This is a genomic window from Roseivirga seohaensis, from assembly GCF_001592945.1.
Taxonomy (GTDB): domain Bacteria; phylum Bacteroidota; class Bacteroidia; order Cytophagales; family Cyclobacteriaceae; genus Roseivirga; species Roseivirga seohaensis.
Map to the genome: position 1 here is coordinate 115,344 of NZ_LRPB01000001.1, position 57,671 is coordinate 173,014.

At 40.1% G+C, this 57,671-nt stretch carries 58 protein-coding genes and 1 other RNA gene (2 of these 59 cut by a window edge); 22 read left to right on the top strand and 37 right to left on the bottom strand.

Annotation, left to right across the window (positions count from 1 at the left end; genetic code table 11):
* The 7 genes from AWW67_RS00485 to AWW67_RS00515 form a co-directional block, all read right to left on the bottom strand.
* A protein-coding gene (locus AWW67_RS00485; protein ID WP_062299456.1) for an outer membrane beta-barrel protein crosses the window boundary here: on the bottom strand, positions 1 to 365 show its 5' portion. The gene continues 220 nt to the left of window position 1, outside the view; the window shows 365 of its 585 coding nt (coding positions 1-365); the start codon lies at positions 363 to 365; the stop codon falls past the left edge of the window.
* Between the two features lie 31 nt (positions 366 to 396).
* On the bottom strand, positions 397 to 1,287 hold the full coding sequence (locus AWW67_RS00490) for a flavin reductase family protein (protein WP_062299457.1): 891 nt from the start codon (positions 1,285 to 1,287) through the stop codon (positions 397 to 399).
* A 64-nt stretch (positions 1,288 to 1,351) separates the two neighbouring features.
* Positions 1,352 to 1,750 (bottom strand): DoxX family protein, encoded by a 399-nt coding sequence (locus AWW67_RS00495; protein ID WP_062299459.1) that lies wholly within the window; start codon positions 1,748 to 1,750, stop codon positions 1,352 to 1,354.
* Between the two features lie 63 nt (positions 1,751 to 1,813).
* Complete coding sequence (gene fahA / locus AWW67_RS00500) at positions 1,814 to 3,085, bottom strand: fumarylacetoacetase (RefSeq protein WP_053223770.1); 1,272 nt, start codon at positions 3,083 to 3,085, stop codon at positions 1,814 to 1,816.
* Between the two features lie 13 nt (positions 3,086 to 3,098).
* Entirely contained in the window at positions 3,099 to 4,238 is a 1,140-nt protein-coding gene (hppD, locus tag AWW67_RS00505) for a 4-hydroxyphenylpyruvate dioxygenase (RefSeq protein WP_062299460.1), read from the bottom strand.
* Positions 4,239 to 4,245: 7 nt separating this feature from the next.
* A complete protein-coding gene (locus tag AWW67_RS00510) occupies positions 4,246 to 5,406 on the bottom strand; it encodes a homogentisate 1,2-dioxygenase (RefSeq protein ID WP_062299462.1) in 1,161 nt (386 codons plus the stop codon).
* Between the two features lie 48 nt (positions 5,407 to 5,454).
* Positions 5,455 to 6,681, bottom strand: a complete 1,227-nt coding sequence (locus tag AWW67_RS00515) for a Glu/Leu/Phe/Val dehydrogenase dimerization domain-containing protein (RefSeq protein ID WP_062299464.1) — start codon at positions 6,679 to 6,681, stop codon at positions 5,455 to 5,457.
* A gap of 176 nt (positions 6,682 to 6,857) precedes the next feature.
* Between AWW67_RS00515 and AWW67_RS00520 the strand changes: the two genes are divergently transcribed.
* Positions 6,858 to 7,316: an Lrp/AsnC family transcriptional regulator gene (locus AWW67_RS00520; RefSeq protein WP_053223766.1), complete on the top strand. Its 459-nt coding sequence runs from the start codon at positions 6,858 to 6,860 to the stop codon at positions 7,314 to 7,316.
* A 24-nt stretch (positions 7,317 to 7,340) separates the two neighbouring features.
* Here the strand turns inward: AWW67_RS00520 and hemN are convergent, their stop codons facing one another.
* The 10 genes from hemN to AWW67_RS00570 all read right to left on the bottom strand — a co-directional run bounded on the left by hemN (position 7,341) and on the right by AWW67_RS00570 (position 18,098).
* Positions 7,341 to 8,684, bottom strand: coding sequence for an oxygen-independent coproporphyrinogen III oxidase (hemN, locus tag AWW67_RS00525; RefSeq protein WP_062299465.1), 1,344 nt, complete (start codon positions 8,682 to 8,684; stop codon positions 7,341 to 7,343).
* Positions 8,677 to 8,847, bottom strand: a complete 171-nt coding sequence (gene ccoS, locus AWW67_RS00530; RefSeq protein WP_053223764.1) for a cbb3-type cytochrome oxidase assembly protein CcoS — start codon at positions 8,845 to 8,847, stop codon at positions 8,677 to 8,679. Before ccoS ends, hemN begins: the two co-directional genes overlap by 8 nt.
* A gap of 2 nt (positions 8,848 to 8,849) precedes the next feature.
* Positions 8,850 to 11,261: a heavy metal translocating P-type ATPase gene (locus AWW67_RS00535; RefSeq protein ID WP_062299467.1), complete on the bottom strand. Its 2,412-nt coding sequence runs from the start codon at positions 11,259 to 11,261 to the stop codon at positions 8,850 to 8,852.
* A complete protein-coding gene (locus AWW67_RS00540; protein WP_062299468.1) occupies positions 11,258 to 12,049 on the bottom strand; it encodes a hypothetical protein in 792 nt (263 codons plus the stop codon). The genes AWW67_RS00535 and AWW67_RS00540 overlap by 4 nt, the downstream gene beginning before the upstream one ends.
* A 98-nt stretch (positions 12,050 to 12,147) precedes the next feature.
* Positions 12,148 to 12,867 (bottom strand): Crp/Fnr family transcriptional regulator, encoded by a 720-nt coding sequence (locus AWW67_RS00545; RefSeq protein WP_062299470.1) that lies wholly within the window; start codon positions 12,865 to 12,867, stop codon positions 12,148 to 12,150.
* A gap of 67 nt (positions 12,868 to 12,934) precedes the next feature.
* Complete coding sequence (locus AWW67_RS00550; RefSeq protein WP_062299472.1) at positions 12,935 to 13,828, bottom strand: 1,4-dihydroxy-2-naphthoate polyprenyltransferase; 894 nt, start codon at positions 13,826 to 13,828, stop codon at positions 12,935 to 12,937.
* 6 nt (positions 13,829 to 13,834) lie between these two features.
* The gene (locus tag AWW67_RS00555) at positions 13,835 to 14,347 is read right to left on the bottom strand and encodes a glutathione peroxidase (RefSeq protein WP_053223759.1); all 513 of its coding nucleotides are present in this window, start codon (positions 14,345 to 14,347) and stop codon (positions 13,835 to 13,837) included.
* Between the two features lies 1 nt (position 14,348).
* On the bottom strand, positions 14,349 to 16,154 hold the full coding sequence (gene argS / locus AWW67_RS00560) for an arginine--tRNA ligase (RefSeq protein WP_062299474.1): 1,806 nt from the start codon (positions 16,152 to 16,154) through the stop codon (positions 14,349 to 14,351).
* Between the two features lie 2 nt (positions 16,155 to 16,156).
* Complete coding sequence (locus AWW67_RS00565; RefSeq protein ID WP_053223757.1) at positions 16,157 to 17,107, bottom strand: arginase; 951 nt, start codon at positions 17,105 to 17,107, stop codon at positions 16,157 to 16,159.
* A 16-nt stretch (positions 17,108 to 17,123) separates the two neighbouring features.
* Complete coding sequence (locus AWW67_RS00570) at positions 17,124 to 18,098, bottom strand: deoxyhypusine synthase family protein (RefSeq protein ID WP_053223855.1); 975 nt, start codon at positions 18,096 to 18,098, stop codon at positions 17,124 to 17,126.
* A 362-nt stretch (positions 18,099 to 18,460) separates the two neighbouring features.
* Here AWW67_RS00570 and AWW67_RS00575 point away from each other — a divergent pair, with 362 nt between their 5' ends.
* A complete protein-coding gene (locus AWW67_RS00575) occupies positions 18,461 to 19,846 on the top strand; it encodes a type III PLP-dependent enzyme domain-containing protein (RefSeq protein WP_053223756.1) in 1,386 nt (461 codons plus the stop codon).
* 127 nt (positions 19,847 to 19,973) lie between these two features.
* Here AWW67_RS00575 and arsC read toward each other — a convergent pair whose 3' ends face one another.
* Complete coding sequence (gene arsC, locus AWW67_RS00580) at positions 19,974 to 20,315, bottom strand: arsenate reductase (glutaredoxin) (RefSeq protein WP_062299476.1); 342 nt, start codon at positions 20,313 to 20,315, stop codon at positions 19,974 to 19,976.
* A gap of 90 nt (positions 20,316 to 20,405) precedes the next feature.
* On the opposite strand from arsC, the gene AWW67_RS00585 reads away from it, so the two are divergent.
* The 4 genes from AWW67_RS00585 to AWW67_RS00600 all read left to right on the top strand — a co-directional run bounded on the left by AWW67_RS00585 (position 20,406) and on the right by AWW67_RS00600 (position 22,967).
* Entirely contained in the window at positions 20,406 to 20,939 is a 534-nt protein-coding gene (locus tag AWW67_RS00585; protein ID WP_062299477.1) for a YfiT family bacillithiol transferase, read from the top strand.
* A gap of 138 nt (positions 20,940 to 21,077) precedes the next feature.
* On the top strand, positions 21,078 to 21,467 hold the full coding sequence (locus AWW67_RS00590) for a VOC family protein (RefSeq protein WP_053223753.1): 390 nt from the start codon (positions 21,078 to 21,080) through the stop codon (positions 21,465 to 21,467).
* Between the two features lie 84 nt (positions 21,468 to 21,551).
* Positions 21,552 to 22,355, top strand: coding sequence for an SUMF1/EgtB/PvdO family nonheme iron enzyme (locus AWW67_RS00595; RefSeq protein WP_082793944.1), 804 nt, complete (start codon positions 21,552 to 21,554; stop codon positions 22,353 to 22,355).
* Entirely contained in the window at positions 22,356 to 22,967 is a 612-nt protein-coding gene (locus tag AWW67_RS00600; RefSeq protein ID WP_062299481.1) for a hypothetical protein, read from the top strand.
* 10 nt (positions 22,968 to 22,977) lie between these two features.
* On the opposite strand, the gene AWW67_RS00605 is transcribed toward AWW67_RS00600, so the two are convergent.
* From AWW67_RS00605 to AWW67_RS00615, 3 genes are all read right to left on the bottom strand, one after another.
* Positions 22,978 to 24,396 (bottom strand): amidohydrolase family protein, encoded by a 1,419-nt coding sequence (locus AWW67_RS00605; RefSeq protein WP_062299482.1) that lies wholly within the window; start codon positions 24,394 to 24,396, stop codon positions 22,978 to 22,980.
* A gap of 144 nt (positions 24,397 to 24,540) precedes the next feature.
* Positions 24,541 to 25,014 carry a GNAT family N-acetyltransferase gene (locus AWW67_RS00610; protein WP_062299483.1) on the bottom strand — a complete coding sequence of 158 codons (474 nt, stop codon included), beginning with the start codon at positions 25,012 to 25,014 and terminating at the stop codon, positions 24,541 to 24,543.
* Between the two features lie 26 nt (positions 25,015 to 25,040).
* Entirely contained in the window at positions 25,041 to 25,712 is a 672-nt protein-coding gene (locus AWW67_RS00615; protein WP_071387016.1) for a pyridoxamine 5'-phosphate oxidase family protein, read from the bottom strand.
* Positions 25,713 to 25,794: 82 nt separating this feature from the next.
* On the opposite strand from AWW67_RS00615, the gene AWW67_RS00620 reads away from it, so the two are divergent.
* The gene (locus AWW67_RS00620) at positions 25,795 to 27,267 is read left to right on the top strand and encodes an aminotransferase-like domain-containing protein (RefSeq protein ID WP_062299484.1); all 1,473 of its coding nucleotides are present in this window, start codon (positions 25,795 to 25,797) and stop codon (positions 27,265 to 27,267) included.
* Positions 27,268 to 27,361: 94 nt separating this feature from the next.
* A complete protein-coding gene (locus tag AWW67_RS00625; RefSeq protein WP_062299485.1) occupies positions 27,362 to 27,706 on the top strand; it encodes a YciI family protein in 345 nt (114 codons plus the stop codon).
* 226 nt (positions 27,707 to 27,932) lie between these two features.
* Here AWW67_RS00625 and AWW67_RS00630 read toward each other — a convergent pair whose 3' ends face one another.
* On the bottom strand, positions 27,933 to 28,721 hold the full coding sequence (locus AWW67_RS00630) for an SDR family oxidoreductase (RefSeq protein WP_062299486.1): 789 nt from the start codon (positions 28,719 to 28,721) through the stop codon (positions 27,933 to 27,935).
* Positions 28,722 to 28,951: 230 nt separating this feature from the next.
* Between AWW67_RS00630 and AWW67_RS00635 the strand changes: the two genes are divergently transcribed.
* Positions 28,952 to 29,464, top strand: a complete 513-nt coding sequence (locus AWW67_RS00635) for a DUF4760 domain-containing protein (protein WP_062299487.1) — start codon at positions 28,952 to 28,954, stop codon at positions 29,462 to 29,464.
* 1 nt (position 29,465) lies between these two features.
* Here the strand turns inward: AWW67_RS00635 and AWW67_RS00640 are convergent, their stop codons facing one another.
* The 3 genes from AWW67_RS00640 to AWW67_RS00650 are packed head-to-tail and all read right to left on the bottom strand — an operon-like array spanning position 29,466 to position 32,050.
* Positions 29,466 to 29,969, bottom strand: coding sequence for a dihydrofolate reductase (locus AWW67_RS00640; protein ID WP_071387017.1), 504 nt, complete (start codon positions 29,967 to 29,969; stop codon positions 29,466 to 29,468).
* Positions 29,966 to 30,883, bottom strand: a complete 918-nt coding sequence (gene fmt / locus AWW67_RS00645; protein WP_260311191.1) for a methionyl-tRNA formyltransferase — start codon at positions 30,881 to 30,883, stop codon at positions 29,966 to 29,968. The genes AWW67_RS00640 and fmt overlap by 4 nt, the downstream gene beginning before the upstream one ends.
* Positions 30,884 to 32,050, bottom strand: coding sequence for an exo-beta-N-acetylmuramidase NamZ family protein (locus AWW67_RS00650; RefSeq protein WP_062299489.1), 1,167 nt, complete (start codon positions 32,048 to 32,050; stop codon positions 30,884 to 30,886).
* A 51-nt stretch (positions 32,051 to 32,101) separates the two neighbouring features.
* Between AWW67_RS00650 and AWW67_RS00655 the strand changes: the two genes are divergently transcribed.
* On the top strand, positions 32,102 to 33,316 hold the full coding sequence (locus AWW67_RS00655) for an ABC transporter permease (RefSeq protein ID WP_062299491.1): 1,215 nt from the start codon (positions 32,102 to 32,104) through the stop codon (positions 33,314 to 33,316).
* An 18-nt stretch (positions 33,317 to 33,334) separates the two neighbouring features.
* Here AWW67_RS00655 and AWW67_RS00660 read toward each other — a convergent pair whose 3' ends face one another.
* Positions 33,335 to 34,117, bottom strand: coding sequence for a polyprenol monophosphomannose synthase (locus AWW67_RS00660; protein WP_062299493.1), 783 nt, complete (start codon positions 34,115 to 34,117; stop codon positions 33,335 to 33,337).
* A 167-nt stretch (positions 34,118 to 34,284) separates the two neighbouring features.
* Between AWW67_RS00660 and AWW67_RS00665 the strand changes: the two genes are divergently transcribed.
* The 5 genes from AWW67_RS00665 (at position 34,285) to AWW67_RS00685 (ending at position 38,348) form a co-directional block, all read left to right on the top strand.
* Entirely contained in the window at positions 34,285 to 34,782 is a 498-nt protein-coding gene (locus AWW67_RS00665; protein ID WP_260311192.1) for a D-glycero-alpha-D-manno-heptose-1,7-bisphosphate 7-phosphatase, read from the top strand.
* A gap of 107 nt (positions 34,783 to 34,889) precedes the next feature.
* Positions 34,890 to 35,762, top strand: a complete 873-nt coding sequence (locus AWW67_RS00670) for a hypothetical protein (RefSeq protein ID WP_141655344.1) — start codon at positions 34,890 to 34,892, stop codon at positions 35,760 to 35,762.
* A 5-nt stretch (positions 35,763 to 35,767) separates the two neighbouring features.
* Entirely contained in the window at positions 35,768 to 36,775 is a 1,008-nt protein-coding gene (locus tag AWW67_RS00675; RefSeq protein ID WP_176699973.1) for a sensor histidine kinase, read from the top strand.
* On the top strand, positions 36,772 to 37,452 hold the full coding sequence (locus AWW67_RS00680) for a LytR/AlgR family response regulator transcription factor (protein ID WP_062299499.1): 681 nt from the start codon (positions 36,772 to 36,774) through the stop codon (positions 37,450 to 37,452). The genes AWW67_RS00675 and AWW67_RS00680 overlap by 4 nt, the downstream gene beginning before the upstream one ends.
* Positions 37,453 to 37,724: 272 nt before the next feature.
* Entirely contained in the window at positions 37,725 to 38,348 is a 624-nt protein-coding gene (locus tag AWW67_RS00685) for a hypothetical protein (protein ID WP_053223735.1), read from the top strand.
* Positions 38,349 to 38,456: 108 nt separating this feature from the next.
* Here the strand turns inward: AWW67_RS00685 and AWW67_RS00690 are convergent, their stop codons facing one another.
* The 5 genes from AWW67_RS00690 to AWW67_RS00710 all read right to left on the bottom strand — a co-directional run bounded on the left by AWW67_RS00690 (position 38,457) and on the right by AWW67_RS00710 (position 48,397).
* A complete protein-coding gene (locus AWW67_RS00690) occupies positions 38,457 to 38,954 on the bottom strand; it encodes a hypothetical protein (protein WP_141655345.1) in 498 nt (165 codons plus the stop codon).
* Positions 38,955 to 39,012: 58 nt separating this feature from the next.
* A complete protein-coding gene (locus AWW67_RS00695) occupies positions 39,013 to 41,421 on the bottom strand; it encodes a hypothetical protein (RefSeq protein ID WP_062299502.1) in 2,409 nt (802 codons plus the stop codon).
* Between the two features lie 73 nt (positions 41,422 to 41,494).
* Positions 41,495 to 44,875 (bottom strand): methylmalonyl-CoA mutase family protein, encoded by a 3,381-nt coding sequence (locus AWW67_RS00700; RefSeq protein ID WP_062299504.1) that lies wholly within the window; start codon positions 44,873 to 44,875, stop codon positions 41,495 to 41,497.
* 138 nt (positions 44,876 to 45,013) lie between these two features.
* Positions 45,014 to 47,200 carry a patatin-like phospholipase family protein gene (locus AWW67_RS00705; protein ID WP_141655346.1) on the bottom strand — a complete coding sequence of 729 codons (2,187 nt, stop codon included), beginning with the start codon at positions 47,198 to 47,200 and terminating at the stop codon, positions 45,014 to 45,016.
* Positions 47,201 to 48,397: a THUMP domain-containing class I SAM-dependent RNA methyltransferase gene (locus AWW67_RS00710; protein WP_311316215.1), complete on the bottom strand. Its 1,197-nt coding sequence runs from the start codon at positions 48,395 to 48,397 to the stop codon at positions 47,201 to 47,203.
* Positions 48,398 to 48,553: 156 nt separating this feature from the next.
* Here AWW67_RS00710 and AWW67_RS00715 point away from each other — a divergent pair, with 156 nt between their 5' ends.
* From AWW67_RS00715 to AWW67_RS00725, 3 genes are read left to right on the top strand one after another with little or no spacing between them, the layout of a single operon-like run.
* Positions 48,554 to 49,063, top strand: a complete 510-nt coding sequence (locus AWW67_RS00715) for a DUF4494 domain-containing protein (RefSeq protein WP_062299510.1) — start codon at positions 48,554 to 48,556, stop codon at positions 49,061 to 49,063.
* On the top strand, positions 49,047 to 49,307 hold the full coding sequence (locus tag AWW67_RS00720) for a hypothetical protein (RefSeq protein ID WP_141655347.1): 261 nt from the start codon (positions 49,047 to 49,049) through the stop codon (positions 49,305 to 49,307). Before AWW67_RS00715 ends, AWW67_RS00720 begins: the two co-directional genes overlap by 17 nt.
* Before the next feature lie 3 nt (positions 49,308 to 49,310).
* The gene (locus tag AWW67_RS00725; protein WP_062299514.1) at positions 49,311 to 50,087 is read left to right on the top strand and encodes an SGNH/GDSL hydrolase family protein; all 777 of its coding nucleotides are present in this window, start codon (positions 49,311 to 49,313) and stop codon (positions 50,085 to 50,087) included.
* A gap of 154 nt (positions 50,088 to 50,241) precedes the next feature.
* Here AWW67_RS00725 and AWW67_RS00730 read toward each other — a convergent pair whose 3' ends face one another.
* From AWW67_RS00730 to ssrA, 4 genes are all read right to left on the bottom strand, one after another.
* Positions 50,242 to 51,504 carry a replication-associated recombination protein A gene (locus AWW67_RS00730; RefSeq protein WP_062299608.1) on the bottom strand — a complete coding sequence of 421 codons (1,263 nt, stop codon included), beginning with the start codon at positions 51,502 to 51,504 and terminating at the stop codon, positions 50,242 to 50,244.
* A gap of 135 nt (positions 51,505 to 51,639) precedes the next feature.
* The gene (locus AWW67_RS00735; protein WP_062299516.1) at positions 51,640 to 51,888 is read right to left on the bottom strand and encodes a hypothetical protein; all 249 of its coding nucleotides are present in this window, start codon (positions 51,886 to 51,888) and stop codon (positions 51,640 to 51,642) included.
* A 110-nt stretch (positions 51,889 to 51,998) separates the two neighbouring features.
* Complete coding sequence (locus AWW67_RS19255; RefSeq protein WP_221405241.1) at positions 51,999 to 52,178, bottom strand: GIY-YIG nuclease family protein; 180 nt, start codon at positions 52,176 to 52,178, stop codon at positions 51,999 to 52,001.
* Positions 52,179 to 52,425: 247 nt separating this feature from the next.
* Positions 52,426 to 52,795: a transfer-messenger RNA gene (ssrA, locus tag AWW67_RS00740) on the bottom strand.
* A gap of 187 nt (positions 52,796 to 52,982) precedes the next feature.
* Between ssrA and AWW67_RS00745 the strand changes: the two genes are divergently transcribed.
* Entirely contained in the window at positions 52,983 to 53,294 is a 312-nt protein-coding gene (locus AWW67_RS00745; protein ID WP_053223720.1) for a hypothetical protein, read from the top strand.
* Here AWW67_RS00745 and AWW67_RS00750 read toward each other — a convergent pair.
* Complete coding sequence (locus tag AWW67_RS00750; protein WP_062299518.1) at positions 53,218 to 53,775, bottom strand: MOSC domain-containing protein; 558 nt, start codon at positions 53,773 to 53,775, stop codon at positions 53,218 to 53,220. The two genes, AWW67_RS00745 and AWW67_RS00750, sit on opposite strands and share 77 nt — an antisense overlap.
* Positions 53,776 to 54,630, bottom strand: a complete 855-nt coding sequence (locus AWW67_RS00755) for a sterol desaturase family protein (protein WP_062299520.1) — start codon at positions 54,628 to 54,630, stop codon at positions 53,776 to 53,778.
* A gap of 92 nt (positions 54,631 to 54,722) precedes the next feature.
* Here AWW67_RS00755 and AWW67_RS00760 point away from each other — a divergent pair, with 92 nt between their 5' ends.
* The 3 genes from AWW67_RS00760 to AWW67_RS00770 all read left to right on the top strand — a co-directional run.
* On the top strand, positions 54,723 to 56,147 hold the full coding sequence (locus AWW67_RS00760; protein ID WP_062299522.1) for an amidohydrolase family protein: 1,425 nt from the start codon (positions 54,723 to 54,725) through the stop codon (positions 56,145 to 56,147).
* A 27-nt stretch (positions 56,148 to 56,174) separates the two neighbouring features.
* Positions 56,175 to 56,627: a DUF1569 domain-containing protein gene (locus AWW67_RS00765; protein WP_062299524.1), complete on the top strand. Its 453-nt coding sequence runs from the start codon at positions 56,175 to 56,177 to the stop codon at positions 56,625 to 56,627.
* Between the two features lie 109 nt (positions 56,628 to 56,736).
* Positions 56,737 to 57,671, top strand: the 5' portion of a protein-coding gene (locus tag AWW67_RS00770) for a DUF3858 domain-containing protein (RefSeq protein ID WP_062299525.1). It continues 940 nt past the right edge of the window; only the first 935 of its 1,875 coding nucleotides appear in the window; it begins with the start codon at positions 56,737 to 56,739; its stop codon lies beyond the right edge, outside the window.

Genomic DNA, 57,671 nt, shown 5'->3' on the forward strand with positions numbered 1-57,671 from the left:
CTGGTCAAGAACCTAAACGCAGGACCTGCATTGATTCTAAGCGGACCAATTTTACCCCCTACCATTACGGGTACATCAATTCTGTTAAAAGAAAAATCAACATCATCTGTGCCATTATTCAAAGTTGCGCTTGAATTGCTGAAGAGTAATTCTGGCTGAACATAAATACCCACCACAGGCACCTTTACTCTTAAAAAAGCTCCGAATTGGTAGCCAAATTCACCATCACCTTCTTTAATAGCAGTAGCGTTATCTTTAAGCGATATTTTTGTAGAGGTAAGTGCCACTCTAGGGCCAAAATTTACCTGTGCGGAAACGCTGTATACCATAGTCAGCATTAACCCCATTATTAAAAACTTTTTCATTTTCAGTTATTTATAGTTTTAGATTATAGATTCAATTGGTTTGTAAAAGTGTCAACCATGCATTTTCCAATTCATTTTTCCTCAAAAAGTCTTGTGCCATGGTGTGCAAATGATACTCCATAGACTCAGGGTCATTCTTGAAACGTAATTTTATTTCTTCTATTTCAGATCGAGTACCAAAAGCCGAAACGGAATCAGCGTCAGGAAGTTTTTCAATATTCCCTAAACGTCCCAAATTATTGCCCGAAAGTACTACACTATTTCGGATTACCGCAGGAATTTGATCGTATCCAATCCCTAAATTTTTATTTGGTTTTGGCAATTCGAAAAGAGCATCTCCATTGGCGCGGCAATACCAGTCTCCGCCCATTCTACCTACCAAATCAGTTTTCACAGGGTCGGGCATTCCATTTTCGTTCAGAATTTCTTCTTTCAAATGCATTAAAACTACCTCGCAAATAATGAGGTTACCCGCTCCGCCTTCTTCACCCAAAGAAATCACTTCATTTACCTTGCATTCATAGGCAGCAATCGACTCGGCTACTCTAGGCGGTTTTACCATTTCAGAATCTAAAGCAGTAAGTCCAGATTTAATAAATTCATTCACCCCTTGTGCATACTCCGTGCTCGCCAACGACATTTGCTCTACGATATCATAGCTCACAATATTGATCACTACTTCCTTTGTTTCAAGCGCGTTTTCAAGCGTATGCTTTGTAGTATTGTCTCGTACCCTTCTTGCCGGAGAAAAAACCAAAATTGGCGGATTAGCACTGAATACATTAAAAAAACTGAAGGGACTTAAATTCACATTTCCAGTTTGATCTACCGTACTGGCAAAAGCAATAGGTCGCGGACCAATGGTGCCCAACATCAAACCATGTAGTTTTCCTGTTGGAATTTCTTTAGGGTCGATTCTCATTCGTATTGAATTCTAAAAGTTTGATTCGTTCTTTAGAAGGACAACTTATTAACAGATGTCGCCTCTATTTGTTTGGTAAATACTTGGCCTTGATTTCTGAAAAATTAACTAAAAGTATAGCAGTGCAGCTTACAAAAACAACAATGGCTAGCATAAATAAATATCCTCCATCTCCTTGCACTTCGACACCTAGCTTTGTTAAATGAAAAAAGATAGCGCCTGAAATAGTACCTAATCCTAAAAGCGCTCCTAACTCGTAGCGGTTTGTCAGTAAAAAGACACCTGCTATTAATTCCACAAAGCCTGTGAGGTATCTGCCCCAAGGTTCCATGCCTACTTGTTTGAAAATATAAATGGATTCTTCTGCCCCAGAAAATTTAAAAAATAAGGTCTGAAGCATAATTAAAGCCGCCAAAAGCCTAAGGATCCACGATACAATCTTCTTTGATTTCTTGTTTTTCATGTTGTCTAATTTCGTTAAAAATAACCGAATTCGACTTCCTTACGCTTATGGCGGCTATTAGTTCTATTTAGCAGGCAATACCAAAGCACTCACTTCGCCAAAACCAACACGAACTCCATCCTTTTCAGCATGACCGCGCATGATTACAGTATCGCCATCATTGATGAATTTGCGCTGTGTTCCATCCTTCAGGGTAACTGGTTTTTCACCTCGCCAAGTAATTTCAAGCATTGATCCGAATTCTTCTGGTTTTGGACCAGAAATAGTTCCCGAACCGTACATATCTCCTACTTGAAGATTACAGCCGTTACCGGTATGGTGTGCCACTTGCTGACTCACATTCCAATACATGTATTTATAATTGGAATTGCTCACTACAGTTTCTTCTGCACCCTCTGGTTTTAAGGCCACTTGCAATTTCACATCATAATGTAAATCACCTTCGGTTTTAAGATAAGGCAAAACTTCAGGGTTTTGCTTTGGACCAGCTACTCTGAATGGTTCTAGGGCATCCATCGTGACGATCCAGGGTGAAACGTGCGATGCAAAATTCTTAGCCAAGAAAGGCCCTAACGGCACGTATTCCCATTTCTGAATATCTCTTGCCGACCAATCATTCAACAACACGAAACCAAAAATATGGTCTGGTGCCGCTTTGGTCGAAACGGGGTCGCCAAGTGGGTTTTCTTTGCAAGTAATAAAGGCCATTTCCAATTCGAAATCGAGCAAACGACAAGGGCCGAAAGATGGCATTTCAGCATCATCGGCTTTGGTTTGCCCTTTTGGACGATGGAATTCGGTACCTGAAACTACGATACTTGAAGCCCTACCATGATAAGCCACTGGTAAATGTTTCCAGTTGGGCATAAGAGCGTTTTCGGGGCCACGGAACATCGTTCCTACATTAAATGCATGTTGCTCTGAAGAATAGAAATCTGTATAGTTCGGTACCTGAACTGGCATGAGCATTTCTACTTCTTCTTTTGGAATTAATGCCAACTCACGGGCGGCTACGTTGTCGCGAAGTTCTTCATTGCTTTGCTCCAAAAGCTCAGAAATTCGGTTGCGCACCTCGCTCGTTTTTTTCTTCCCTAAAGCAATAAAAGCGTTTAAAAAAGTTTGATTGAAAACGCCAGCAGGAAGGCCAAGCCCATCGAAATAGCCGTTTTCGTGTAAATAAGTTAAATCCAAAACGTAATCGCCAATGGCCACTCCGGCACCCGGCTGTAAGTACTCCGTTTTGAATATACCGAAAGGTAAATTTTGTATTGGGAAGTCTGAATCTTTGGCCACTTCTACCCAAGATTGAAGTGACGGATTATTAGCTTTAATCATATTTTCTCAAAAATTATAGCGTTCCTCTTAATGCTTGCTCGTGCTCAATAGATTCGAATAAGGCTTTAAAATTACCTTTACCGAAAGATTGTGCTCCTTTTCTCTGGATAATCTCGAAGAACATGGTTGGCCTGTCCAACACAGGTTTTGTGAAAATCTGAAGCAGATAACCTTCATCATCCCTGTCAATCAGGATGTTCATTTCCTTCAATGGCTCTAAATCCTCGTCAATTTCTCCCACACGCTCTAAAATATTATCGTAATATACTTCAGGCACATAAAGGAATTCAACACCACGGCTTCTTAAATCACGCACTGTTTCGATAATGTTGTTGGTCGCCACGGCAATGTGCTGTACTCCTGCCCCATTATAAAAGTCGATGTATTCTTCGATCTGAGATTTTTTCCTTCCTTCGGCTGGTTCGTTAATTGGGAATTTAATTCTACCCGTACCATTGCTCATCACCTTACTCATTAAGGCCGTGTATTCGGTAGAAATATCTTTATCATCGAAAGAAACCAATTGTGCAAAGCCCATTACTTTGGCGTAGAACTCACACCATTTGTTCATTTCGCCCCAACCTACATTACCTACCATGTGGTCGATGTATTTAAGACCAGTTGGTGCTGGGTTATAATCGGTTTTCCATGCCTTAAAGCCCGGCAAAAACACTCCGTTATAGTTACTTCTTTCTACAAAAATATGGATGGTTTCACCGTAAGTATGAATTCCAGAACGAACTACATAACCGTGCTCGTCTTCTGTTTTTTCAGGCTTCATAAAAGATTCAGCTCCGCGAGAAGTCGTTTCTTCCCAAGCTTTCGTGGCATCTTCCACCCAAAGGGCAATTACTTTTACACCATCACCATGCTTGTTGATGTGTTCGTTAATTGGGCCGTCTTTTTTTAAAGGTGAAGTAAGCACTAACCGAATTTTGTCTTGTTGAAGCACATATGAAACGGTGTCTTTATTACCAGTTTCCAAACCAGAATATGCCACCGACTGAAACCCAAATGCGGTTTTATAGAAGTGTGCCGACTGTTTTGCGTTGCCCACGTAAAGTTCAACATAATCGGTTCCATTGATTGGAAGGAAGTCTTTTGCTTCTTTAAATATTTTTTCTCCAGGGTAATTTGCGTTCTCTGTTGCCATGATTTTGTTATTCTTCTAACCAAGATTTATGATAATCTTTTACTAATAATTTCATTGCGGCTTCGGTTACTTTTAAAGGTTTAAAAGTATCGACCATTACCGCCAATTCTTGAGTTTCTGTTTTACCCAAGCTTCTTTCCATTGCTCCAGGGTGCGGTCCGTGAGGAATTCCCGCAGGGTGCAATGTGATTTGTCCTTTCTCTATATTATTACGACTCATAAAATCGCCATCAACGTAATAAAGCACTTCGTCTGAGTCGATATTGCTATGATTGTAGGGCGCTGGCACCGATTCTGGGTGGTAATCGTAGAGCCTAGGCACAAAGGAGCACACCACAAAAGCATCGGTTTCGAAAGTTTGGTGTACTGGTGGTGGCTGATGCACGCGACCGGTAATTGGCTCAAAATCGTGAATTGAAAAGGCATAAGGGAAATTATACCCATCCCAGCCAACTACATCAAAAGGGTGCGTGGCATACACGTATTCGTGAATCATGCCTTGCTTTTTCACCTTAATAATAAAGTCGCCCTTTTCATCATGTGTCTCTAAATTCTGTGGTCTTCTAATGTCCCTTTCGCAAAAAGGTGAATGTTCTAAAAGCTGACCAAACCAGTTGCGGTAGCGCTTTGGTGTATAAATTGGTCGATGTGATTCTACTATGAACAAGCGGTTTTTCTCATCATCAAATTCGATTTGATAAATCATTCCGCGCGGCACCATCAGGTAATCACCATAGCTAAACTCTAAAGTTCCCAGCAATGTGCGTAGCCTTCCTGTTCCTTGATGGATAAAAATCAATTCATCACAATCGGAGTTTTTATAAAAATAATCCTTTTGCGATTTTGTAGGCGAAGCCAGAATAATCTCGCAATCGCTGTTCACCAAAACTGGCGTACGGCTTTCTAGGTAATCTGCTTTTGGTTCTACCGAAAAGCCCTTCAAACCAAGTGAAAGCATATTTTTTTCCACTGCAATTTTGGGCGAAACATCGTAAGAACGAAGTACCTCCTTGACCTGAGTAGGCCGGTGAACATGGTAGAGCAATGACGACATTCCGTCAAAACCTACGGTTCCGAAAAGCTGCTCGTAATAATAGCCACCATCTTCCTTTTTAAAAGTAGTGTGGCGTTTATGCGGGATTTTTCCCAATTGATGATAAAACGGCATAATGCTTTGTTTTTATTTGGTGCCTCAACGCATCGAGGCTTAATCACATTAAACTAGTTGCTTAAGAGAATTCTCCAAGGCTCTTTTCGAAATGCCTGTTTTTGCTGGAGAAAGATCATGTACTTTCTGCAATGCATTTCGAATAATATTGGCAGTATCCTCAAAAATTGCCTCATCTGTTAAGGCAACTCCGCCCTGCATAAGATACGCAAAAACACGCGCCATTCCACAGTTAGCAATAAAATCTGGCAGTACCGATAGATTCTCGTCTGCAAACAAACCTGTTGGGCCAAAGAAAATTTCAGGGTCGTTGAACGGTACATTTGCACCACATGAAATTACTTCAAGCTTTGATTCTATCATTCGATCTACCTGCGCTCTAGTGATTAGTCGAGAAGCAGCAGCAGGAACAAAAACTTCAAAATCTAAACCCCAAATTTCTTCATTGATTTGATCGAAAGGAATCATCTCTTTTGCAACAAGCTGGTTGCCCTTTCTGTTTAAGAAAAAGGCTTTGATCTCTTCTAAAGAAAAACCTTCTTGTTTCATTACTCCCCCTTCACGGTCAATAATACCGACCACTTTCACTCCCATTTGAGCTAAATAGTAACCCGCTGCAGCACCCACATTTCCCCAGCCTTGAATTACAGCTCTTTTCTCTTTGTAGTCGCCACCCCAAATTTGGTAGTAGCTACGAATGGCCTCTGCTACCCCGTAGCCGGTAATCATATCGGCTACTTTGTATTTTCTGCTCAAATCAGGCGTGTACTCTGGGTTTTCAATTACCTTAATTACCCCATTTCTAAGCTGACCAATTCTGTTGATTTTTTGTGCTTCTGTTGGCTTAAAATGACCATTAAAAACGCCTTCTTGTGGATGCCAGATGCCTACTTCTTCGGTCATGGCAATTACTTCATGAATTTCATCCACGTTTAAATCACCCCCAGTTCCATAATAGAATTTCAAAAGTGGGCTTACCGCAGCAAACCATCTTTTCAGAACCCCTTCTTTTCTTGGGTCTTGTGGGTCGAAGTTGATGCCTGATTTTGCACCACCAATGGCTGGGCCAGAAATGGTGAATTTCACTTCCATAGTTTTGGCAAGCGATTCTACCTCTCTTTTATTTAACCCAACGCGCATTCGGGTTCCGCCACCGGCAGCTCCTCCACGCAATGAATTGATCACTACCCAACCTTCGGCTTCTGTTTCAGAATCTTTCCACTCAAAAACGATTTCCGGTCTCTTATTTTCAAATTTCGCTAATAGCGCTTCCATATCTCTGTTTTACTAAAGTCAAATACTACCAAATCTACATTTTACCTCTCCTCTAAAATACCTTTCACCCAAAATAAATTTAATATTAAGATGATTCGAATTTATTTTAATCACTCAATAGAGGATTATACTTTAAAACAACTCAAAAACGAGTATCTTTAGGAAATTCCACTTTGATGAAATTAGACGCTACCGACATTCGCATCTTAGAGATTCTACAAGAAGATGCCCGTATCACTACAAAAGCCCTTGCCGATCAGCTCAACCTTTCTACTACTCCTGTCTTCGAGCGAATTAAACGTTTGGAAAGAGAAGGGGTTATTCGAAAATATGCGGCCTTACTCGATGGCAAAAAACTAGACTTAATGCTCACGGCTTTTATTTCTATTTCGCTTACGAAACACAGCCGTATGTACTTAGAAAAATTCGTGAATGAAATAAAAGCCTACCCCGAAGTTATGGAATGCTACCACATTGCTGGCAACTTCGATTTTCTTTTAAAAGTAGTGGTGAAAAGTATGGAATCATACGAAACCTTTATCCTCACCAAACTTTCTACCACCGCAAATTTAGGACAAGTACAAAGCTCTTTTGTGCTCTCCAAAAACATTCATACTACGGCATTTAGCTTCTAAGCAAACCGTAGATCAATTGAAAACTTACACCGCCTGACTAAACAGTTTATTCCCGCTTTGTGGTTCATAATAGTCATCGAAAAGGGCACAGATATTTCTGAGAAACATCATGCCTTTTTTGGTTACTTGGTAGTTGAGGCAGAAGCGCTCAATTAAACCTTCATCTGCCATTTGATTGAATGCTGTATATTTTTCAGAATTAAGTTCGAGCACATGGCGCATTTGAATGCGGGCACTGCAGGCAATATCCAGAATCAATTGTTTAGCTTCCATTTCAGGGACGGTAATCAAATGGCCTTTGAACATTGGAAGTTCCCCAGCCTCAACTTTTGCTCTGTAGCCTTCCACAGACTTCACATTTTGCGCATATGCCACGCCAATATCTGATATTGAAGATACTCCCAAACCAATCATGAAATTAGTTCTAGATTCGGTATAGCCCATAAAATTACGATGCAGTCTTCCTTTACTTCTGGCTTGGCAAAGCGGATCTTCAGGCAAAGCAAAATGATCCATCCCTATGGCTTGATACCCCATATCTAGCAACAAGGCCTGACCAAGCATATTCAACTTGTGCTTTTCTTCTCCCTGTGGAATATTTTCTTCAGAATAAGCCCTTTGGCCTGGTTTTACCCAAGGCACATGCGCATAACTATAAAAAGCAATGCGATCGGGCATAAAGGTTTTTACTACATCCATGGTTTGCTTGATACCATAAATGGTTTGAAAAGGGAGGCCGTAAATCAGGTCGAAATTCACAGAAGTATATCCAATTTCTCTGGCTGCTTTGGTTACTTTTTCAATATTCTCTAACGGCTGTAGTCGATTGATTGCCTTTTGTACTTTGAAATCTACATCCTGTACACCATAACTGACACGGGTAAATCCGACTTCGTAAAGCGCTACCAAATGTTCGTAAGTGGTATTGTTTGGGTGGCCTTCAAAACTGAATTGATAATCGGGGTGCACATCTACCGTATCGAGGATGGACTCCATTAAGTACCGTAAGTTTTCAGGAGAGAAAAACGTTGGAGTTCCTCCGCCTAAATGTATTTCTCTTACCAGTGGTTTTTCACCAAAAAGGTCTAAGTATAACTTCCACTCTTTAAGTAAGGATTCGATATAAGGTAATTCTACCTTATGATTGATGGTAATACGCGTATTGCAGCCACAGTATGTACAAAGTGATTCGCAATAAGGTAAGTGAAGATATAGACTTATTCCTTCTTCTTTTGTTTGCTGAAAAGAAGCTTTCAACCACCCTTTATATTCCTCAAGTTGAAAAGAGTTTACATCCCAAGCCGGCACTGTTGGGTAACTGGTGTATCTTGGAACTGGCACATCGTATTTCTTCACTAAATCAATCATTTTTGGCCTCCTTTTCTTTTTTCACGCGGTCTTCAAATAGCATTCTCACTGAAGGTGAATAGGTATCATCGAACTGCCCAGATTTAACTGCCCAGAAAAAGGCGGTTAAAAACGCAATAGCGACAACCAAACTGACCAATATGAGCACGAGAATGACCGACATATTTATTTAAGTTTTATTTTTTTAGAAATCAGATTCACGGAAACAGTGGTGAAAACCACTACCGAAATACTACTTAAAGGCATAAGAATGGCAGCAAAAAGAGGGGTTAACTCTCCGGCTACTGCTAAACTAATTCCAACACAGTTATAAAGTAAAGACAAGATAAAACTGGCCACTACCACTTTTCGGCCTTCATGCGCCAGCTTAATGAATTTATTCAAGTCCATTAAGTTTGATGCCTTTAAAATGGCATCACTAGCGGGTGAAAAGAGCGATACATCTTCGGTAATGGCTATACCTACCTTGCTTTGCTGCAGAGCACCCGCATCGTTAAGGCCATCACCCAGCATAATTACTGCATTACCCGTAGTTTGAATTTCTTTAATGGCCTTTAGCTTATCTTCTGGGCTTTGATTAAAGCGCAAGACGGAACCTTCTGGGAACATCGACTCAAGACGTTCGGCTTCTTTATTATTGTCGCCAGAGAGCACCTGAAACTTGAACTTACCCTTCAAAGCATCAAGCAAGTTGGTTAAGCCTTTTCTATAAGTAGCCTCAAAACTGAAGTAGCCCTTATAATCGCCTCCAATGCTTACATGCACTTGGGTAGCATTATTTATATTACTTTTTTCTACACCTAAAAACTTTGCAGAACCCACTTTTATGGTTAAGCCACTTACGACAGCGATAAAGCCTTTGCCTTCTATTTCTTCAAAAGACTCAATGGTATAATCAAAGCCTTTAACTTCAGTAAACTGCTTTATCCATCTACTCAATGGATGTGTACTACTGGCCACCGCAGTATTGATTAACGCCTTTTCAGCTTCGGAAAGTGCTGGCCCACAGAATTTCAAAGCCTCTCCTTGCGTTTCGGTAATCGTTCCCGTTTTATCGAATACGATTGTGTTGGTGGCATTCAACTTTTCAATCACATCTGCATTTTTTAGGTAGAAATGATTTCTTCCAAAAACACGCATAACGCTGCCCACAGTAAATGGGGTAGAAAGTGCTAATGCACAAGGGCAGGCAATAATGAGCACCGCAGTAAATACCAACCAAGTTTGACTTGGGTCAGTCTGCTGCCAGTAGATGGCTGAAAAAACTGCTATTAAAAGCACGACTACTGTGAAGTATCTACTTACTTTATCAATAAGCTTGGTATGGGTTTCCTTCTCACCAAAAGCATCATTGTTCCACAGTTGAGTAAGGTAACTCTGCGAAACTTCTTTCTGAATAACAAAGCGAACCTGCTTACCTACTTGCCTTCCGCCAGCATAAACATAATCACCTTTTTTACGCGCCACAGGTACGGATTCACCCGTTACAAAGCTGTAATCTATTGAAGCGTAATCATCTATTAAAATAGCATCGGCAGGAAGCACTTCGCCATTTCGAAGCAATACTTCATCGCCTTTTTTCAGTTCTTTTACAGGCACTGGCGCAAAAGCATCATCAATCCTTTTTTGAACCGCCAAAGGAAAATAGGATTGATAATCGCGATCGAAGGAAAGGGCTGCATAAGTTTTGCTTTGGAACCATTTCCCTATCAAAAGGAAAAACACCAAACCTACGAGTGAATCGAAATAGCCTGGGCCTACATCGGCAATTACCTCATAGGTACTTCGAACAAAAAGTGCCAACAGACCTATGGCTATAGGCACATCAATATTCGCAAATTTTTGCTTCGCACTCTTTAGAGCAGAAGTAAAGTATTCGCTCCCCGAGTAAAAAACTACGGGTAAGGAAAGCACTAAGCTTAAATACCTAAAGAAACTACTATACTCTTCTTCAACCCCAGCAATACCCAAGTAATCGGGAAAGCTAAGTAGCATTACATTACCGAAACAGAAACCAGCAATCCCCATTTTGATGAGCAATTGCTTATCGAAAGCTTTCTGTGGTTTTTTAGATTCATCGGCATCTTTCAGGTTAATCTGCGGACCATATCCAATTGAATCGAGCATTTCGGCCAATTGGCGAAGGCTCATTTCATCTGACTTATAATTGACTGTGAGTTTTTTCGAAGAGAAATTAATGACAGAATCTAAAACAGCAGGATTCAGCCGATCCAAATTTTCTAACAACCAAATACATGAACTGCAATGTACATTTGGTATGTACAAAGTAACTTTCTGAAAGCCTTCACCTTCAAAATCGAGCACTTCTCTTTTGATTGATTCATTGTCTAAGTAATCGAAGATGGAATGCTCGGCTTTATCTTTTACCGTAAACCCTGGCGTGTTTTCCATACTGTAATAATCACACAGATCGTTACTGCTTAGAATTTCATAAACAGTTTTACAGCCATTACAACAAAAGCTATGTTCATCATAGGTCAGTTTGCCCTCTAGGCAATCTTCTCCACAGTGATAACACTTGGTTTCATTTTTCACTATAGTGCTTACGGAATTCACTTCTTATAGATGAATAAAGGCGAACTTTTCGCTGTACAATCAGCAATTGTTTTTGGGCAGGCCAATATTTCTTCTCCCAAATTAGTGCCTGTCAGAATAAGAGCTCTATCGGTGTCTGCATTAAGCTCATTAAAAAATTCATTAATTGGCTCATCAACCATCAGCTGCATTCCAATATTAGGAAAAGCCATTTTCAGATAATCGACAAAAAACTTTTCGTTTTCAGTTTGTCCTTCGTCTTCAGGAAAGTTGAATAATACCGAAAGGGGAAGTTCGGTCAAATCAGGTTTGAAAATTTTAAGGAAGTCCTTTACAATGTATAGCGAATGGTGTTCGGGCTCGTGCACCATAATTAAACGATTTACTGTGGCATTTTTTGGCAATATTAAAACCGGACAATTCACTTTATGAACCAACTCTATTAATTCGCACCAGTCGTTCTGGTTTACAAAAATAGATGAGTCAATAATGAACAAATCAGCTACACCCGAAAGACCTGCCAAAGTACCATCATTAAGCTCAGATTTAAACGCCTCTACATTTAGGGTATTCGAAATATTCAGGTTCTCAACTTTCAGTTCGAATTCTACTTTTTTCAATAGGTCAAAAGTCTGAATAGAGCTATTTCTGTTCGTTGTAGCCGCAATCAGCTCATTGCCTACCCCCTCATCTACACATAAGAAAGTGAAAAAATATTCATTCTGAGGATTAAGAAAAGCACTTACCCTCTGATAAAGTGCTCCTAAATCACTTTGAATTCCCGCCCCGATTAAAATCTTCTGTTTCAAAACCTTTAATTCAGATTACCACTGAAACAAAGGTAGATTTAAGGAGCTGAGATTGTGTTGATGCGCATCAGCGAAAACCATGACAAATGTCATGTTTTCTAGCCATAGAAATCGGCCTCATGAAGTAGTTTATCGGCATCAAGCACCTTGATTTTCTTTCCTTCCAGCGCAATCATTTTATCTGATTTGAACTCAGAAAGTAAACGAATTACGGTTTCTGTAGCAGTACCTACAATATTCGCCAAATCTTCTCGACTCAATACAATATCGATGACTTCGCTGCCCTCTCCTTCCATGCCGTAAGTTTCCTTCAGCATAAGTATTGTAGCTGCCAGCCTTTCTCTCACCGATTTTTGCGACAGCTGTGCAAGCTTGGTTTCCATTACTCCCAATTCGTGACAAACAGCTTTCATAAGTTTGCCAAAAAATTCTGGGTTAGAGTGGAGTACTTTTAAAAAATCACTTTTGGGGATAAAGCATATTGCTGCGGGTTCTAACACAGTGGCTGAAGATCCATATAACTCTTCGCTTAAGAGTGATCTATAACCTAAAAAATCGCCCTTTTGAGCAATAAAAAGAATTTGCTCCTTCCCATTAGAGCCCATTTTAAACACTTTTACCTTTCCGCTATTGATACAGAAAATCCCCATTGGTCGGGTTCCTTCATAAAATAAGGTTTGGTTTTTCTTGTAGGTAACACACGACTTATGTTCACTCAGAATCTCTAGGTCTTCATCTTTAAGACTTGAAAAGTGCGAATCTCCCCTAGACTGACAAGCAATACATTGAAGCTGAATTTTCGAGTTTTTTAACGACATAAGAAGTTATGATTACACTTAAAGATATAGAAGTATTAAAAGATAAACAAACACCATTTCCAACAATCTAGCCTACCACTTGCCCCACTCCAAAAAGAATAACATAGAGTAAAGTAGTGAGGGCCATTTGTTTTAAAAATGGGTCGAGTTTAGATGATTCGGTGTGTGTTTTAACTGCTCTGGCATTCTTAATTAAGCCAGGTAAAGCCAAAACAATAATCAATTGCCAATAACTGGAATAGTTCATTAAAACATAACTAAGCCCTAATGCAAAGCCAGCAACCAATAAAAACCAATGATAAAACACGGCATTTTTCCTGCCTATTCGAACGGGAACGGAAATCTTACCCGCTTCCTTATCAGATTCAATGTCGCGGATGTTATTTACATTCAACACAGCTACTGAGAATAACCCTGTAGAAATAGCAGGAAGTAAATACTCCCACTTCAATTCTTGCTCGTACAAATAAGCTGAACCCATCACCCCAACAAAACCAAAGAAAATTAAAACACTGATATCGCCCAAGCCCATATAGCCATAAGGTTTATAGCCAGCAGTGTAGGTAATGGCAGCCAGAATGGCTAAAACACCCAAGCCCAAAAAGAAGCCAAACACTTGAGGCGACCAACCAAAAGCCAAGTAAATCAAGCCAATGCCCGAAAGAAGTGACAAGGCAGAAAATAAAATGATTGCGTTTCGCATGGCTTTCAATGAAATAACACCCGACTGAACCGCTCTTGATGGCCCTGTTCTTTTAGCTCCATCGGCTCCGTGAACTGAATCGCCATAGTCGTTGGCCAAATTTGACAATACCTGAAGTAAAATGGTGGTTAATGCGCAAAGCGCAAAAACCCCTCCGTTAAACTGACCAGAAGAAGCAGCTAAAAAAGCGCCCATTCCTATGCTAGCCAAGGCCAAAGGGAGTGTACGTAGCCTAAAAGCTTTTACCCAATGCTTCATTTTTGATTATAAAGTTCCTGTAATGGCCTCGTCCATTGGATTTACTGATGAAGAGAAGAAAGCAACCACTTTCCCTTTTTCATCAATTAAGTATTTACAGAAATTCCAATTGGGTGTTTTGCCCGATTCTTTTTCTAACCACTCATAGAGCGGTGCTCTGTCCTTTCCCAACACTGAAATTTTCTCAAACATCTGGAAAGTAACTCCAAATTTAGCCGTACAAAACTGTTGAATCGCTAAGTTTGAACCTGGCTCTTGACCGCCAAAGTTGTTGGCAGGAAAGCCCAAAACAACGATTTTATCTCCGTAGGTTTCGTGTAAATTCTGGAGGTCTTCGTATTGAGGAGTAAAACCGCATTCAGAAGCCACATTCACTACCAACACCTTTTTACCTTTAAACTCGCTCAAGGAAATTTCTTTCCCCTCAATGGTTTTCATTTTAAAGTCGTAGAAACTCATTTCTTCTGGTTTTGGGTTGAAAATATTGATGAATAAAATTAGGCTTAAACAGAAACTCATATTACATGCGATTTGGGACGTTTATACCCAATAAGTTCATGTTTACTTTTATTGTTTCAGCAGCTAAAGCAGAAAGTCCGACACGGAATTTACGTTTTTCTACATCGTCTTCACTGAAGATAGACACTTCGGCATAAAAGCGATTGTATTCTTTAGCAATATCGTAAACGTACTGAGCAACCACGGCTGGAGAGTATTCATTTGCTGCCAAAGCCAACTTTTCTGGGTATTGGCTAATGGCATAAATTAAATCCCTTTCGGTTTCGTGCAAATCGGTAATCTGGTTGTAATCAATGGCTGCAATATCAATATCGAGCTGTACAGCTTTGCGAACAATAGCACTGATTCTAGCATATGTATACTGAATAAAAGGGCCAGTATTGCCTTGAAATTCAATCGACTCTTCAGGGTTGAAAAGCATTCTTTTCTTAGGGTCTACCTTTAGCAAGAAATACTTGATCGCCCCCAAACCTAAAGTCTCGTATAAGGCGTTTGCTTGTTCTTCAGTAAAACCTTCAATCTTGCCCAATTCTTCTGTTCGGCTTTTGGCGGTATCGGCCATTTGCTGAATCAAGTCATCGGCATCTACTACGGTTCCTTCTCTCGATTTCATTTTTCCTGAAGGAAGGTCTACCATGCCATAAGACAGATGATAACAGGCTTCTGCCCATTCATAACCTAATTTTTTCAGAATAAGGAAAAGCACCTTAAAGTGGTATTCTTGTTCATTTCCTACGGTGTAAATGAGTTGAGAAAGATCAGGGTAATCCTCATAACGCATAATGGCAGTACCAATATCTTGCGTCATGTATACAGAAGTACCATCACTTCTGAGCAATAGTTTTTGATCTAAGCCCTCATCGGTTAGGTCTACCCAAATAGAGCCATCTTCTTTCTTATAGAAAACTCCTTTTTCAAGACCTTCCATTACGCGGTCGCGGCCAATAAGGTAGGTATCACTTTCGTAATAAAGTTTATCGAAATCAACGCCCATGCGCTGATAAGTATCTTCGAAACCCTCATATACCCAACCGTTCATTTTTTCCCAAAGGGAATAAACTTCAGGGTCTTTGGCTTCCCATTTCAGTAACATTTCTTGTGCCTCCACAAAAATAGGAGCCTGCTTTTCAGCAGCTTCTTTTTCTACTCCATCGGCAACAAGTGCAGCAATTTCTTCTTTATAGGCTTTATCAAAAGCCACATAGTATTTTCCTACCAGGTGGTCGCCTTTGATGCCTGCTGCTTCTGGTGTTTCGCCTTCACCAAATTTTAGCCACGCCACCATCGACTTACAAATGTGAATTCCGCGATCATTGATGATCTGCACTTTCACTACTTTGTTACCATTCGCCTTTAATATTCGAGCTACCGAATTACCCAAAAAGTTATTTCTGAGGTGGCCTAAGTGAAGCGGTTTGTTGGTGTTTGGTGAGGAATACTCCACCACCACAGTTCTATTCTTTTCTTCAATGCTGAAAACTGGAGAATCGGCAACATTTGCTCCATTAAAAATCTTGGCAAACAAATTTACCTGCGACCCTTCTGAAAGCTCTAAGTTCAAAAATCCCTTCACCACATTATAATCGGCCACTACATTAGAAAGATTAGCTTTTAGATACTCTCCAATGGCCTGCCCTGTTTGCTCAGGATTCAGCTTAGAAATCCTTCCATAAGGAAAGGTGACCAAGGTGTAAGTTCCGGCAAAATCTTTTCTTGTGGCTTGTAGAGCAATTTCTTCAGCAGAAATTGAATGATTGTATAGTGCTGCAAACGCAGCCGAGATTCCTTCTTTAATTTGTAATTCCATTCCTAGAAATTCTGGATCAATGACTCAGTTGTGGCCTCGAGTATTTCGAAGGCATTATTGGCCATTCTGTTTTCGGTGTCCAAAGTTGGGTTAACCTCTACGATTTCCCAACAACAAACACGCTTATCTTTAATTAATTCGATATTCAATTCAAGCGCTTGTTCTTTTGAAAGCCCCTCTGGCACGGGAGTTCCTGTACCTACTGAAACGGAGGTGTCTAAGCTATCTACATCAAATGAAATGTAGATTTGATCGCAGTCTTTCAAGATTTCTAAAGCTTCTTTCGAAACCTGCTGAATACCCTTTTCGGTTACTTCGGCAGTGGTAAAGTTTTTAATACCATACTTTTCCATTAAGTAGTCCTCAGGAGATTCAGTGTCGCGAACGCCAATAAAAACAACATCCTCAGGTCTCATTTTTGGGCCACGCATACCAATAGATTTAATGCGTTCCCAAAGGGCTTCTGTTTCTTCTTCAACATCGTTTTGCTCGCACTCAACATTGTCGATAGCCGTAGCCATAGCCAAGGGCATGCCGTGCATATTGCCAGAAGGAGTAGTATAAGGCGAATGGAAATCGGCATGTGCATCAATCCAAATGGCGCCTAAGCGTTTATCAGGATCGGCTTTTTTGATGCCTGCAATTGTACCTGCGGCAGTTGAGTGGTCTCCTGCCAAAACTATAGGAAATAAACCTTCTGAGCGAAGATCGCTTACAGCATCACAAACGCGCTTGAGTACCGTATAAACACCTTCCCCGTATTTTGCATTCTTAAACTTAGGTTCTTGAAACAATAGCTCATTTTCGTTTTTCACCTTTATAGGCTGAAAACGCAAAAAGAAGTCGGAACGCTTTCCTAAGCTGGCCACTTTCATGGCGTCAATTCCCAAACTCGCTCCTCGCGTACCAGCTGCTAGCTCCGATCTTACTTCAACTAAGCGAATCTTTCTCATGTTTTTAGTGCTTTAATTACCAACCCAATACGTATGCAAAAACCAATGGTGCCACAATTGTAGCGTCTGATTCAATAATGTATTTTGGTGTATCCATATCCAGTTTTCCCCAGGTGATTTTCTCATTTGGAACCGCACCAGAATAAGAACCATAACTTGTAGTAGAATCTGAAATTTGGCAGAAGTAACTCCAGAAAGGAATTTTATCCATTTCCATATCTTGATAAAGCATTGGCACTACGCAGATAGGGAAATCACCAGCAATACCTCCACCAATTTGGAAGAAGCCCACTCCTTTTCCTTCTGAATTTTTAACGTACCAATCGGCCAAGAATGTCATGTACTCAATACCCGACTTCATGGTGGAAGGCTTCAACTCACCTTTAATACAATAGGAAGCAAAAATATTTCCCATGGTAGAATCTTCCCAGCCTGGAACAATGATTGGAATATTCTTTTGAGCCGCGGCCAACATCCAACTGTTGGCAGGATCGATTTCATAATATTGTTCTAAGTCACCAGAAAGTAACATTTTGTACATGTACTCATGCGGTAAAAATCTTTCGCCTGCTTCTTCGGCACCTTTCCATTGTTTAAAAATTTTAGACTGTAAACGTCTGAATGCTTCCTCTTCTGGAATACAGGTGTCTGTCACTCTATTCAATCCTTGCTCCAATAAATCCCACTCGTCTTGAGGGGTTAAATCTCTGTAATTCGGAACCCTTTTGTAATGCGAATGCGCTACAAGGTTCATAATGTCTTCTTCTAGGTTAGCACCCGTACATGAAATGATAGCTACCTTGTCTTGACGAATCATTTCAGCAAACGATTTTCCTAATTCTGCAGTACTCATAGCACCAGCAAGTGTCACCATCATTTTTCCGCCTTCAGCCAAGTGAGCATTGTAGCCTTTGGCGGCATCAACCAAACTGGCAGCGTTAAAGTGTAGGTAATGCTTTTCAATAAAATCGGATATCGGTTTCTGAGACATATTCATTTAATTTTTATACACGTTCTAGTTCTATTCAGATTAAATTTTGTCACTGAACGGCCTGCAATTTGCTAAAATTCGCTGACTATTTCATATTCAAAAACCATTCTCTGAAAGCTCTCTAATCTATCTTTTTCATACAAGCTCAGAAAAAGAAGTGGGGAAAGCAAAATAGCCCTACAAGTAATTTATTATCAATTTATTAAGCTTAAAGCCCCAGCAAACACCTAAAAGCATTTAGCTTATAATAAGCCCGAGCATATTTTTTTTTGACTTATGAATTAACATTTGATTGGCAAGCTTTCTTTTAAAAGTTTAGAAATTTCTAATATTGCACCTTTCGAATTATGTAAAAGTGGTAGATGAAAAGTTATTTTGACCTTATTGACCAGACCTTTGATTTCCCTACAGAAGAATTTAAGGTGAATGGCAAATACTTAGAATTTCACGATGTTCCATTGAAGGACATTATTAAAGAACACGGAACGCCATTAAGGTTAACTTATCTACCCAAGATTTCGGAAAATATACAGAAAGCTAAAAAGTGGTTTGAAACCTCTATTAAGAAACACAAATACCAAGGGAGCTATACTTATTGCTATTGCACCAAATCATCTCACTTTAGTTTTGTGTTGGACGAAACCATTAAAAATGGTTGTCAAATAGAAACTTCTTCCGCTTTCGATATTCCAATTGTGAGAAGTTTACACGCCAAAGGGAAAATTGACAAAGATATTCTAATTGTGTGTAATGGTTTTAAAAGACCACTTTACACCCAATATATTTCAGAATTGATTAATGACGGATTTACCAATTGTATTCCTGTATTAGACAACATGAATGAGTTGGATGTGTATAAAGATTTGATCAATGAGGATTTTCAAGTGGCTATTCGTGTAGCGGCCGATGAAGAGCCAAATTTCGAGTTCTATACATCGCGTTTGGGAATTCGCTATGGTGACATTACCAATTATTACAAAGAACATATTGAAGGAAGCCGAGCGTCATTAAAAATGCTGCACTTCTTTATTAATACTGGAATTAAGGATACCGCTTATTACTGGAGCGAATTGAGCCGTTTTATGTATAAATATTGCGAGCTTAAAAAGATATGCCCAACACTAGATACAGTGGATATTGGCGGAGGTTTCCCGATCAAAACTTCGCTTACATTCGAATATGACTACCAATATATGGTAGATCAAATTGTGGAAAATATCAAATGGATTTGTAATAAGAGCAATGTTCCTGTTCCGAATATTATTACTGAATTTGGAAGCTTTACTGTAGGCGAAAGTGGTGCGTTTATCTACTCTATTCTTGATCAGAAATTACAAAACGACAAAGAGCTTTGGTATATGATTGATGGTTCATTCATTACTCATTTACCTGATGCTTGGGGTTTAAGCCAAAAGTATATTCTACTGGCCATCAATAAATGGGATCATCCTTTCCATAAAGTAAATATGGGTGGGCTTACTTGCGACAGTATGGATTACTATAACTCCGAAGCCCATACTTCTGAAGTGTTTATGCCGCTAATTGAAGAAGACGAAAACCTCTATGTTGGTTTCTTCCACACTGGCGCTTACCAAGAGTCATTAGGTGGTTATGGTGGTATTCAGCATTGTTTAATTCCTGCGCCTAAACACGTTTTGATTGACCATGATGAAAATGGAAAAATCAGAAGTCGTGTATTTGCAGAAGAACAAGTGGAAGAAAGTATGTTGAAGACTTTAGGATACTAAAAGGTGTTGAGGTGTTGAAGTATTGACGTGCGGAAGTGTTGAGGTATTGAGGTGCAAAAGTAATTAGCCTTCATCAAAAAAAATATCGGGGACTAGGTTGCATTGGCAGCTTAGTCCCCGATTTAGTTTAAAACAAACTCTTTACATTTTCTGGTGGGCGACCTAGAACAGCTTTATCTCCTTTTACCACAATAGGCCTTTCTATAAGGTTAGGATATTCCACCATCGCTGCAATCCACTCATCTTCATTTAGCGTTTTGCCCTTGAATTGCTCTTTATAAATCGCTTCTGATTTACGAACGATTTCTTCAGCCTTCATTCCTAGTTTTTTTAGAATTTCACGCAGTTGATCTTCAGATGGAGTGTCTTTTAAATACTCTACTATGGTAAGCATTTCACCACTTTCTTCAATTAACTGAAGTGTTTGCCTGCTTTTTTGGCAGCGTGGATTATGATATATTTTCAACATAATTAAAGGTTTTAAATTTCTAATTGAGCAATTTTAAAGTATGCTGTTTATTCAAAAATCAGCTTGATCTAACACTTCAAAAATAGAAATATGACCGCTGACTTACGTTATCCAATCGGAAAATTTGATCCTCCTGCCAATATTACGCTTTCTGATATTGACGGATATATTAACAGAATAAAAGACACGCCTGAAAAACTCAAAAAAACGATTGAAGGTTTTACAGAAGAGCAACTCAATACGCCTTATCGACCTGAGGGCTGGACGGTTAGGCAGGTAATTCACCACATAGCAGATAGCCATATGAATGCTTATATCCGTTTCCATTGGGCTTTAACCGAAAATTCTCCTCGAATAAAAGCCTATGATGAGAAAGCTTGGGCGGAACTATCCTATCAGAATCATGTGCCTTTAGAGGTTTCTTTAAACCTACTCACAAACTTACATGAGCGTTGGATTCATTTACTAAAAAACATGTCGGAAGAAGATTTCAGTCGGAAATACATTCATCCAGAAGGAGACAAGGTTTATGTACTCAGAACAGTTGCGGCCATGTATGCATGGCATGGTGACCACCATACGGCACATATTACTTCATTAAGAGAAAGAATGGGCTGGAAATAGCGGTACAAAAACTCTCCAAAAGTTATTAATATATTATCAGCTTGTTGTACACTAAAACACAAACTCTTTGAGAGTTACTTAATAAACTGGAAATAGATTTTGGTACTTTAGTACGACCATCAAACTCAAAAAAAGAAAATGAGCGATACCAAAAAATCAATTTACGGAACCATCGGTTGGTTTGATTTAACTGTACCCAACGCCACAGAAGTAAAAGACTTTTACGCCAAAGTAACGGAATGGAAACCTGAGCCTGTCTCGATGGGTGAATATGATGACTACAACATGACTGCCAATGGTGAACCTAAAGCAGGTGTATGCCATAAACGTGGGGGCAATAGCGACATTCCTTCTCAATGGATGATGTACATTAATGTTCGAGATTTAGACCATAGCAGGTCGGAATGCACGGCCAATGGTGGAAAATTGGTTACGGATATCAAGAGTGCTGGCAGTATGGGGCGCTATTGTTTTATCGAGGACCCAGCAGGCGCAGTTTGTGCACTTTTTGAACCAAAAGAGGCTTAGTGTTATCCATATTCAAAACTGGAGGATCAAGCAGCAATCCGAAAAAGAAATTTCTTCGTAAGTTTATTTTTCCAAAACCAACCTATGAAAGCCCTTTTCCCACTCGTATTTCTCTTCTTCGGTTCGAATACCAATCCTGAACCCAACTGCATAGAATGTGATCAAGACCGACAGTACATATGTGCTTCAAACACCTTGGCCATGAATTTCAAGCTGTGCATGGATATGGCCGAAGTATCTGGACGGATGTACAAAATCTATCTGTTAGACCTGAAAAAGGAGTATGGTGTCACTGGGGCTGAATACACCTCTAGCTTACCCGATTGGAAACTTTGGGAGCAGCTTTACCCGGGGAAAACTGCTACTGAAATTTCTGAATTATTCTTTGAAACCACCACTTTTGCTTTGGCTCCAATGGTGGGCGTTAGCTACGACCAAGCGGTAAAGTTTGCAGCTTGGAGAACGGAAGCTTTCCAGAAAGAGCTAGACAGTATGGACGAAAGGGACAGAGCGGATTTTCCTAAAAAGTTTGAATTCAGATTACCCACTCCAGCCGAGTGGTCTAGAATGAGATTTATGACCCAAGAAAAGGGTATGCTTAAACAAGTGGATAAAATTGCCTCGGCTTATGAAAAGGAGTTCAAAACAAGTAAAAATGATGTACTGAGCAGCAGCAATAAAGTCCACGATGTTTTCTACAACATGGATCAAAAGCTAGGCTTATTCGGCTTACACGACAATGTAGCTGAAATGACTTCTGAAAAAGGAATAGCCATGGGCGGAAGTTGGAACAACAAAAGCACCGGAGCCGACTTCAATAAAAAATCGGAATACAGCGCCCCTCAGGCTTGGTTAGGTTTCAGATGTATTTTTGAAATTATTGAGTAAATGAAGGGTTTTGTAAAACGGGCATTCAGCAACCTATTATCGGGTACGGCTTCGTTTTTCTTCATCTTTTCAATTCTACTTTTTTTACCTACATGGGGTGGCTCTCTTAGGTTTTTAGGCTACGCTTTAATCTATTCCTTACTAGCTCTTCTTTTTAGGAGGAAGACTAACCGTACTAAAAACAAAATCGGTATTCTAGCCTTGAGCTTTACCCTTCTCTTTTTTCTATATAGCTCTAGATCAATCGAAGTTCAGGTTGTAGGGGAACCCACTAACATCTATATATTAACGGATGTACCAAATGCTCCTGAAATACATTCACATTTTCAATTGAAGAAAAAGCTAAAAATAGATTCAACATATATTCTTAAAACCTCATCTTCAGTCAAAGATATTGACCTAAAAATCAAAGTGATAAATGAATTAGGTAATAAAATTGGGTCAACTGGAACTGTTTATAGGTATGGAAAATGCCAAGATGCAGCTGCTCTTGTTTCTATTCAAACAATTTATCTTTTTGATTCTACTAAAGAAGAAAAACCAAGTCAACACATTTACTCTTCACTACTCAGTGAACAAGCGCAGTTATGTTCACCCTTGCTTAACCAATAATGTCTAAAACTTATTTGTTAGTCTTCCTCAACTGCTCCAACATTCCTTTTAAATCTTGCTCAGAGAAAACCTTTCTACCTAAAACTAGCGTATTGATCGCTTGAGTGTTGGTAATATCTTCCAACGGATTGGCATTAAGAATGAGTAAATCCGAAGATTTACCAGTCTCCACCGAACCATAGAAATTTTCCATTTTCATGAATTTAGCACCATTGATAGTCGCGGTGCGAAGTGCTTCGGCAGGGGTTAAACCAGCCGCCACCAAAGCCGCTAATTCTTGGTGAAGCGAAATGCCTTGGTAGACGTAGGAGTTAGACGCCCCCGAATCGGAACCCGCCAAAAGCGAAACTCCGGCAGCCTGCATTTTAGGAATCAGTTTTTCAAAAGTACTGTTCAGCTCATGTCTTTCTGCAACGGCTTTTTCATTCGCTCGCATGGCACTTCTAATTCTCCCCTGATAAGTTTTGATAATTCCATCGCCTACATAATTCAAATATTCGTCATTTTCATGATTGTCCCTATCTAAATAGGAAAGCGTATTTCCAATATGTTTGGTAGGCACCACATAAGTATTGTTCGTTTTCAGCATTTCAAAAACGGTTTGCACCTGAGCCTCATCATATGTAGCAATCAGTTTATCCATAGAACCCCAAAAGCCAGCTTTTCCATCAATTACATCTTGTGTTATTTCTTTTTCTTCGGTCGAAGCCCCCTTCAGGATATAATAAAGATGTTCCACAGAACCCAAGCCTGCATTCACTGCATCTTCCAACATTACCGTAAAAGGCATATGGCCCGAAGTGGTAATTCCCCTTCTCTTTGCTTCTTCAATTATCCAGATGTAAGCTTCTTTAGAAATGGTACTGTCATAAATTTTAATAAAGTCCACCCCCATATTTTCGAGAGAATCCACCGCTTGAATTACCTCTTCCTTAGTCGTTACAGGAATCGAACCCGCCCATGTTGCACGTGGGCCATCTAGTTTTGGCCCCGAGGTAAAAATCACTGGACCATTAAGCTCACCTGACTTAATTTCTTCTCTCCACTTAAAAATCTCAGCAGTCATATCACCTCCAGCTTCGCGAACACCCGTAACGCCATTAGCAATAAATAAAGGGAGCAAGTTCTTATTCTCTTCAATCAATTCTTCCCCGCCTCTAAAATGCACATGCATGTCCCAAAGCCCAGGGGTAACGAATTTACCCGTAGCGTCAATGGTTTTGGCAGCGGTGTAGTCATTATTGCTTCCAGCTTCGCGAACAAAAATGATGGTGTCATTTCGAATTCCAATTTGCTGATCAGGCATCAATTGCCCTGTTTTTACATCTACCACATTGGCATGATCAATCAGTATATCAAGCTTAGTTTTCTCTGAAGTGGAACAAGAAAAGAGAAAGACAATAAGGAGTAATAGAGAGAGTTTTTTCATAGCTAGGTTTCGGAATAATACCCTAACCTATTCATTATTAAGCAGCTCTGAAATGGCTATTTTTTGAATGGCACTTTGGAGTATTGAGTATGGAGTATTGAGTATATAGAAATGGGCTTTCGTGACCTAGCAGATTGCCTCTCCTTATGCCTTCGAAACAAGCTTCAAACTCAGCTCATAAAACAACGTATCGATTGGGTTTCTCAAAAAGTCAGATGGAAGCTCTTTTTCAGAGATTTGCTCAAATCCGTGTTTGCAATAGAAACTTTGTGCGGCTTTAAATTGAGTCATCGTACCTAAATAGATATACTCAAGCTGATCTTTCGCGGATTCATCAATAGTAGTTTGGAGTAATTGTTTTGCAACGTTGTGAGTTGCACCTCGAAATTCCTTTTTGAGCATCATCTTCTTTAAAATTCCATACTCATGTTTAATGATCAAGGCTATAGTACCAATCACCTGACCATTGAACGTGGCCACCCAATACTTATCTGGAAAAACAGCCGAATTGCTTTTTCGTCCACCCATAATAGGCTCGGTAAACTCTTTTGCAATTTCTTGCATCATGCTATTAATACCCGCCTGATACTTCGGTTCGTATGGAACAATTTCGATCATATTATTCTCTAATGCGAGGAGGAAATTTAAAGCTTCACCCCCTTATTCTGAAACTCAAAATTTAGTGCCGAAGCTGGAGTAGCTAAACCTGTTTTGCAATCTTCATTCTTAACCGCTCTACCTGGATGGGTTTCAATTTCCAACACCCCTGCCCAAACATCGAGGTCAAGATCAAAGGCTTCGTCAACCGCGCCTTCATTACGCACTTTAGCAGAAGCTTCTGTGATGTCAATGCCGATGACCAGGGTACTGTTCAATTCCTTTTCATTGGGCTCGCGAGCCTCTGCCCAGCGACCAGCGATAATATTTTCAGTGATGATTTCTAATGCCTCCATTTTCTCAGCAGGATCTTCAATCAATATGGACGAGCCAAAAACCACCACCGACCTATAATTCACCGAATGATGAAATACCGAACGTGCCAGCACAAGCCCATCCAAATGAGTGACTGACAAGCTCACTTTCTCTTGCTCCAAAAGCGAAAGCATCATTCTGTTCTTCATCGAACCATGAATAAAAAGTCGATCTCCTTTTCGACCATAGGCCGTTGGAATTACAATGGCTGCGTTTTCATGCACATAAGGCACGTGGCAAAGAAAATGTGAATCGAGAATTTCGTAGACCAAAGCCTTATCGTAGTGTGCTCTCTTGCTTCCTCTGGTTACTTTATTGTAAGTAGATTTAGAAAATTCAGCCATAATATTGTTGTTATATGCTACGAATATCTAAATTGATCGGACTATTAATGTAATCCACTTTAGCACTACCCAGTAGTCCACTATGATTTCATTTAAGAATTTAATCCACATAGATCGCAGCGCTGAAACTCCCATCTATCTTCAGCTGCACAACGCCATTATTAAAATGATCAAATCGGGAGTCATCCAAAGTGGCGCAAAACTACCGGGTACTCGAAGTCTTTCCGTTCAAATTGGTCTGCATAGAAAAACCGTGATTGCCGCCTATGACGAATTGATGGGGCAAGGCTGGATTACCACCATTCCCGCCAAAGGCACTTTTGTAAGCACTAAACTTCCTGAAGTAAAACCACGAGGCAAGGGTATTGAACAGGGACCAGAATCAGCGGCTGGTTTTTCTTTCGAAGCCAGAAAGCATCTTCACAGACCTTATGCGCAGTTGCCTTCAATGCTAACGGTTGATGAGGGAATTCCAGATGTTCGGATTGCGCCCATAGTGGAGATTTTGCGCCATTACCGCAGTATTATTTCGCGCAGTTATAACGCCAAGTATTTGAGTTATGGCTCATTTTTCGGAGATGATTCCCTTCGGGAAATTTTAGCCAACTACCTCCAAGAAACACGAGGGATTGCCTGCCAAAAAGAGAATATCTTGATCACAAGAGGAAGCCAAATGGGAATGTATTTGGCTTCGCAATTGATTCACCAAAAAGGAGGTTTCAGCATTGTGGGGGAAACCAATTACATTGCCGCAAACTTGACTTTAACCGATGCTGGGGCTTCTCTGCTTCACGTACGTGTGGATGAAAACGGCTTGAATACCAATGACATTCAAGCGCTCTGCGAAAAGCATAAAATCAAATCGGTGTATGTTACTTCCCATCATCACCACCCCACTACGGTAACGCTTAGCCCCGAAAGAAGGCTACATTTAATCGAGCTAGCACATCAATATGGCTTTGCCATTTTGGAAGATGATTATGATTACGACTTTCATTATCAACGGGCTCCGCTTTTGCCTTTGGTCAGTGCTGATGAAGGAAATCATGTGATTTATATGGGAGCGGTTTGTAAGATTATTGCGCCAGCCATTCGAGTGGGCTACATGGTAGGGCCAGCTGACTTTATTTCAGCAGCAGCGCATTTAAGAAGAACGATTGACCGCCAAGGAGACACCATATTAGAAAGGGCTTTGGGGCAAATGATTGAGCAAGGTGACCTTCAGCGGCACAGTAGAAAAGCACTCAAACTTTATCACGAACGGAGAGATCATTTCCATCAATTGCTCACAGATCATCTTTCAGAGTTCATCAGTTTTCAGGTTCCCGAAGGCGGAATGGCCTTTTGGGTTACACTTAGAGAGGGTTTGAGCTGGGAAGCAATTGCTAAAACTTGCTTGGAAAATGAATTGGTAATTCCAGACTGGAAAAACTACGACAGCCATAATTCAGGTCACAATGGTATCCGTTTGGGCTTCGCTTCCTTAAATTCTGAAGAGCAAACCAAGGCCGTTCTCATTCTGAAATCAGCCATGAAAAAAGAAAGTGAAAATTAATTTCTCGAAATTGTCCCCTGCTCAACATGGCTTTCGTCAATAGGGTGAATCTCAAAAAGAGAACTCGATTTTAAACCATAATTTTTTTAACACAATGAAAAAGTTTTTATACCTGTTTAGAGGTGGCGATGCAAGAATGGCCGAAATGTCTCCAGAAGAAGTTCAAGCTGAAATGGCCGAATGGGGCAAATGGATGCAAAGTTTGGCCGAAAAGGGTCAATTGATTGATGGGTTACCATTGAAAGCGGAAGGTATGCAAGTATCAAAAGGAGGACAGCTAATTACCGATGGCCCTTTTGCCGAAGGTGCCGAAATTGTTGGTGGTTACTTGATGGTAAACGCGACTGATATGAACCAAGCCGTAGAATTATCGAAAGGCTGTCCAATCTTAAATGCTGAAGATGGCAATATCGAAGTAAGAGAAATTGCTGATATGTAAAGTTTCAAGAGAAGTCGCTTTTGATAGTCATGGTGACTTCTTTTTAACCTGAGCTCGACTTTAAAATACAGCAAGAACCCTCCAAAAGTTGGTATCATATTCTCATTCAGAGCAAATGAGTTCATCTGAACTGTGAATAAGAACTTTTGGAGGGTTTTTCTACGCAAAAGTTCGGCTATAATTGCTTAATGGCTGTTTTATTAATCGGCACCAGGTTTTTGAAAAACTACCTCACTTTCGCCTTTTTAATCATTCTAGCAAATAAGCCTGGAACGAATCGCTTGGTATAAGCTCCATAAGATTCTCTGCCAATATAAATTTCACGCTTTTCTTTTTTGATCGCCTTGATGATGGCTTTAGCACAATCTTCAGCGGAAATCCCTTTGGCTTGGGCATCGTCCATTACATTGGCTTTTGAGCCATCGCCTACCAGCGCATTCACCGACACATTGGTTTTCACGAAACCCGGAGCGGCTATCGTTACTTTGATTCCGTCATCTTCCAGTTCGGCACGAAGACTATCGTAAAAGCCATGAAGCGCATGTTTTGTGGCCGCATAGCCAGACCGATAAGGCGTTCCGAAAATTCCAGTCAGACTTGTCACTACCACAAAATGGCCACTCCCCTTTTTGAGCATATGCGGCAGCAGGTTTTTGGCCAAAGCAATATTCCCGAAGTAGTTGACTTCCATCAAGTTTCGATCTACCTCAAGTTTGGTATCCTTTGCCAAAGACCGTTGACTGATGCCGCCATTATTAATCAAAATTTCCACCTGTCCGAAAAGAGCAATGGCTTCGTTGGTTTTAGATGATAAGCTGTCCGCTTCGGCCAAATCGAGGGTGAGGATTTTAATCTTGTCTTGGTTGGAGCAATTGGATTTCACCCTTTCCAATTCGGCTAGTCTGCGGGCAGAGAGAATCAGTTGTGCACCTTCCGAAGAAAGCTGCATGGCTAAAGCTTCTCCAATTCCTGAAGAAGCGCCTGTGATCCAGATCGTTTTGTTGGTTAAAGACATATATTATCAAATTTGACTCAAGGCTTAACTTTCCAAAAGTTCGAACTTTTGGAAAGGTTGGCAGAAGAGAAAGAAATCACTTCGAACATAAGTTACAAAGTCGAATGCATATTATCTCGTCTTTATAAAAAAACACATTTTTTTATAAAATCCCAGCATTTCTCCTGAATTTGAAAGAACTTGAAGCCAAATGCTGTTCAAGTTAAATTGTTTTTTAAAACTTATTCAAAATGACACTTAGTGACTTCAATGATAATTATGCACCATTAGTGGAATTGATTTTTTCTGCAAGTAGCATAGTTATGTTAGTAGTGGTAGTTTATCAATTTAGAAAGAGTGCCAAATGGAACCAACTACAATCAAAGTTCAATTTTCTAGATATTGACAAATCAGCTGAATTACAATCAGAGCTGTATAGGGTTCTCGAGGAATTAGGTTGTTATTCCTTTCCTGAAAAATGTGAACCGATCCGCAAGAAGGACATTAAGGTAATTAAGTCCAATAGAGAGGCAACTTTTATCATCAACATGTTTTTAAATGACATGAACAATATCTGTTCAGCACTTAATTTTGGACTGATCAATAGAAACGTATTTGGGGCTATTCATGAAGATAGAGTTCGTTGGTGGTATCTGATATTGAAGCCATACATTGAATCAAGGAAACTGGATTATGCCAACGAGAAGATTTGGGCTGATTTTATTGCTATGGCACAAGAGTCAATACGCAGTTTAGAGGAGTAATTTATTTTCTTATATAGGTCACGAATTCATGGTTGTATGGATTTCTCTCATCTTTCAAAAAAAACTGCCTACCTGATTCCACCCAAACAGCCTCATCTATCTCAGGAAAAAACCTGTCAGCATCCAGAAAATTAAAACCTACTTCTGTAACTATTAACTTATCGGCAATAGGTAAAGATTGACGATATATGTCTTCTCCACCAATAATGAATATTTCCTCTTGGTTGAAAAGCTTACAATATTCCAACGCTTGTTCCAATGAATTGTATGTAATACAACCTGGAGCTTCAAAATTGGACTGGCGAGTTAGTACAATATTCGTTCTATTAGGCAGTGGCCTAAATTTAGTGGGTATTGACTCATAATTCTTCCGTCCCATAATGACAACATGCCCAGTGGTGATTTGTTTAAAGTGACGCATGTCGTTAGGCAATTTCCAAGGCAGGTCATTGTCCTTACCAATCGCATTATTCATCGCTTTGGCTACAATAATTGTTTTAATCATAACTGTGTTCCTCTTAAAAACGATTCAATATCCATTCGTTTTTTTCCTTCCATTTGCAATTCGGTAATGGCCAAAGCGCCCGTTCCGGTTTGAATATGAAGGAAAGTTTTATTGTCGGTTTTGTATTCACCTGGCTTAGTTTTTTTACCTGAGTCTATTTTTTTGGTAGCGAAGATTTTGAAATTCTTATCATTAATAGTTGTCCAAGCTGCGGGATAAGGCGATAAACCTCGAATGAAATTATAGACTTCTTCGCTCGATTTCTTCCAGTCGATCTCGCAGGTTTCTTTAAATATTTTTGGCGCATGTTTAATCTCCACCGACTCGTCTTGTGGCAGTTGCGGATAATCACCTGCTTCAATGGCACGAACCGTTTTGAGCACCAATTTGGCGCCACGGTGCATTAGCCTTTCATATACATCGCCTACATTGTCTTCTTCGCCAATGGGTTCTTTTTCTTGGAAAATAACATTCCCAGTATCAATCTCATGTTTTAGGAAGAAGGTGGTTACGCCTGTCTCCTTTTCACCATTAATAATCGCCCAGTTGATAGGCGCGGCACCTCGGTATTGTGGCAACAAAGAACCATGTAGGTTGAAAGTACCAATTTCGGGCATGTCCCAAACGGCTACGGGCAGCATTCTAAAAGCCACCACAATTTGCAGGTTGGCATTGTAGCTTTTTAGCTCTTCTAAAAACTCTGGCGACTTTAAATTGGTAGGCTGCAACACCGGAATATCCTGCGAAACAGCATAGTCCTTCACGGGTGTTGTGGCTAACTTTTGCCCCCTGCCTTTCGGACGGTCAGGTGCAGTCACAACGGCCACCACATTGACGCCATTTTCAACCAAAATTTGTAAGCTAGGCACCGCAAACTCAGGCGTGCCCATATATATAATTCTTAATTCCTGCATTTAATCAAAATCCTTATACAACAAATATTGCTTCCGCTTGGCCTTGTAAGCGTTCAAATCTCCTTGCCAAGTCGCTTTAATTTCTTCCTCGGTCATTCCGGCCTCGATCTGCTTTTGCAGTTCGGCAGTTCCAGCCAAAAGGGTAAGGTAATCTTTAAAGAATTCCGTTTTGTCTTTTAAGGCTTCGTAATAAGTAATCAAATAGCGCAGCATAAGCTCATGCGGTTGATCTACTCCAGAAAAGCTTTGACCGAAGCATTCTTTTCCTTCCAGTGGTGGATATTTAGAACCTTCATTGGGTTGCGGAGTGAAGGTATAGGAACCCAAACTAAAATCAGGGTGGCCAATCACTTCGAAAGGAAAATCGGTTCCTCGGCCTACACTCACTACTGTACCTTCAAAAAAACCGAGTGAAGGATAAAGCGCAATTGCATTGTCGGTCGGTAAATTGGGCGAAGGTTTTACGGGCAAAGAATAAGTAGCATTATGGTTCCAGCCTTTCATTTTAATGACAGTCAAATCAGCTTTTACTCCATTTTCTAACCATCCTTCTCCATTAATCATTTGCGCCAGTTCGCCCACCGTGAGGCCATGAACCACCGGAATTGGATGCATTCCAACAAAAGAATTTACACTATCCTCTTTTACAGGACCGTCAATGTACATGCCGTTCGGATTTGGCCTATCGAACACAATAACCTGTTTCTTATTTTCAGCTGCGGCCTCCATAATATAATGCATGGTACTGATAAAGGTATAAAAGCGTACGCCCACATCTTGAATATCGAAAATGAGAACGTCCACATCTTCTAGCATTTCTGGCGTTGGTTTTTTATTACTGCCGTAAATCGAAACGATTGGAATGCCTGTTTTTTCGTCTTTAGAATCATTAATTTTTTCACCATCAGGCGCTTCGCCTCTAAAGCCATGCTCAGGTGCCATCACCTTTTTTATATCGACACCTAAGCTACTGAGCGTGTCGACCAAATGCGTTTGCCCCACCATAGAAGTTTGATTGACCACCAAAGCCACTCTTTTTCCTTCGAGCAATGGGAGGTATTCTTGCATTCTTTCGGCTCCTACTTGAAGGGCTTCCTTTTGCTCGGTTTGCGATTGGCAGCCAAAACATGTGATTAAAATAAAAAGGGCAAATAGCAGTCTATTCATTCGGTTCGTTATCTTTGAAATTTAACGGTAGCATCAAAATTAACCATATTCTTGAACCTCCCTTATTTCATAGCAAAAAGAATCAGCAACCCGGGCGATAACAGCTTCTCTGCCGTAATCCATAAGATTGCCATTACCAGTGTTGCGCTGGGTTTGGCCATTATGATGATTGCTTTTTTTGTGCTTGGTGGTTTTCAAGAAAATATCAAAGACAAGATTTTTAGCTTCTCCGGCCACATTCAAATCAAAAAATTCTCCCTTAATAATTCATATGAGGAAGAACCCATTGTTGTGGATCCCAATCGTTTGAAGGCAGTGGCAACAGACCCATATGTTGCTCATGTGCAGGAATATGCCCACAAACCGGGGTTAATTTCGAAAGATGGTGAAGTGTACGGGGTACTCTTTAAGGGAGTAGCACCGAGCTTTAACGAAGCATTGTTTGATAAATACATGGTGGAAGGCGAATTCATCAGTTTTAACGATAGCACTTCCACCGATGTGATGGTCAGTTCTAAAATGGCCAAAAACTTGGGTTTGAAGATTGGGGACAAGGTGATCAATTACTTTATTATGGATCCGCCCAAAACCCGTAGGGTAACCGTAAAAGGGATTTATAGCACTGGCCTCGATACGTTTGACGACCAAATGATGATTGGTGACATCAATGTAGTTCGAAGTTTAAATGGCTGGAAGAATGATGAGGTGGGAGGCTATGAAGTTTACCTCAAAAACATAGATGATATTGCTGCTGCGGATGATGCCATTATTGGCGAATTAAGTGTAGAGCATTATACAGAAAGAGTAGACGAAAAATTCGTTCAGATTTTCGACTGGCTTAATCTGCTCAGTAAAAACGTGAGTATTTTCATTTGGCTCATTCTATTGGTCGCCTCATTTAATATGGTTTCGGTATTGTTTATCCTCATTATGGAGCGTACCCAAATGATTGGAACCTTCAAGGCATTGGGCGCTTCAAATAGCCTGATCAGAAGAATATTTTCCTACAATGGTATTAGATTAGTACTCAAAGGTTTATTGGTGGGGAATGCGATAGCCATTGGTTTTGCTTTACTTCAAGATTTCTTCCACATAATTCCCCTAGATGCCGCCAACTACTATATGGAGTATGTGCCCATTGAATGGGATTGGTCGGTGACCATTGGCCTCAATTTGCTAACGTTGATCTTAGTATCCTTTGTGCTGATTATTCCAACGGCAATCATTGCCAGAATAAAACCAGTAACGGCCATTAGGTTTGATTGAATTGCTCCTTTAAGAAGTTTAGGCTTCCTTTTCTGTGTAATTGAACGACTGTTCCAAACCCGCTTCAGCTTCTCTTCTATAAGTTCTGAAAAGGCTTCCCACTTTGATTTGCATTACGCCTAACACCGCTTCTTTCACAATTCCGCCACTCATTTTAGATTTACCTTTGGTGCGGTCGGTAAAAATGATCGGCACTTCCGTAATATTGAAGCCGAATTTCCAAGCCAAGAATTTCATTTCGATTTGAAAGGCATAGCCCATAAAGCGGACTTTATCTAAATCTATGGTTTCGAGTACCGAACGTCTGTAGCATTTAAAACCTGCAGTAGTGTCTCTAAACGGCATTCCCGTCACCATGCGCACGTAGTAGCTGGCGAAAAACGAAAGCATTACTCGGCTCATAGGCCAGTTTACCACATTCACTCCTGTTACGTAGCGCGATCCAATGGCCACATCGTTTCCATCGGTTTTACAAGCCTTATATAAGTTGTTTAAATCTTCGGGGGGATGTGAAAAATCGGCATCCATCTCAAAAATATATTCATAATGACGGGCCAAAGCCCAACGAAAACCATGAATATATGCGGTGCCTAAACCTAATTTTCCTGCCCGCTCTTCTAAATGTAATCGATCAGGGTATTCCAACATTAAGTTTTTTACGATATCGGCCGTGCCATCTGGCGAATTATCATCTACAATAAGCAATTCAAAACCAGAAGGTTGAGAAAGAACAGCACGAACAATTTCCGCGACATTCTCTTTTTCATTATAAGTTGGAATAATGACTAGGCTATCTTTCATTACATGGTTCAAAAAATCTACACTGAAAGAATAATTCCTTCAAAGCAGTTAAATTCATTAGTTTTATCGGTCTGGGAGTTGAGCCCCGTAAAGTTTAGAACGGGGAAGTTAATTAAATGTTAATCACAAAAGAAAAGCAAGTGAATAAAATGAGCAAATGTGTTTTCATGGATAGGGACGGTGTGTTAAACAAAGAGTTAGGCCGACACATTCTAAAAATTGAAGAATTTATAATTCCTGAAGACGTTCCAAATGGTTTGAAAAGACTAAAAGAAGCTGGTTATAAACTAGTTGTAGCCACCAACCAAAGCGGAATTGCTAGAAAATACTATGATGATAAATTGGTAGACGACTGTCATGATTTACTTCAAGAAGCTTGCGGAAATTTAATTGATCAATTTTATTATGCGCCTTTGGTAGATAGCGTGAGTAAATCTTTAATGCGCAAGCCAGACTCGCTTATGCTAGAGAAAGGAATGGCCAAATTCAATGTGGATCCCGCTCAATCGTGGATGGTGGGCGATAAGGAGCGTGATTTGATTCCAGCAAAGAAGCTGGGCATCAGGAGAATTCAGCTCATGGCCATGGTAGAAAAAAGTGAGTTGGCCGAAGTGGTAGCCCATACTTTTACCGAAGTAGTGGACGCTATTTTGGCGGAAGCCTGAGTTTTATCGGGTTCATCCTGAGAAATTACGCGTTCACCGATATTTTTTGGCTGGGTTAGGTTCGAATACCAATTTTGAATCAATCAAAAACTCAAAATATCTAACACATGAAAAAGAAAACCAAAATATTCGCCACACTCCTACTGCTTTGCTTCTTTCTAAGCTCTTGCGTTTATTCATTATTCCCAATTTACACGGACGACACACTCGTGTATTTGCCTGAAATCGTGGGTAAATGGCAAAGCGGAAGCGATGAAGAAGATTACATTATAATTTCTGATGGGGTTTCGGTGGAAGGAACCGTTACTGTTACAGAGTCTGAAAACAAAACTGCGAAAGAAAATGAAGTTAAAATCAGCAAACCCACTTTTTCGGTAACCATTGATGAAGGTGATTATGCCATTATCGAAGGTGATACAGTAAGAGATCAAGCAAAAATTCAAGCTTATTATGAAAAGCAGTTCGACTCTCTCATCTCAAGTAAAGAAATGAAAGATGGTTTCAAAAAATTAGGAGAGAACCTAAGTGAATTTGGAAATAGGCTTAACGACTTGGGTAAACCAAACAAACCAAAAAGCTATACCATTGGTGGGAAGTCTTATTTAATGACAGTGGTTGATGATGGCGAACCCATTAAATATGAGCTGCATTTGGTGAAAATTGGCGATGACATTTTTATGGACTTGGCCGCTACAGATAGCGATTATAGTGATGCAGCTTTTGAGTCGAGGGTATGGTTCCCAGTGCATACCTTTATGAAAATGGACCTGGACGGAGATCAGCTTAAGCTTACCCAATTCGATTTAGACAAGCTCAATAAACTGTTCAAAAGTAACTTGATTCGTTTACGACACGAAAATGTAGACGGCACCATTTTAATCACCGCCCAGCCTAAAGAGCTTCAGAAATTTTTGGACAAATACTCAGAAGACGAAAGTGTTTTCGATGATCCCGAAACTTACACACGTGTAGCGCAATGAAGTTCGTGAACAAACTTATACGCTTAAAATGGTTACAGCATTCAGTCTTCTGGATGCTGTCCATTTACGCAATTGGTTCTTACTTTTCCATTGCTAGCATCTTCACCTTTATCGATTATTTCTATGCGCTTCTCTTTCATATCCCGCTTTTCTTCTTGGTCTATGTAAACCTGAGGTTCTTAGTGCCGAAGTTCTTACAGAAGGGGAAATACATTCCATACACGCTCTTAGTCCTTGGGAATATTTTTGCTACTTATCTATTACATGAACTCACTTTTGAAATTCTTTTGCCTGTTCTACCAACGGAATTCTATATGGTTTCCTTTACCGAATGGCAGGTTTTGGTCAATATTTTTATCATTTATCTGGTGCTCACCACTTTGCTCAAATTATCCAAATCGTGGTATACTTTGCAGCAGGTAGAAAAGGAAAAGGTAGAACTAGAATTGAAGTCATTGAAAATGCAGGTCAATCCTCATTTTCTCTTCAATAGCCTGAACAGTATTTATGCCATGGCTTTGGTGAAAAGCGATAAAACTGCGGCTTCGGTTTTAGAACTCTCCAATCTATTGCGCTACATGATTTACGAAGTGGGCGACAAACGTGTAAGTCTAGAAAAAGAAGTAGAAATTATTCAGGGCTACCTTGACTTACAGCGCTTGCGTTCCGATGCCAGCACCGAGGTCAATTTCAAAATTGAAGGTGACCTCAATGGAAAAATGATTGCTCCACTTTTGTTCTTTCCCCTGATTGAAAACAGCTTTAAACATGGCGTAAAAGGGGTTTCAGATTCAGCTTTTGTACATATGCATTTAAAGTGCAGTAATGAGCAAATCGATTTTAGCATTGTGAACAATAAAGGCGAAATTGACGACATGGAAGCAGGGCAATATGGCGGAATTGGTTTGCAGAACGTATCTTCTCGCTTGGCCCTAATTTACCCGAAAAAGCACGAATTTAAAGTAGAAGACGAGCAAGACAAATTCTCTGTCCATTTAACAATTAAGCTATGATTAAATGCCTGATAGTAGACGATGAGCCGCTTTCACGCGATGTGCTGAAAACCTATTGCACAGATCATCCTGATTTGGAAATTACGGCCCTCTGTAAAGATGCTTTTGAAGCCATGAATGCGCTCGGCAAGTCAAGCGTTGATTTGATTTTTTTGGATGTCAACATGCCAAAATTATCAGGCATCAACTTTTACAAGTCGCTGAACCAGAAACCGATGGTGGTATTTACCACGGCTTACCCTGAGTTTGCCGTAGAAGGTTTTGAACTTGACGCCACCGATTATTTACTAAAACCCTTCTCTTTCGAGCGCTTTGTTAAAGCGGTGAATAAAGTAAAAGAGAAAAGCATGAGTCAACCCGATTCAGACGAAAAATACATCTTACTCAAAGCCGACCGTAAAGTGTACAAAGTTGATTTCTCAGAAATTCTCTTTTTCGAAGCCCTCGGTGATTATGTAAAAGCGCATTTGCAAGACAAAGTGCTGATTGTCACTACCACCTTAAAAAAGCTTATAGAAGAATTGCCATCTTCTGCATTTATCCGCACACACAAGTCCTATATCATTGCTAAAAGTAAAATTGAATATTTAGAAGGAAATCAGATTCAGCTTTCGCAGCACAAAATTCCCATTGGCCAAGCCTACCGCGAAGAAGTATTGAAGAAGCTGGAAAGTTAAAGGAATGAGACCTATAAGGTTTTAAAAACCTTATAGGTTTGGCTTAAAAGCATACAGACCCTGAATCACCCCGAAACTTCGCGGGCAGTGAGACACAATGTTAAACGGACAGAGCCCTAAAACCCATAATAAGTCACAGGTTCTGCCAAAGGCAGATAAATCGGAGAACCTGCGACAGTTGAGCTGCTGTTTAATCACACATTTCTTTAGTATGCTTATTCTTATTAAAACGTTAACTATATTGCTTTAATAAAACACTAAACTTCTAAAGCATGACTAACCTTTTTCTCAAAGCAAAGCACTGGCAATTATTCTCAATGCTCATCGGGCTTCCCATTTTAGGTTACATGATTATGTTCGCCCTCCTATTTAGCTATGCTACTACAACCAATGATTTGGACGATACTACATTGAAAAGTTTTACCGTCATCATTCCTGCTATTGTAATTCTCGTAATGTCCATACTCTTCGGTTGGTTTTGGTCAATTGCCATCGGTTTGCAGTCAAAAATTCCTCCTACCGTAAAAATGAAGGTTAATAAGTTCAAAGTATTTTTCTTCATTCCAATTGTCTATATCTTTTCAGTATTGGTTTTTATGACTCTATTTGGGTTAAGTGATTTTGAGTTGAACTCCGATTTTAACTCCGTTCTTCCCGTTGGTTTACTTGCAATTATGCTCCCTCTCCATTTTCTTTCTATGTTTGGCATTTTCTACTCGCTATATTTTGTAGCGAAAACCTATAAAACGGCTGAATTACAAAGAGAAGTTAGCTTCAGTGATTTTGCGGGAGAGTTTTTTATGATCTGGTTTTACCCTGTTGGTATTTGGTTCATTCAACCTAAAATCAATGAAATGGTAGAAGGAACACCACCTATTGAGGTTCAGTATATTTAGGCTCTTCTTTAATATTAAACGGACAGAGTCTTAAAGTCCAAAGTAAGTCACAGGTTCGGAGAACCTGCGACAGTTGCGAGATCTTATTACAAAGTGACAGTAGTTTCTTTATTCCAAACTTACCCTGTGCTTTATAGCTTGCTCATAAAAATGATGGATTCTGAACATTTGCTCGGCACCTACTTTTTGGCCGGCTTGAGCCACTAAATACAAGCCTATTGCAATAGCAGCCAATATTGGGATAACCCATAAAATAGGAGCTTCCTTTTCAAGCATTATCTGAGAAAGCCCGTATACCCCAGCAAACAAAGAAAGTACCCCAAGCGCAGCATAGGACATAAAAAACACAGCCCAAACACTTGGCTTCGGGCCATACAGACCTCTTACTTCTAAACTCCCTTCTGATATTTCTTCCAAAGTAAGCGTCAGTTCTGGCGACCAATAATGCCTTTCCTCAAGACAAATTTTAATCACACAATATTGTTTGGAAACAAGCCCTATGAATTCTTGATTCTGATCCATGGCTTCTTTGATAGTACTAATGTATTCTTTGGCGGTTCCGGTTACAGTCTCTTTAAACCGTGGTCTGATATGAAGGCTTGACATGGCTAGAAAAATAAACATTCACCTGCCAAATACATAACCGTAGACATAAATGTATTCCTTACTTCAACACTTTAATATCAAACTTGAGCGCTCCCATTTGCCCATTATCACCATAAGCGTCAATATGAACATTAAAAATGGACCGGATATCTGAAGTAAAGAATGAGACCGTTGCCTCACCATTTTCATTGGTAAGAATACTTGGTCTCCAAATCAATGAATTTCGAAAATCGGTAAAAACTCTATCTTCGGGTACTTTATCGTAATCTGGTTCATACACTTCAGGAATCCCATAATAACCATTAAAGTAAGTAGTAGAGTTTGCTTCTTTAGGCGCTCTGTAGGTTTTTAGAACTCCATTTATATAGAGCCGTTCACCGTCCCTAGGTTTTCTACCAAACGAATGGTTACGGCAATTAAGAATGTCAAATGTGCAAACATAGTCGGTATTCTTACCTTCAATTATATTCCTTGCATGGCCACCAGCAACTCCATATTGATCTTGAGTTGCTTCAACCACAAAGTCGTCAAGCCTTTTTACATCATTTTCTATTTGAGGAAGAACATTCCAGTTTTTGGTTGAAGCAAATATTCTCTTTTGCTGGTCAAGCATATCCCAACTCCATTTAACCGTGGCATCAAAAGGCGTATGGAAATTTAAAAGAGCCCCTTCAAGCTGATCGGTTTTAAAAAACATTTTACCGCCTTTTGACCAATACAACATACTGTCTGATATTAACAGTTCTCCGCTCTTATCTGTGCTTAAAATTGAAGCTCCAAACATAGATACCACCTGTATTTTTTGTTGGTCAAGGGCCTTAAGCACCTTTTTCGATACCGAATTAGGATTAATCTTTACCGTAACTTTTAAGTCTGAATCGGTTAAATTTTCTGATAGAATTCGAGGCCAACGGTAAGAACGCCAGCCTTGGGTAAGCATAAGCAAATCTAAATTATCTCTATCTCTTTTTAAATCACCAGAAAAATAGCTCTTGGGGTTATGCACTTGCCCCCTAATTTCATTCGACAAATAGAAAAATGAAACAATATTATCTTCATCAAAAACAGATTTGAAAATTTCATCCACAACCGACAGACCAAGTACAGTCTGAACTGGGGCACCCTGATTATCCGTCACCTTTAATTTGAGATCAACCCTTTCCTTTGTGGTATAATTGGCCTTATTTAGCTTGTAAGTAATATTCAGACTGTTTTGGTTATTTACGAAAACCAAACGCTCCGACAATATTTGCCCAGCACTATTCGACAGGTTAGCTTTAAGAATACCCCTAGGCAACGATTGTGTTGGTATTTTCACTAGGGTTCCATCACCCGACATAATGATTTTGGACTCATAAAATAACTGGCCACGTTGTTCTATCCTAAAGGTCAATGAATCTCCTTCAAAACCTTCACTTTTCTTAACAGCAAAAAGAACTTCATTTTCGGTTTGTTTGGACACGTTTAAAACAAACCCAGCCTCATATATTTGAGGGAAGTTAAAAATCGAATCGATTTTAGGGGCAATAATAGAAACAGAATATTGCTTGGATGGAAGCGGTAAAAAGTAAAAGCTGCCCATTCCGTTATGGCGCGATTTAAAGGAGGTAACCAACGCTCCTTTTTCATCTATAACAACAGCAGAGTCAATATTAATGGGTGTTCCGTTTTGCTGAACCGCCTTAAAAGCAATTTGAGAAGAAACTCCTTGTACAAGGTTTCCTCCTTCTGGCATCAAATTGAATTGAATACGTTGGGTATTTGTTGGCAGGGTAACTGGAAGTTCAAATTGCTCTTCACCCAAATCGGAATCCACGTCAATCTTCAACACTAAATTTTCGAATGTTTTTAATTTGCTAAATATGGGTATCGCAATCCCTAGACTATCGGTGGTAGTTTTGACTCTAGCTACACGTTTATTCTCGTTCCATATTTCAGCATTAATTTTAGCGTTCTTTACCAACTCACCAGACCTTCTCACCACTTTAACTTTTGGCGACAACGAATTTTCCTTGGTCATTAAGGCATTATCGAAGTTTACATCTACTAATATTGAAGGGGTAATTCTTGATTTAAGCAGAATGCTTTTGGCCTTTTTTACCTCATCGGAAAAGGAATTTCTAGTAAAGGCAAAAAGACTATACTCGCCCTGTTTTAATGTGTCGGCTAAAAAAATATGCCCCTCTGCAAAGCCATTGCTGATTTCGAAAATCTCTTTAAAAACAACTTGATTTTCAGCCTTACTCCTTAACTCTACAAACAAGGAAGAATCCTGCCTGGAAGGAAGTAAACTCTGCGCGTTTAAAACAGTAGCGCTAAACCACAGGTCTTCTCCCAATTCAAAAACCGATTTATTGAGCTGAAGATAAATGGACTGTTCATTAGACGGGGTTTGCGCAGCCAAATCTCCTTTGAGAGATATTTGAAGCCCAACAATAAAAAATAAAAGACTGACGAGCTTTTTCAATATTGACACTTTAGATAAATAGTCACCTGTCAGTTTTTCTAAACACAACAGGTGACTAAAAGTACTCCAAAATCTACATATTCCTTCTATACTGGCCGCCTACTTCAAATAATGCCGAAGTAATTTGACCAAGTGAGCAATACTTACAAGCTTCCATCAATTCTTCAAAAATATTTTGATTCTGAACTGCTGCCGTTTGAATTTTCTTAATCAGTTCTTCTGCTTTATCTGCATTTCCTTTTTGAAGTTGCTCAAGCATTTTAATCTGATATTCTTTCTCTTCAGGCGTAGCACGAATCACCTCTTTTGGTAAAACAGTTGGTGAGCCTTTTGAACTCAAGAAAGTGTTCACCCCAATAATTGGGAATTCACCCGTATGCTTTAGCGTTTCATAGTAAAGTGATTCTTCCTGAATTTTCCCTCGCTGGTACATGGTTTCCATAGCGCCCAAAACGCCTCCACGTTCCGTAATTCTATCGAACTCTAAAAGAACAGCCTCTTCTACTAATTCGGTCAGTTCTTCAATAATGAACGACCCTTGCAGTGGGTTTTCGTTGGTAGCCAAACCTAGCTCTTTATTGATAATCAACTGAATGGCCATTGCCCTACGCACCGACTCCTCGGTTGGAGTGGTAATGGCCTCATCATAAGCATTGGTATGCAAAGAGTTACAGTTGTCGTAAATCGCATACAAAGCCTGAAGTGTAGTTCTGATATCATTGAAATCAATTTCTTGCGCATGCAACGAACGACCCGAAGTTTGAATATGATATTTTAGCATTTGCGCCCTAGCATTTGCACCATACTTCTGCTTCATGGCTTTCGCCCAAATTCTTCTGGCTACACGTCCAATCACCGCATATTCAGGATCAATTCCATTCGAGAAGAAGAAAGATAGGTTCGGCCCGAACTTATCAATGTCCATTCCGCGGCTCAAGTAATACTCTACATAAGTGAAGCCATTCGCCAAAGTAAAGGCCAATTGTGAAATTGGATTTGCGCCCGCCTCGGCAATATGATAACCCGAAATGGATACGGAATAGAAGTTTCTTACATTCTTATCGATGAAATATTGCTGAACATCACCCATCAAACGAAGGGCAAATTCAGTAGAGAAAATACAAGTATTTTGCGCTTGGTCTTCTTTTAGAATATCGGCCTGAACCGTACCTCGCACTACAGAAAGTGTTCTGGTTTTAATTTCTTGGTAAACATCGGCAGGTAAAACCTGATCGCCCGTAACGCCCAAAAGCATCAGCCCCAAACCATCATTTCCTTCAGGAAGCTCGCCTTGGTATTGTGGACGCGTTACGCCTTTCTTTTTATAAATTGCTTTGATTTTTTCTTCAACCTCAGCTTCCAATCCATTCTCCTTGATGTAAATCTCACATTGTTGATCAATGGCGGCATTCATAAAAAAGCCTAACAACATTGGCGCAGGGCCATTGATGGTCATTGAAACAGATGTGGTTGGATCAGACAAGTTGAAGCCTGAATACAGTTTTTTGGCATCGTCTAGGCAGCAAATGCTTACGCCAGAGTTACCAATTTTACCATGAATATCTGGTCGATAACCTGGGTCGTTTCCGTAAAGGGTTACTGAATCGAAAGCCGTAGATAGACGCGCTGCTGGCATTCCTAAACTTACATAATGGAAACGTCTGTTGGTTCTTTCTGGCCCGCCTTCACCCGCAAACATACGCGTTGGGTCTTCGCCTTCTCTTTTGAAAGGATAGATTCCGGCAGTATAAGGGAATTCGCCCGGTACATTCTCTTGCAACGACCACCTTAGAATATCTCCCCAACTTCTGAATTTTGGCAAAGACACTTTAGGCACTTGCGTGTGAGAAAGCGACTCCGTATGTGTCTTGATTTTAATTTCTTTGTCACGAACCTTGAAAGAGTAAACAGGGTCGGTATAGGTTTTCTTTTTCGCTTCCCACTCTTCAATCATAATCCAATTTCTTGGATCAAGATCTAATTTAACGGTTTCGTAAGTTTCTTGTAAGCCTTTAATCAATCGGTCGCGATCGGCAATGGTCGAATTTTTGAGCGTTTCCATTGAGGTGTGTAAACCGTAAAGTTTATCGGCCACTTCAGCTTGGTTTAACGCCCACTCATCGTAGGAACGATTTGACTCGGAAATCTCTGAAAGGTAACGCGTTCTATGTGGAGGAATCACGAAGATCTTCTCCGACATCTCATTGGTAATCTCAAAGGTAGATTCCAGTTTAGCGCCTGTTTTTTCTACCACTTTATCCATGATTACACGGTAAAGCGAATTCATTCCTGGGTCGTTAAACTGTGAAGCGATGGTGCCATAAACTGGCATATCATCCACCTTAGCAGACCACAGTCCGTGGTTACGTTGAAATTGTTTTTTAACATCACGCAGTGCATCTAACGCACCACGTTTGTCGAATTTATTGAGGGCAATCACATCGGCAAAATCGAGCATGTCGATTTTTTCCAACTGTGTTGCCGCACCGTACTCTGGCGTCATCACATAAAGCGATACATCAGAGTGGTCCAGTATTTCAGTGTCGGACTGACCAATACCAGAAGTTTCTAAAATAATAAGGTCGTACTGAGCGGCTTTTAAGATTTGAACCGCTTCGCGAACGTGCTTTGAAAGTGCCAAATTCGATTGACGAGTGGCCAGCGAACGCATATAAACACGCGAATTGTTAATTGAATTCATTCGAATTCTATCGCCTAAAAGTGCTCCGCCTGTTTTTCTTTTCGAAGGATCTACCGATACAATAGCGATAGTTTTATCTTCAAAGTCCATTAAGAACCTGCGTACTAATTCATCAACCAAAGATGATTTTCCAGAGCCACCTGTTCCTGTAATTCCAAGAATAGGCGTTTCAACCTTATCTGCCATGGTGTGCACCTTGTCCATTTCGCTTTTCGATTCTTCAGGGAAATTTTCCGCAGCAGAGATCATTCGCGCAATAGACTTGATGTTCTTTTCTACGATATGATCTACTTCATCCGTCAGGTTTTCTCCAGTAGGAAAATCGCACTGCTGCACCATGTCGTTAATCATGCCTTGCAAACCCATTTTACGTCCATCATCTGGAGAGTAAATTCGGGTAATGCCGTAATCCATCAATTCTTTAATTTCTTCTGGCAGAATTACACCTCCACCTCCACCGAAAATCTTAATGTGACCAGCACCTTTTTCCTTCAATAAATCGTGCATGTATTTGAAGTACTCCACGTGCCCACCTTGGTAAGAAGTCATGGCAATCGCCTGAGCATCTTCTTGAATGGCAGTATTCACTACTTCTTCTACACTTCTATCATGCCCCAAATGGATTACCTCACAGCCAGTGGCTTGAATGATTCTCCGCATAATGTTGATTGCTGCATCGTGGCCATCGAAAAGGGAGGCGGCTGTTACTAATCTTACTTTATTTTTGGGTTTGTATGGTGCTACTTCTTGCATAAAATGGTGTTCTAAGCTATTGGATTGCGAATTTAAGCAAAAGCCGTGAGTTTCCTAACAGTTGTTAGGAGGAATGGAGAACTGTGTCTTTGCGAATGAAATGATAGAGTAAAACATCTATCAAGAACTGAAATAGCATCACTTCTCTAGTTCTTTCAAAGCCTTTTGGTTGATGTCGTCTTTAATGCCATCCAGAATATTCTGGATTTCACGGTCTGTTAATCGCCAACTCAAAGAAGCACGGTTCGATTTCTGATTTTGGTATTCAAATTCAACACGCCTTAAATGGCTTCCGTAGTCAGATGAAATCATATCGAAGCGCTGTTCGTTTTTAATGGTCTGAATTTGATCCCAGCTTCTCACTGCACCTTGAATAGGGGAAATGAATTTCTGAACTAAGTTCTTTGAATGATCTTCTTCCACTGGAGGCTCTTTGCTTGAGTCTCGGATGGTAATCATCACCACTTCCGAAGTATTCTCTTTGATCCAATCTTTAAAAACATGCAGAAATGTGGTGGCATCAGAAATTCCGTAATTATCGGAAATCCCAGCATCAGCAATACTCATTTTGGGAGTAGTAGGCAAAGATATAGAAGGAGAAAAATACGGAAATGTAGCACTCATTCGCAAAGCGGTTAAAAATCTTAGGCTATCGGGCTGATGTTGAGCCAAAAGCAAATTAAAGTCTACTCCTTGAATTTTTGAATGATCTTTATTTGCGCCTGTATTAAAAAATGCGGTCGGATGAGGAGAAACATACAGTTTTCGTCCATCATTTGTAATGGTTGAACCTACAATTAGCAAAGGGATTTCTGCATTATATTCTGGCGCTCGATAGGCAGAAATAGGCCGATCCAATAAGCCATGGAGGTTAGATTTTAGTCGCTGTTCAAACTCATAACCCCTTTCTTTTTTATACTTGAACCCACCGTATTCAAAGCTTCTGAACTTCACGAAAAGGTCGTTTACCAGTAGGGTGAAAATAACGGGATTGAGCACATCTTTACTTATATCGACCAAATGCTCATGGGCTTGTGGATTCAAATTCTTCCAGGCTAATTCTCGGTAAAAAGCAGCTCCAAACAATCCTCCCGAAGCCCCAGTAATCATAAAGGTGTTATTCATTAATTCACCTTCAAATACAGAATCGGCATGTTGTAGCACATTGGTCGTCCATAATGCCGAACGCTGCCCTCCACCGCTCACCGTTACCAACACCATTTTAGGTTTTTCCTCCTTAAACTTTGCTTTCCAATTTTCAAGCACCTTAAGCATATATTCTTTGGAGGCCTCTACATTTTGCTCAGAAGCATATTCTTGAAGATTTTCTAACTTATATTCAGCCGGAGCACTCTCATAATTTAGACCATAAGCTGGATACTGATAGCTAAGAAAATCCGTAGCAAACACAATGTTCAGCAGTATAAATACGCCTACAATTCCACTGATAATCCATGACCTAAACCAAAAGCTTAAAGCCCCCGTAAGCATCACAATCATTGTAAGCAAAAGCACTCCAGAAGCTGCTGCTGGTATTTGAAAAATGGCTACGTCTTGAAAAAGCCCCAGACCAAAAATGATCAAAAGCACCAGTGATTCTATGATAATGGCATTTCGTTGATTCTGAAGAAAGACCCTTAAGATTGCCATTCTATCATAATATTCCTCGAAGCGCCTGGTAGAATAAAACTTAAAATTAAGGCTCAAATAATAATTCACCTTCACCCTACTTCTTCTCAAAGATTGTAATTTTCTAAAGGCTTTGAGTTTTTGACTGTTGGTTCTTTTTATTTTTAGTTGCTGATTAATTCCCAATACCTTAAAAATATCTCGATTGGTTTTAAAGAAGTAGGCAAACAGGAAAATCAAAAAGGCAATACATCCCAACAACACTCCAGCTACTTTAATCGCAATTCCTTGACCAGCTCCTCCTCCTGCATCGTGTTGAAACTGGATTATTTTAATCACATAAAACACCAAAAAGCTAAAAGGAATTATGGAGTTATTAATGCAAAAATGAGCCAAAGGTTTGGGTAAAGTACCCAGAAAAGGAAACCTGAACCCGTCTAGAATATAGCTGGTAATATTAAAGGCCATGCCAAATCCAGCCACAGCTATACCCATGATAAAAAAGCCCCAAATGGAAACTTCATCTAAATAAACAGGATCTAAAAACAGATATGGTATTCCTAAATTTTCGCCAAAACTGCCTCCTACTGACGAAAACAAAATGAACCAGTACACCAATAAAAATTGGTTGTATTTAATATGTACAACCAGTAGTTGCACAGGAAAACTGGACCATATCTTCTTTAATATTTTCAATTACTTTTCTTTACGCGTTCCTGCATATAATTCATACTCTAGCAAACGTGAGTCGATTTTTGCATTGTAAAACTCTATCCTTCTCTTGGTACGTAAACCTATTCGTTTGGCCAAGTCTAAATTTCCGGTAAACACATAGCCCATGTACCCTTTACACTGTTGTTTGAAAAAGTCGCCAATGGCAGAGTAGATTTCTTCCAAGTCTTTATCGGCCCCAAGTCGTTCTCCATATTCGGGGTTGAACATTACTACACCTGTTTCTTCAGGAATTTCAGTTTCTCTAAAATCACAAACCTGAAAATCTATTAAGTGATCAACACCCGCGGTTCGAGCATTCATTTTAGCGGCTGTAACCGCACTACTACTCAAGTCTGATGCAATAATTTTAAAGTCGAGCTGGTTTTTACGCTGCAACTCTGCCAAACGTATATAACCTTGCCATGAGTCTTCGCTATAGCCGTTAATATGCATAAAACCGAAGTTTTCGCGGAACAAACCCGGGGCGGTATTGGTGGCTAGCAAAGCTGCTTCAATGGCCAAAGTGCCACTTCCACACATTGGGTTTACAAAGGTGCTCTTCCTATCCCAATTACTGGCAATGATGGCCGAGGCCGCCAAAGACTCAATCATTGGCGCCTTTCCTGGTATTTTTCTATAACCATGCTTGGCAATAGTTTGCCCTGAAGTATCGAAGTAAACACGCACTTTGTCCTCTTTCCAGTATAAATGAATAACAGCCCCATCTCTATCTGAACCTGAGTCTGGGCGTTTGCCCGTTTTCTTTACAAATCGATCAGCAATAGCGTCTTTCGCTCTTAGGTTGGCAAACCGATCATCTGTAATGGTGTCATTCTTTACATAAGAGGTAATCGAAAAGTAATCATCTGTGTCGAAATATTCTTCCCAAGGAATCTTGGACAGTTCTCTGTAGAGCTCATCCGCATTTTTCGCTCTAAATCTTCTGATTTGAAAAAGCACCCGCCCTGCAGTACGCAAAAACATATTGAGCTTTAAACAATCGTCCATAAAGCCGTTTACTTCTACTTCTGTAATACTCTGGCTTTCAATTTTAAAGCCTAGCGCTTCAATTTCTTGAGCAAGCCAAGGGCTTTGTTTTGGAAAACAAGTGACAACAATTTGACTGGGGTAAGGGAATACTTGACTCATATTGGCGTGAAGTACCGAAATTTTTAACAAATTATTCGACTTCGAGAAGATAGCTGATATAAAACTTATAAACCAGCGGTAATTACATCTAAAACTTGGGCAAGTTTCTTCGATAGAAATTCCAAATCTCTACTGTTTTCATCAATATCAATTGTATTTTTGACCCCTCATTTAAAGAATGGAATTATGAAGACTTGGTTTACCTGTAAGGTGAAATATATGAAGGAAGACGAGCAAGGTCGCACCAAAAGTGTGAGCGAAACGTATTTGGCCGATGCCCTTTCTTTTACCGAAGCCGAAGCTAAAATTTATGAAGAAATTGGCCAACGTGTAATGGGCGAATTTCAAGTAACTGGCATAGCAAAAAGTAGGGTAACCGATGTTTTTGAATACCCAGATGCTGATACATTCTTTAACTGCAAAGTAGTATACATGGCTGCAGATGCTGATTCTGGTAAAGAAAAGAAGATTTCTAACTTGATGATGGTAACCGCCAGCGATGTAAAACAAGCTTACGAACGTATTCGCGAAAGCTTGAACAATATGTTGGTTACCTTTACCATTCCTGAAGTGAAGGAATCGCCAGTTTTGGAAATTTTCCATCATACAGCAGAGCAAAAAGTACCAGAAGGTTTTAAGCCTATTGCTGAAGTTCAGGGTTCACCAGAAGAAGACGAAGATGATGACGAAATTTGATCAAGTAAATCCCGCAGCTTTCAAGTGCTTAAGAGCCAAGTTAAAAAGTCAGGGCATCGAACTTCAAGGCATCAGTGGTTACCTTTCCAAAAATGGAATTTCGCTCGATTTCGAGTATTCTGAAGCCGAAGAAAGCCTAAGCATTTCTAATTTGGAAGTGGGTTTTCCTGCCTCAATGATTGGCATGAACAAAGACAAAGTACTCGGTATTTTGGAGAAGGCCATTTCTGAATGTAGAGGATAAAAGATGAACAGCAAGTACATTTTTGGCGCACTGATTACCATTCCCCTGTTGCCAATTATGTACTTTCAAGGCAAAAGAATACGTGCCAGCGTGCCTTCTTTACCCGAAGCCAGAGGTACTGAAGGAACAGTCACATCATTCCCTTCTTCCGATCCACTTAAAATCATTGCCCTTGGCGAAAGTACCATTGCCGGGGTAGGTGTGAAAACACATGAGGAAGGCTTTACCGGAACTTTTGCCAATCACTTGGCCACTCAACTCAATACAAATATCGGCTGGAAGGTATATGCAAAAAGCGGCTATACTGCTAAACGCGTAACGGAAAGGTTAGTCCCGAAAATTAAAGAAACAGAAGCCGACCTCCTTGTGGTTGGCCTTGGCGGAAACGATTCCTTTACTTTCAACAGCCCAAATCAGTGGGCAAAAGATATTGATGCATTGATTATCGCCTTGAAGAAAAAATTCGGAAATGCTCCGATTCTTTTCACCAGCATGCCCCCAATTAAGCTATTCCCTGCTTTTACCAGCCTCATTAAGTTTTCTATGGGGAACTTGGTTGAAATGCTGGGCGAAAGGCTTGAGCAAACCATCGCCAAACATGAAAATGTTTTTTACGATGCCCAGAAAATCAGTTTTGAAAATTGGATCGATAAAATAGATCCGTCTATGACCAGCGCGGATTTCTTTAGTGATGGTGTTCATCCTTCTAAACTTACTTATCAGGTTTGGGCAAAGGAAACCGCTAATTATGTAGTTCAGAATTCGCTAATCAAGGCTTAGTTTCTACTATACTCTGAGAAAACCCTCCAAAAGTTATCTTTTATAGATTGAATGAAGCCATTAGCTCCTGCTGATCTAGGAACATCAACTTTTGGAGGGTTCCGACTATTAGTGCAGAATACTAAAGTCTAATAGCTAGGTACTCAATACTACTTCAATACCCATACTTTTCTTTCCACATGGCTTGTAAGCGCTTGCGCATTTCTTCTTCGCGTGGGTTTTTACCCGGGTCGTACAGCTTAGTTCCTTTGATTTCGGCAGGCATAAATTCTTGGTTTACAAAGTTGCCAGGGAAGTCATGCGAGTATTTGTAGCCTTTGCCATAGCCCTCTTCCTTCATCAATTTGGTTGGCGCATTACGGATGGGCAGTGGCACTTGTAAATCGCCCGTTTGACGCACCAAAGCTTGGGCTTCATTTATGGCCATGTAGGCCGCATTACTTTTAGCAGAAGCCGCCAAATAAGTAACGCACTGTGACAAAATGATTCTTCCTTCCGGATAGCCGATCATGCTTACGGCCTGAAATGCATTGGTGGCAATCACCAAAGCAGTGGGGTTTGCATTGCCAATATCTTCCGAAGCCAATATGACCAACCTACGGGCAATAAACTTGATGTCTTCACCGCCTTCAATCATTCTTGCTAAATAATACACCGCAGCATTAGGGTCGCTGCCGCGAATGGATTTGATGAATGCTGAAATGATATCGTAATGCTGTTCGCCCGATTTATCGTAAATAGCTACCCGCTGTTGCGCAATGTCGATTACTTTATCGTCTGTGATTTCTACTTCTTGGCCGCCAAGGTTTTCCACCACCAAATCGAGTAGGTTGAGCAGTTTTCTGGCATCGCCACCAGAAATACTAAACAGTGCTTGGGTTTCCTTTAAATGAATGGTTTTCTGGCTCAAAATCTTATCCTTCTCAATCGCGCTTTCCACCAAACGAAGCAGGTCTTCTTTAGAAAGTGCTTTGAGCGTATACACCTGCGACCGCGACAAAAGGGCCGAGTTAACCTCAAACGAAGGATTTTCTGTGGTGGCTCCAATTAAGGTAACATCTCCTTTTTCTACCGCACCCAAAAGGGCATCTTGCTGCGACTTATTAAAGCGGTGAATTTCGTCAATAAAAAGAATGGTTTTCGATTGAAATTTTGCTCTTTGAATTACTTCTCTTATCTCTTTTACGCCAGAGCTGATGGCACTCAAAGGGATGAAAGGCGCTTTAACCGTATTCGCAATAATATTGGCGATGGTGGTTTTACCCACACCAGGAGGTCCCCATAGAATCATGGATGGAATTCCGCCCGACTCTATGGCCCTGCGCAAAACTCCGTTTTTCCCAACTAAATGTTCTTGACCAATCAGGTCGTCTAAGGTTTGGGGACGGATGCGTTCGGCAAGGGGTTTTTGAGACATTTCCATGCAACGAAATTAGGAAGGTTATGTGAGAAGAGTGATGACAACTCGCCAAAAGTTATTCAACAATTTTCTATGGTTCTATATAAGTCGGTTTTATTACGAGCTAAACTTTTGGAGAGTTTATCAAGAGCATCAAAACCTTCGCTCCCACTGACTAGCATTCTGCTTTCTCTTGAGTTCGCCAGAGTCAATCATTTCCTGAAGGCGGGGCAAGCGTTCGGCATTTTTAGAGGTCATGTGCCAGTAACCGCAGTCACGACATTCATACACATTCTGTGGCCCTTGATGCTCGGCAAAACCTTTGTAAATATGCTGATCGATCAGGGCATCTTCGGCCAACTGCTGAGAATCGTATTGAATTTTACCTGAGGAGCAACGCATAGCGCAAAGATACTGAAGAGGAATTGGTTTGGTGTAAAATTGATTGCTAAATCATCGACACCGTTGTCAAACAAACCTTTTGAACATAAAAGCTCGTCCTGAGCCAGATTTCAAGTACTTTTCAAATTCAAAAGCCTTGTATTTCTCAGGGAAATTAATGGTGAGCACCACCTCAAAAGGTAGCCACTCACTTCGCCTTTATTGTGCCGTTTTAATCTTTCTTCAAGATTACCAGTACAACCTACGTAAGTGGAGTCATCAGAACATTTGAGGATGTAAACGGTGTGCATGGGTGAAATTCTTATTATTCAAGATAAAAAATTATGAGACTATTCACAGACAAGAAAAGTGAGTTTAAAAATTTTAAACAGTCCAGCTTCACCAAGAGCTATAATTGACAGTCCACCTTCGCTAAAGCTACGGTGGACGCAGTGGTGGAGTTTCTCCACCGAAGCCCGCAAGTACTGAGGCTTCGAAACAAGAGGCTTCGGTGGATAAAAAAAGCCCACCTTCGCGCAAATGCGCTTCGGTGGGCGAAGGTGGAGCCGGAGGGGTTCGAACCCTCGTCCAGATAAGGAACACTAAGCGCCTTCTACATGCTTATTCGCTGATTAATTTTCGAATGTAGCAAGGTCAGCAACCAACCTAATCTACACCTTATTCGCAATTGATCTTACCGCTTCTATCACGATACCTAGAAATGGCCAGGTTTGCGTGTGATGCCTCGATTTCCCACCCGGCAAACCAGAGGGTGAGAGAGACACATTACTGCTAATTCTTAATTAGGCAGCAAGGGCGTATTGTCTTTCGCCAATTATAAATGTGAAAGTTTTATTTAAGGGAAATACTCACAACTCCCTGCATGCTTACACTTGCATTACACCTACTGTCAATTCCAGTCGGCCCCATGTTATATAAGTAAAGGCCGTTTGCCTTTCCATTGAATCTGCGAAAGTACGGTCTTTTCTACATCTTCTGAAACATCTTGAACAAAAGAATGTTGCCAGAAAGTTTCAAAACCCGCACTTATACTTATTCTTTAAAACCCTACGCCCCTAAAAAGGTTATGTAAGAACAAATTTAAAAAACGCATTATGAAAACTACAGATAGAACACTTTCACAGGTATTGGCAGAGTTAAACGAACAAGGTTTTAAAGAGCAATTTACGGCCAAGGAAAAGAATATTGTGGCCACAGCCAGCAAAAAGGAGTACACACCTTACCAACTCAAAATCGTGAAAACGTATCGCTTTGATGGCATGACGAACCCTGGTGATGAAGAAGAGATTTTTGTGATCGAAGCCAATGATGGCACCAGAGGTACATTAATTATGGCTGGAGGCCCTGATCAGTCGCAGAATGTAGAGTTGGTGAAGGAAATTCCTGAGGCTGCTCCATTGGACTAAGCGTGTCATCAAGAGAAATCAAACCAGAGGTTAAGATTCTTGCGGTTATTCCTCCGTGCCCACGCATGGCGTTATAACCGCCATTTCCTAAGTTCTCTTCCATTCTGGAACAAGGATGACAATCGCCAGTATGTTCCAACACTGCATTTCCAATTCGGAATTTCTTTCCTTTTAAGGCTTGAAGATTAATTCCTTCCACAACAATATTTCTTCTTAATAATAAAGGGTTAATTTCAGCTTGGCCAACCATAGAGGCTACAGCCTTAATATGCTCAGCTTGAATCAGCGTTACTTGCCTCTTTCCTCCTTTCGATGCGTAATGGTCGCCTGCTAAACCTACACCTTCAATGGCATTAACTTTTTCAACAGTTATTGGCAATTTTCCTCTTTCAGGTCGAATAGAAATAAAAATCACCTTGCCAGCTTGAGCAAACTGGTTGGTTAAATAAGGAATCGCCTTTTGCTCTAGTGAAAGCTTCATTTATTTCTTCGGTACAAGGTTTTGAACTTGTTCATCCTCTGGAACCCGGTAAGGCTGAAATGGAATTTTGAGCAGGTTCACCATATCATCATTCTCTTTAGGATCCATGTGGGTGTCGATGCCATACACTAAAGATTTTGTATCTTCCACTTGGGCAAAAGTGCCGAAAATACGATCCCAGATAGAAAAGATATTTCCGAAGTTAGTATCGGTTAAAGGTTGCGTATAATGATGATGCACCTTATGCATTAATGGCGTAACAAACAACCAAGAAAGCACTCTATCTACTGATTTCGGCATGCGAATATTGGCATGAGTTATATGAGCGAAGAGCACAGAAAGGCTTTGGTACACCATAATAAGCCACATAGGTGCGCCTACAATAATTACGGCAAGAATGGTAAATCCAATTCTGAAAATGGTTTCTCCTGGGTGATGTCGCAAACCCGTAGTAACATCTACTGTGGTATCGCTATGGTGTACCAAATGAAATTTCCACATCCATTTTACTTTGTGCTCGGTATAATGCACTAAGTAAGCGCCAATAAAATCGAGCAGTAAAACACCAACAATCAATTGCCCCCAAAGCGGTAGATCAACAACATACAACAGTCCAAACTGATTATTAGCAACCATATCTGAAGCCGCCAAGAGTACACCGGCTAAACCAAAACCGATAATGGCTGTAGTTAAGGTGAAAAATAGGTTAAGCCCAGCGTGTCGTACTTTTTTATACTGGAAAGTAAAGAGTGGAAGCGTGCCTTCGACAACCCAAAAAACCACCACTCCGCCAATTAAAATCCCCGCCCGAAACTCTGTGGGAATATTATCAAAGAAATTTACCAAACTTTCCATCTTACAATTTATTCTGCCTGCCTAACATATGCAACGTTCAAGCTTAATTTAGAAAGCATAATTCTTTAACTTTCAATCATTAATCATCGACCATGAAATTAAGAAGCCTCCTTACCTCCTCGCTTTTCTTTCTTACCATACAATTATCGTTTACTCAAGAATTCTCACGCGCAGTTCGTCCTTATGTAGCTGTTCAGGAAGATATTGTTGCCCTTACGCATGCTAAAACCATTGACGGCACTGGTGCAGATATCAAAACGAATCAAACTTTGGTTTTCGAAAATGGAATTATTACCGCCATGGGAAATACGGGTGAAGTATCGATTCCGGCTGGCGCGAAGGTGATTGACTGCACAGGCAAAACAATAATGCCCGGAATGGTCATGCTTCACGAACATATTTTCTACCCCAAACCTTTCGATGGCATTTTTAGCGTTTCACAAATGACATTCACGTTTCCGCGTCTTTATTTGGCCGGAGGAGTAACCACTATTCGCACTGCGGGTAGTATTGAACCGCAAACTGATTTGAACATTAGAAAATGGATTGAGAAAGGAAGAATGTTGGGGCCCAAAATGGACTTAACAAGTCCGTTTATAGAAAGAGAAGGCACATCAGTACCGGAAGTGGGTGTGATTGAAAGCTCAGACGAAGCTGCAGAAATGGTGAATTATTGGGCAGACAGAGGTATTAATTCCTTTAAGGTTTATCAGAACATAACAAAAGAAGATTTAAAAAGCGTAGTAAACGCTGCGCACGCTAAAGGAAAAAAAGTAACTGGACATATCTGCTCAGTCACTTACCGCGAGGCTGCGGAAATAGGAATTGACAATATTGAGCATGGTTTCTTCCAAAGCTCTGATTTTGTAGGCGACAAGGTAGATGACTTCTGTCCTGCTTTTAAACGCGGACAAGCATTACGTGCCTTACCAGTAGACGCTCCAGAAATGAAAGAATTGATGGAATTCTTAATCGAGAAAGACGTAGCGGTAACTTCTACCCTTACTGTTTTTGAACCTTACACCAATAGAGAAGTAGTTTTGGGTGGTGGTTTAGAAGCCATGAGTCCTGAAATTCGTGAAAGCCTAGAAACCAGCCATAAGCGTCAGCAAGGAAGAGACTCTACTTCTATTATTGCATTTCAAAAGCAAATGGCTTGGGAGAAAATGTTTTACGAAATGGGCGGAAAACTTTTGGCAGGCACCGACCCCACTGGGGCGGGCAGAACCATTGCAGGCTACGCCAATCAGCGCATGATCGAGCTTTTTATTGAGGCAGGCTTTTCGTTAACCGAAGCTGTTAAAATATCAACTTTGGATGGTGCTAAATTTTTAGAGCGTGCCGATAAAGTAGGCTCACTAGAAGTAGGAAAACAAGCCGACATCCTAATCATCGATGGAGATTTAGAAGCGGATGTGAGCAATATCCGTAAAATGGAAATTGTGTTTAAAGATGGCGTAGGCTTTAACTCTCCAGCCATTTTTAAATCAATGAACGGCAAAGTAGGTATGTATTAGATTTCTAATTTTTTTAAATAGACAATAATGAAAAACATTTTTAAGCCAGAGGTAACTCAAGAGGTCATTGACAGAATCAATAAACTCACACCAGAAAGCCAACCGCTTTGGGGCAAAATGAATGTGGGACAAATGCTAGCACATTGCAGCGTTACTTATGAAATGATTTATGATGACACACATCAGCCGCCAAAAGGAATGATGAAATTGATGTTGAGGTTTTTCGTGAAAGGAATGGTGACAAGCGAGAAGCCGTATAAAAAGAATTTAAGAACCGCTCCTCAGTTTTTAATGACTACTGAGAAAGACTTCGAAATAGAGAAAAAAAGACTGATTGACTACCTCTCAAAAACACAAGAACTTGGCGAAGCACATTTCGACAATAAGGAGTCACTTTCGTTTGGACGACTAAGCATCAACGAATGGAACAATATGTTTTATAAGCACCTTGACCATCATTTAAGTCAATTCAAAGCTTAATCTCACGCTAATAAAACATATCACAACTTTTAGTTTATCAGATCACAGAAAGCTCCTATTTTTATTTTTACTTTACTAAATACAAAGTATCTCAGATAAATTAATTGCAATGAGGAAAAACAGTTCCTTTTTATCAATAACCATATTTCTAATTGGTTACCTATTTTGTCACCTTACACTATCAGCGCAATCAAGAAATGACAATAGTGCTGAGGTCTTAACTTATGATAAAAAGATAGAAATTGAAGGAAAAAAACTTTCAGTTTGGGTAGAAATATCGATTCAAATCAATAATCATGACGGTCAGCATATGACCCAAGTTGCTATACCTTTTTCAGCATCGAATAAGATCAAAGACCTTAGTGCATCAATAATTAATGCCTCTGGCAATGAGGTAAAAAAGCTAAAAAAGAGAGATGCTGTAGATGTAAGCAGCATTTCTGGTTACTCCCTTTACGAAGATGATTTTAATAAAGTCTTTGAGTTAAGCTACAATCAATATCCTTACGTGCTTAAATACAGCTATTCTATTTCTTACAATGGCTTTCTTTCGATTGATGAATGGACTCCTGTAATAGCTCTAAATACAAATACAAAAAAGGCATCATTAACCTTAACCACACCAACCGACTTTCAATTATCAATAAAAGAACAGAATATAAATCAAGCCATTAAAAATACAGAAGGTGGTAAAGTGATTTATAAATGGACAGGAAATTACACTGCTGAAAGCATTAAAAAAGAAGTATTTTCTCCTCCTATTCATGAGCTCATTCCTAAAGTCTCAATAGTACCTCTGAACTTCGAATATGGTCCCTCTGGAAGCTTTCAGTCATGGCAGTCTTATGGAGAATGGCTAAATCAGTTGAGCTATGGCCTTCATGATTTACCTGAAAGTGAGAAGCAGGTTGTCAAAAATTTAACTCAAGATTTGCCAGATATAGAGTCAAAAGCCAATGTCCTTTATCATTATTTACAGGATAATATTAGGTATACCAATGTTGCAATTGGTATTGGAGGAATGCTTCCTTACCCCGCGAGTTA

Coding starts and splice junctions, on each gene's coding strand:
- AWW67_RS00490 (WP_062299457.1), bottom strand. CDS start 1,287: ATGAGAATCGACCCTAAAGAAATTCCAACAGGAAAACTACATGGTTTG.
- AWW67_RS00495 (WP_062299459.1), bottom strand. CDS start 1,750: ATGAAAAACAAGAAATCAAAGAAGATTGTATCGTGGATCCTTAGGCTT.
- fahA (WP_053223770.1), bottom strand. CDS start 3,085: ATGATTAAAGCTAATAATCCGTCACTTCAATCTTGGGTAGAAGTGGCC.
- hppD (WP_062299460.1), bottom strand. CDS start 4,238: ATGGCAACAGAGAACGCAAATTACCCTGGAGAAAAAATATTTAAAGAA.
- AWW67_RS00510 (WP_062299462.1), bottom strand. CDS start 5,406: ATGCCGTTTTATCATCAATTGGGAAAAATCCCGCATAAACGCCACACT.
- AWW67_RS00515 (WP_062299464.1), bottom strand. CDS start 6,681: ATGGAAGCGCTATTAGCGAAATTTGAAAATAAGAGACCGGAAATCGTT.
- AWW67_RS00520 (WP_053223766.1), top strand. CDS start 6,858: ATGAAATTAGACGCTACCGACATTCGCATCTTAGAGATTCTACAAGAA.
- hemN (WP_062299465.1), bottom strand. CDS start 8,684: ATGATTGATTTAGTGAAGAAATACGATGTGCCAGTTCCAAGATACACC.
- ccoS (WP_053223764.1), bottom strand. CDS start 8,847: ATGTCGGTCATTCTCGTGCTCATATTGGTCAGTTTGGTTGTCGCTATT.
- AWW67_RS00545 (WP_062299470.1), bottom strand. CDS start 12,867: ATGTCGTTAAAAAACTCGAAAATTCAGCTTCAATGTATTGCTTGTCAG.
- AWW67_RS00550 (WP_062299472.1), bottom strand. CDS start 13,828: ATGAAGCATTGGGTAAAAGCTTTTAGGCTACGTACACTCCCTTTGGCC.
- AWW67_RS00555 (WP_053223759.1), bottom strand. CDS start 14,347: ATGAGTTTCTGTTTAAGCCTAATTTTATTCATCAATATTTTCAACCCA.
- argS (WP_062299474.1), bottom strand. CDS start 16,154: ATGGAATTACAAATTAAAGAAGGAATCTCGGCTGCGTTTGCAGCACTA.
- AWW67_RS00565 (WP_053223757.1), bottom strand. CDS start 17,107: ATGAGAAAGATTCGCTTAGTTGAAGTAAGATCGGAGCTAGCAGCTGGT.
- AWW67_RS00570 (WP_053223855.1), bottom strand. CDS start 18,098: ATGTCTCAGAAACCGATATCCGATTTTATTGAAAAGCATTACCTACAC.
- AWW67_RS00575 (WP_053223756.1), top strand. CDS start 18,461: ATGAAAAGTTATTTTGACCTTATTGACCAGACCTTTGATTTCCCTACA.
- arsC (WP_062299476.1), bottom strand. CDS start 20,315: ATGTTGAAAATATATCATAATCCACGCTGCCAAAAAAGCAGGCAAACA.
- AWW67_RS00585 (WP_062299477.1), top strand. CDS start 20,406: ATGACCGCTGACTTACGTTATCCAATCGGAAAATTTGATCCTCCTGCC.
- AWW67_RS00590 (WP_053223753.1), top strand. CDS start 21,078: ATGAGCGATACCAAAAAATCAATTTACGGAACCATCGGTTGGTTTGAT.
- AWW67_RS00595 (WP_082793944.1), top strand. CDS start 21,552: ATGAAAGCCCTTTTCCCACTCGTATTTCTCTTCTTCGGTTCGAATACC.
- AWW67_RS00600 (WP_062299481.1), top strand. CDS start 22,356: ATGAAGGGTTTTGTAAAACGGGCATTCAGCAACCTATTATCGGGTACG.
- AWW67_RS00605 (WP_062299482.1), bottom strand. CDS start 24,396: ATGAAAAAACTCTCTCTATTACTCCTTATTGTCTTTCTCTTTTCTTGT.
- AWW67_RS00610 (WP_062299483.1), bottom strand. CDS start 25,014: ATGATCGAAATTGTTCCATACGAACCGAAGTATCAGGCGGGTATTAAT.
- AWW67_RS00615 (WP_071387016.1), bottom strand. CDS start 25,712: ATGGCTGAATTTTCTAAATCTACTTACAATAAAGTAACCAGAGGAAGC.
- AWW67_RS00620 (WP_062299484.1), top strand. CDS start 25,795: ATGATTTCATTTAAGAATTTAATCCACATAGATCGCAGCGCTGAAACT.
- AWW67_RS00625 (WP_062299485.1), top strand. CDS start 27,362: ATGAAAAAGTTTTTATACCTGTTTAGAGGTGGCGATGCAAGAATGGCC.
- AWW67_RS00630 (WP_062299486.1), bottom strand. CDS start 28,721: ATGTCTTTAACCAACAAAACGATCTGGATCACAGGCGCTTCTTCAGGA.
- AWW67_RS00635 (WP_062299487.1), top strand. CDS start 28,952: ATGACACTTAGTGACTTCAATGATAATTATGCACCATTAGTGGAATTG.
- AWW67_RS00640 (WP_071387017.1), bottom strand. CDS start 29,969: ATGATTAAAACAATTATTGTAGCCAAAGCGATGAATAATGCGATTGGT.
- fmt (WP_260311191.1), bottom strand. CDS start 30,883: ATGCAGGAATTAAGAATTATATATATGGGCACGCCTGAGTTTGCGGTG.
- AWW67_RS00650 (WP_062299489.1), bottom strand. CDS start 32,050: ATGAATAGACTGCTATTTGCCCTTTTTATTTTAATCACATGTTTTGGC.
- AWW67_RS00660 (WP_062299493.1), bottom strand. CDS start 34,117: ATGAAAGATAGCCTAGTCATTATTCCAACTTATAATGAAAAAGAGAAT.
- AWW67_RS00665 (WP_260311192.1), top strand. CDS start 34,285: ATGGATAGGGACGGTGTGTTAAACAAAGAGTTAGGCCGACACATTCTA.
- AWW67_RS00670 (WP_141655344.1), top strand. CDS start 34,890: ATGAAAAAGAAAACCAAAATATTCGCCACACTCCTACTGCTTTGCTTC.
- AWW67_RS00680 (WP_062299499.1), top strand. CDS start 36,772: ATGATTAAATGCCTGATAGTAGACGATGAGCCGCTTTCACGCGATGTG.
- AWW67_RS00685 (WP_053223735.1), top strand. CDS start 37,725: ATGACTAACCTTTTTCTCAAAGCAAAGCACTGGCAATTATTCTCAATG.
- AWW67_RS00690 (WP_141655345.1), bottom strand. CDS start 38,954: ATGTCAAGCCTTCATATCAGACCACGGTTTAAAGAGACTGTAACCGGA.
- AWW67_RS00700 (WP_062299504.1), bottom strand. CDS start 44,875: ATGCAAGAAGTAGCACCATACAAACCCAAAAATAAAGTAAGATTAGTA.
- AWW67_RS00715 (WP_062299510.1), top strand. CDS start 48,554: ATGAAGACTTGGTTTACCTGTAAGGTGAAATATATGAAGGAAGACGAG.
- AWW67_RS00720 (WP_141655347.1), top strand. CDS start 49,047: ATGATGACGAAATTTGATCAAGTAAATCCCGCAGCTTTCAAGTGCTTA.
- AWW67_RS00725 (WP_062299514.1), top strand. CDS start 49,311: ATGAACAGCAAGTACATTTTTGGCGCACTGATTACCATTCCCCTGTTG.
- AWW67_RS00730 (WP_062299608.1), bottom strand. CDS start 51,504: ATGTCTCAAAAACCCCTTGCCGAACGCATCCGTCCCCAAACCTTAGAC.
- AWW67_RS00735 (WP_062299516.1), bottom strand. CDS start 51,888: ATGCGTTGCTCCTCAGGTAAAATTCAATACGATTCTCAGCAGTTGGCC.
- AWW67_RS19255 (WP_221405241.1), bottom strand. CDS start 52,178: ATGCACACCGTTTACATCCTCAAATGTTCTGATGACTCCACTTACGTA.
- AWW67_RS00745 (WP_053223720.1), top strand. CDS start 52,983: ATGAAAACTACAGATAGAACACTTTCACAGGTATTGGCAGAGTTAAAC.
- AWW67_RS00750 (WP_062299518.1), bottom strand. CDS start 53,775: ATGAAGCTTTCACTAGAGCAAAAGGCGATTCCTTATTTAACCAACCAG.
- AWW67_RS00755 (WP_062299520.1), bottom strand. CDS start 54,630: ATGGAAAGTTTGGTAAATTTCTTTGATAATATTCCCACAGAGTTTCGG.
- AWW67_RS00760 (WP_062299522.1), top strand. CDS start 54,723: ATGAAATTAAGAAGCCTCCTTACCTCCTCGCTTTTCTTTCTTACCATA.
- AWW67_RS00765 (WP_062299524.1), top strand. CDS start 56,175: ATGAAAAACATTTTTAAGCCAGAGGTAACTCAAGAGGTCATTGACAGA.